The sequence below is a fragment of the Methylobacterium sp. J-068 genome (assembly GCF_022829445.1).
In the GTDB taxonomy this organism is placed as follows: domain Bacteria; phylum Pseudomonadota; class Alphaproteobacteria; order Rhizobiales; family Beijerinckiaceae; genus Methylobacterium.
In genome coordinates this window covers 1-55,165 of sequence record NZ_JAKSXY010000059.1, presented here as the reverse complement: position 1 = coordinate 55,165, position 55,165 = coordinate 1, and the positions used below count along the sequence as shown (strand labels likewise).

54 protein-coding genes, 1 tRNA gene and 2 pseudogenes (1 of these 57 cut by a window edge) are annotated in these 55,165 nt (G+C 69.3%); 28 read left to right on the top strand and 29 right to left on the bottom strand.

Annotation, left to right across the window (positions count from 1 at the left end; translation table 11 throughout):
• The 4 genes from tssH to MKK54_RS06465 form a co-directional block, all read left to right on the top strand.
• On the top strand, positions 1–1,488 hold the 3' portion of the coding sequence (gene tssH, locus MKK54_RS06480) for a type VI secretion system ATPase TssH (protein ID WP_244009972.1). 1,317 nt of this gene lie to the left of the window's left edge; 1,488 of the gene's 2,805 nt are visible here — the last part of the coding sequence; the start codon falls outside the window, past its left edge; its stop codon occupies positions 1,486–1,488.
• 46 nt (positions 1,489–1,534) lie between these two features.
• On the top strand, positions 1,535–1,831 hold the full coding sequence (locus tag MKK54_RS06475) for a hypothetical protein (protein WP_244009971.1): 297 nt from the start codon (positions 1,535–1,537) through the stop codon (positions 1,829–1,831).
• A 134-nt stretch (positions 1,832–1,965) separates the two neighbouring features.
• Entirely contained in the window at positions 1,966–2,445 is a 480-nt protein-coding gene (locus tag MKK54_RS06470; RefSeq protein WP_244009970.1) for a hypothetical protein, read from the top strand.
• Between the two features lie 138 nt (positions 2,446–2,583).
• Complete coding sequence (locus tag MKK54_RS06465) at positions 2,584–2,901, top strand: hypothetical protein (RefSeq protein ID WP_244009969.1); 318 nt, start codon at positions 2,584–2,586, stop codon at positions 2,899–2,901.
• Positions 2,902–2,908: 7 nt separating this feature from the next.
• Here the strand turns inward: MKK54_RS06465 and MKK54_RS24635 are convergent, their stop codons facing one another.
• Positions 2,909–4,264 carry a M23 family metallopeptidase gene (locus MKK54_RS24635; protein ID WP_244009968.1) on the bottom strand — a complete coding sequence of 452 codons (1,356 nt, stop codon included), beginning with the start codon at positions 4,262–4,264 and terminating at the stop codon, positions 2,909–2,911.
• Between the two features lie 314 nt (positions 4,265–4,578).
• Here MKK54_RS24635 and MKK54_RS06455 point away from each other — a divergent pair, with 314 nt between their 5' ends.
• On the top strand, positions 4,579–5,868 hold the full coding sequence (locus MKK54_RS06455) for a tetratricopeptide repeat protein (RefSeq protein WP_244009967.1): 1,290 nt from the start codon (positions 4,579–4,581) through the stop codon (positions 5,866–5,868).
• Between the two features lie 33 nt (positions 5,869–5,901).
• Here MKK54_RS06455 and MKK54_RS24630 read toward each other — a convergent pair whose 3' ends face one another.
• Both MKK54_RS24630 and MKK54_RS24625 read right to left on the bottom strand, forming a co-directional pair.
• Entirely contained in the window at positions 5,902–6,378 is a 477-nt protein-coding gene (locus MKK54_RS24630) for a GntR family transcriptional regulator (RefSeq protein WP_313898375.1), read from the bottom strand.
• 42 nt (positions 6,379–6,420) lie between these two features.
• Positions 6,421–6,606: pseudogene (locus MKK54_RS24625) on the bottom strand (GntR family transcriptional regulator); the annotation flags it as partial.
• Between the two features lie 151 nt (positions 6,607–6,757).
• Here MKK54_RS24625 and MKK54_RS06445 point away from each other — a divergent pair.
• Together MKK54_RS06445 and MKK54_RS06440 are read left to right on the top strand one after the other, a co-directional pair.
• A complete protein-coding gene (locus MKK54_RS06445; protein WP_244009966.1) occupies positions 6,758–7,753 on the top strand; it encodes a ribokinase in 996 nt (331 codons plus the stop codon).
• Between the two features lie 115 nt (positions 7,754–7,868).
• Positions 7,869–9,857 carry a caspase family protein gene (locus MKK54_RS06440; RefSeq protein WP_244009965.1) on the top strand — a complete coding sequence of 663 codons (1,989 nt, stop codon included), beginning with the start codon at positions 7,869–7,871 and terminating at the stop codon, positions 9,855–9,857.
• 213 nt (positions 9,858–10,070) lie between these two features.
• Here MKK54_RS06440 and MKK54_RS06435 read toward each other — a convergent pair whose 3' ends face one another.
• From MKK54_RS06435 to MKK54_RS06420, 4 genes are all read right to left on the bottom strand, one after another.
• Positions 10,071–14,843, bottom strand: a complete 4,773-nt coding sequence (locus MKK54_RS06435; RefSeq protein ID WP_244009964.1) for a beta strand repeat-containing protein — start codon at positions 14,841–14,843, stop codon at positions 10,071–10,073.
• Positions 14,844–14,932: 89 nt separating this feature from the next.
• On the bottom strand, positions 14,933–16,645 hold the full coding sequence (locus MKK54_RS06430; RefSeq protein WP_244009963.1) for a ShlB/FhaC/HecB family hemolysin secretion/activation protein: 1,713 nt from the start codon (positions 16,643–16,645) through the stop codon (positions 14,933–14,935).
• A 725-nt stretch (positions 16,646–17,370) separates the two neighbouring features.
• Complete coding sequence (locus MKK54_RS06425; protein WP_244009962.1) at positions 17,371–18,030, bottom strand: response regulator transcription factor; 660 nt, start codon at positions 18,028–18,030, stop codon at positions 17,371–17,373.
• Positions 18,027–19,451, bottom strand: coding sequence for a histidine kinase (locus tag MKK54_RS06420; RefSeq protein ID WP_244009961.1), 1,425 nt, complete (start codon positions 19,449–19,451; stop codon positions 18,027–18,029). The genes MKK54_RS06425 and MKK54_RS06420 overlap by 4 nt, the downstream gene beginning before the upstream one ends.
• A 204-nt stretch (positions 19,452–19,655) precedes the next feature.
• On the opposite strand from MKK54_RS06420, the gene MKK54_RS06415 reads away from it, so the two are divergent.
• Complete coding sequence (locus tag MKK54_RS06415) at positions 19,656–21,458, top strand: methanol/ethanol family PQQ-dependent dehydrogenase (protein ID WP_279597207.1); 1,803 nt, start codon at positions 19,656–19,658, stop codon at positions 21,456–21,458.
• A gap of 311 nt (positions 21,459–21,769) precedes the next feature.
• On the top strand, positions 21,770–21,928 hold the full coding sequence (locus MKK54_RS06410) for a hypothetical protein (RefSeq protein WP_244009960.1): 159 nt from the start codon (positions 21,770–21,772) through the stop codon (positions 21,926–21,928).
• A gap of 33 nt (positions 21,929–21,961) precedes the next feature.
• On the opposite strand, the gene MKK54_RS06405 is transcribed toward MKK54_RS06410, so the two are convergent.
• On the bottom strand, positions 21,962–22,342 hold the full coding sequence (locus MKK54_RS06405) for a DUF2267 domain-containing protein (protein ID WP_244009959.1): 381 nt from the start codon (positions 22,340–22,342) through the stop codon (positions 21,962–21,964).
• 224 nt (positions 22,343–22,566) lie between these two features.
• Complete coding sequence (locus MKK54_RS06400) at positions 22,567–23,391, bottom strand: aminoglycoside adenylyltransferase domain-containing protein (protein WP_244009958.1); 825 nt, start codon at positions 23,389–23,391, stop codon at positions 22,567–22,569.
• 222 nt (positions 23,392–23,613) lie between these two features.
• On the opposite strand from MKK54_RS06400, the gene MKK54_RS06395 reads away from it, so the two are divergent.
• The 4 genes from MKK54_RS06395 to MKK54_RS06380 all read left to right on the top strand — a co-directional run bounded on the left by MKK54_RS06395 (position 23,614) and on the right by MKK54_RS06380 (position 26,329).
• Positions 23,614–24,309, top strand: a complete 696-nt coding sequence (locus tag MKK54_RS06395; RefSeq protein WP_244009957.1) for a hypothetical protein — start codon at positions 23,614–23,616, stop codon at positions 24,307–24,309.
• A gap of 196 nt (positions 24,310–24,505) precedes the next feature.
• A complete protein-coding gene (locus MKK54_RS06390) occupies positions 24,506–25,078 on the top strand; it encodes a glyoxalase superfamily protein (protein ID WP_244009956.1) in 573 nt (190 codons plus the stop codon).
• An 18-nt stretch (positions 25,079–25,096) separates the two neighbouring features.
• Positions 25,097–25,447: an MmcQ/YjbR family DNA-binding protein gene (locus tag MKK54_RS06385; RefSeq protein WP_244009955.1), complete on the top strand. Its 351-nt coding sequence runs from the start codon at positions 25,097–25,099 to the stop codon at positions 25,445–25,447.
• Positions 25,448–25,603: 156 nt separating this feature from the next.
• Positions 25,604–26,329, top strand: a complete 726-nt coding sequence (locus MKK54_RS06380; protein WP_244009954.1) for a class I SAM-dependent methyltransferase — start codon at positions 25,604–25,606, stop codon at positions 26,327–26,329.
• 91 nt (positions 26,330–26,420) lie between these two features.
• Here MKK54_RS06380 and MKK54_RS06375 read toward each other — a convergent pair whose 3' ends face one another.
• Together MKK54_RS06375 and MKK54_RS06370 are read right to left on the bottom strand one after the other, a co-directional pair.
• Positions 26,421–27,035: a hypothetical protein gene (locus MKK54_RS06375; RefSeq protein ID WP_244009953.1), complete on the bottom strand. Its 615-nt coding sequence runs from the start codon at positions 27,033–27,035 to the stop codon at positions 26,421–26,423.
• A 74-nt stretch (positions 27,036–27,109) separates the two neighbouring features.
• Entirely contained in the window at positions 27,110–27,751 is a 642-nt protein-coding gene (locus tag MKK54_RS06370) for a lysozyme inhibitor LprI family protein (RefSeq protein ID WP_244009952.1), read from the bottom strand.
• A 91-nt stretch (positions 27,752–27,842) separates the two neighbouring features.
• Between MKK54_RS06370 and MKK54_RS06365 the strand changes: the two genes are divergently transcribed.
• Entirely contained in the window at positions 27,843–28,274 is a 432-nt protein-coding gene (locus MKK54_RS06365) for a hypothetical protein (RefSeq protein ID WP_244009951.1), read from the top strand.
• 32 nt (positions 28,275–28,306) lie between these two features.
• Here the strand turns inward: MKK54_RS06365 and MKK54_RS06360 are convergent, their stop codons facing one another.
• Positions 28,307–29,125, bottom strand: a complete 819-nt coding sequence (locus tag MKK54_RS06360) for a DUF3658 domain-containing protein (protein WP_244009950.1) — start codon at positions 29,123–29,125, stop codon at positions 28,307–28,309.
• Positions 29,126–29,195: 70 nt separating this feature from the next.
• Positions 29,196–30,713 carry an FAD-dependent monooxygenase gene (locus tag MKK54_RS06355; RefSeq protein WP_244009949.1) on the bottom strand — a complete coding sequence of 506 codons (1,518 nt, stop codon included), beginning with the start codon at positions 30,711–30,713 and terminating at the stop codon, positions 29,196–29,198.
• 343 nt (positions 30,714–31,056) lie between these two features.
• Between MKK54_RS06355 and MKK54_RS06350 the strand changes: the two genes are divergently transcribed.
• From MKK54_RS06350 to MKK54_RS06335, 4 genes are all read left to right on the top strand, one after another.
• Positions 31,057–31,356 (top strand): hypothetical protein, encoded by a 300-nt coding sequence (locus MKK54_RS06350; protein WP_244009948.1) that lies wholly within the window; start codon positions 31,057–31,059, stop codon positions 31,354–31,356.
• 107 nt (positions 31,357–31,463) lie between these two features.
• On the top strand, positions 31,464–31,994 hold the full coding sequence (locus tag MKK54_RS06345) for a DinB family protein (RefSeq protein ID WP_244009947.1): 531 nt from the start codon (positions 31,464–31,466) through the stop codon (positions 31,992–31,994).
• A 216-nt stretch (positions 31,995–32,210) separates the two neighbouring features.
• Positions 32,211–32,576, top strand: coding sequence for a DUF1428 domain-containing protein (locus MKK54_RS06340; protein WP_244009946.1), 366 nt, complete (start codon positions 32,211–32,213; stop codon positions 32,574–32,576).
• Between the two features lie 91 nt (positions 32,577–32,667).
• A complete protein-coding gene (locus MKK54_RS06335; protein WP_244009945.1) occupies positions 32,668–33,075 on the top strand; it encodes a hypothetical protein in 408 nt (135 codons plus the stop codon).
• Between the two features lie 388 nt (positions 33,076–33,463).
• Here MKK54_RS06335 and MKK54_RS06330 read toward each other — a convergent pair whose 3' ends face one another.
• Genes MKK54_RS06330 through MKK54_RS06320 form a run of 3 tightly spaced genes read right to left on the bottom strand, consistent with a single transcriptional unit; the run spans position 33,464 to position 35,440 of the window.
• The gene (locus MKK54_RS06330) at positions 33,464–34,123 is read right to left on the bottom strand and encodes an antibiotic biosynthesis monooxygenase family protein (protein WP_244009944.1); all 660 of its coding nucleotides are present in this window, start codon (positions 34,121–34,123) and stop codon (positions 33,464–33,466) included.
• A 17-nt stretch (positions 34,124–34,140) separates the two neighbouring features.
• Positions 34,141–35,094, bottom strand: a complete 954-nt coding sequence (locus MKK54_RS06325; RefSeq protein ID WP_244009943.1) for an alpha/beta hydrolase — start codon at positions 35,092–35,094, stop codon at positions 34,141–34,143.
• Positions 35,081–35,440: an NIPSNAP family protein gene (locus MKK54_RS06320; RefSeq protein WP_244009942.1), complete on the bottom strand. Its 360-nt coding sequence runs from the start codon at positions 35,438–35,440 to the stop codon at positions 35,081–35,083. Before MKK54_RS06320 ends, MKK54_RS06325 begins: the two co-directional genes overlap by 14 nt.
• A 126-nt stretch (positions 35,441–35,566) precedes the next feature.
• On the opposite strand from MKK54_RS06320, the gene MKK54_RS06315 reads away from it, so the two are divergent.
• On the top strand, positions 35,567–36,319 hold the full coding sequence (locus MKK54_RS06315) for an ArsR/SmtB family transcription factor (RefSeq protein WP_244009941.1): 753 nt from the start codon (positions 35,567–35,569) through the stop codon (positions 36,317–36,319).
• 268 nt (positions 36,320–36,587) lie between these two features.
• Here the strand turns inward: MKK54_RS06315 and MKK54_RS06310 are convergent, their stop codons facing one another.
• Positions 36,588–37,298 (bottom strand): hypothetical protein, encoded by a 711-nt coding sequence (locus MKK54_RS06310; RefSeq protein WP_244009940.1) that lies wholly within the window; start codon positions 37,296–37,298, stop codon positions 36,588–36,590.
• Positions 37,299–37,469: 171 nt separating this feature from the next.
• Between MKK54_RS06310 and MKK54_RS06305 the strand changes: the two genes are divergently transcribed.
• The 4 genes from MKK54_RS06305 to MKK54_RS06290 all read left to right on the top strand — a co-directional run bounded on the left by MKK54_RS06305 (position 37,470) and on the right by MKK54_RS06290 (position 40,394).
• Entirely contained in the window at positions 37,470–38,201 is a 732-nt protein-coding gene (locus MKK54_RS06305) for a response regulator (RefSeq protein WP_244009939.1), read from the top strand.
• Entirely contained in the window at positions 38,201–39,574 is a 1,374-nt protein-coding gene (locus MKK54_RS06300; protein WP_244009938.1) for an ATP-binding protein, read from the top strand. Before MKK54_RS06305 ends, MKK54_RS06300 begins: the two co-directional genes overlap by 1 nt.
• A gap of 157 nt (positions 39,575–39,731) precedes the next feature.
• Positions 39,732–39,995, top strand: a complete 264-nt coding sequence (locus tag MKK54_RS06295) for a GCG_CRPN prefix-to-repeats domain-containing protein (protein WP_244010138.1) — start codon at positions 39,732–39,734, stop codon at positions 39,993–39,995.
• A gap of 63 nt (positions 39,996–40,058) precedes the next feature.
• On the top strand, positions 40,059–40,394 hold the full coding sequence (locus tag MKK54_RS06290) for a GCG_CRPN prefix-to-repeats domain-containing protein (protein ID WP_244009937.1): 336 nt from the start codon (positions 40,059–40,061) through the stop codon (positions 40,392–40,394).
• Positions 40,395–40,709: 315 nt separating this feature from the next.
• On the opposite strand, the gene MKK54_RS06285 is transcribed toward MKK54_RS06290, so the two are convergent.
• The 10 genes from MKK54_RS06285 to MKK54_RS06240 form a co-directional block, all read right to left on the bottom strand.
• A tRNA-Pro gene (locus MKK54_RS06285) sits at positions 40,710–40,786 on the bottom strand.
• A gap of 98 nt (positions 40,787–40,884) precedes the next feature.
• Entirely contained in the window at positions 40,885–41,625 is a 741-nt protein-coding gene (locus MKK54_RS06280; protein WP_244009936.1) for a 4'-phosphopantetheinyl transferase family protein, read from the bottom strand.
• A gap of 30 nt (positions 41,626–41,655) precedes the next feature.
• Positions 41,656–41,859, bottom strand: coding sequence for a hypothetical protein (locus MKK54_RS06275; protein WP_244009935.1), 204 nt, complete (start codon positions 41,857–41,859; stop codon positions 41,656–41,658).
• A gap of 163 nt (positions 41,860–42,022) precedes the next feature.
• A complete protein-coding gene (locus MKK54_RS06270) occupies positions 42,023–42,895 on the bottom strand; it encodes an RNA polymerase factor sigma-32 (protein ID WP_244009934.1) in 873 nt (290 codons plus the stop codon).
• Between the two features lie 217 nt (positions 42,896–43,112).
• The gene (locus tag MKK54_RS06265; RefSeq protein ID WP_244009933.1) at positions 43,113–43,706 is read right to left on the bottom strand and encodes a CarD family transcriptional regulator; all 594 of its coding nucleotides are present in this window, start codon (positions 43,704–43,706) and stop codon (positions 43,113–43,115) included.
• Positions 43,707–44,136: 430 nt separating this feature from the next.
• Positions 44,137–44,475, bottom strand: coding sequence for a ferredoxin FdxA (gene fdxA, locus MKK54_RS06260; RefSeq protein WP_244009932.1), 339 nt, complete (start codon positions 44,473–44,475; stop codon positions 44,137–44,139).
• 236 nt (positions 44,476–44,711) lie between these two features.
• Entirely contained in the window at positions 44,712–44,987 is a 276-nt protein-coding gene (locus MKK54_RS06255; RefSeq protein ID WP_244009931.1) for a S4 domain-containing protein, read from the bottom strand.
• A gap of 6 nt (positions 44,988–44,993) precedes the next feature.
• Positions 44,994–48,407, bottom strand: coding sequence for a helicase-related protein (locus MKK54_RS06250; RefSeq protein WP_244009930.1), 3,414 nt, complete (start codon positions 48,405–48,407; stop codon positions 44,994–44,996).
• Between the two features lie 67 nt (positions 48,408–48,474).
• Positions 48,475–48,822 carry a hypothetical protein gene (locus MKK54_RS06245; protein WP_244009929.1) on the bottom strand — a complete coding sequence of 116 codons (348 nt, stop codon included), beginning with the start codon at positions 48,820–48,822 and terminating at the stop codon, positions 48,475–48,477.
• Positions 48,823–48,835: 13 nt separating this feature from the next.
• Complete coding sequence (locus tag MKK54_RS06240) at positions 48,836–49,747, bottom strand: DUF3108 domain-containing protein (protein ID WP_244009928.1); 912 nt, start codon at positions 49,745–49,747, stop codon at positions 48,836–48,838.
• 314 nt (positions 49,748–50,061) lie between these two features.
• Between MKK54_RS06240 and rpmB the strand changes: the two genes are divergently transcribed.
• From rpmB to MKK54_RS06220, 4 genes are all read left to right on the top strand, one after another.
• Positions 50,062–50,367, top strand: a complete 306-nt coding sequence (gene rpmB / locus MKK54_RS06235) for a 50S ribosomal protein L28 (protein ID WP_244009927.1) — start codon at positions 50,062–50,064, stop codon at positions 50,365–50,367.
• A gap of 117 nt (positions 50,368–50,484) precedes the next feature.
• Entirely contained in the window at positions 50,485–51,414 is a 930-nt protein-coding gene (locus MKK54_RS06230) for an AEC family transporter (protein WP_244009926.1), read from the top strand.
• Between the two features lie 106 nt (positions 51,415–51,520).
• Positions 51,521–51,994, top strand: a complete 474-nt coding sequence (locus MKK54_RS06225) for a DUF1348 family protein (protein ID WP_244010137.1) — start codon at positions 51,521–51,523, stop codon at positions 51,992–51,994.
• Between the two features lie 8 nt (positions 51,995–52,002).
• The gene (locus MKK54_RS06220) at positions 52,003–52,578 is read left to right on the top strand and encodes a TetR/AcrR family transcriptional regulator (RefSeq protein ID WP_244009925.1); all 576 of its coding nucleotides are present in this window, start codon (positions 52,003–52,005) and stop codon (positions 52,576–52,578) included.
• Positions 52,579–52,621: 43 nt separating this feature from the next.
• On the opposite strand, the gene MKK54_RS06215 is transcribed toward MKK54_RS06220, so the two are convergent.
• Entirely contained in the window at positions 52,622–53,905 is a 1,284-nt protein-coding gene (locus tag MKK54_RS06215; protein WP_244009924.1) for a PQQ-dependent sugar dehydrogenase, read from the bottom strand.
• 386 nt (positions 53,906–54,291) lie between these two features.
• On the opposite strand from MKK54_RS06215, the gene trxA reads away from it, so the two are divergent.
• Entirely contained in the window at positions 54,292–54,612 is a 321-nt protein-coding gene (trxA, locus tag MKK54_RS06210; protein WP_056185158.1) for a thioredoxin, read from the top strand.
• A 159-nt stretch (positions 54,613–54,771) separates the two neighbouring features.
• Here trxA and MKK54_RS06205 read toward each other — a convergent pair.
• Positions 54,772–55,165, bottom strand: a pseudogene (locus MKK54_RS06205) (porin family protein); the annotation flags it as partial.

Below are 55,165 nucleotides of genomic sequence, written 5' to 3'. Positions count from 1 at the left end.
GCCGACGCCCGGGTGGCGATCCGCGCCCTGGAGGGGGAGCGCGCCGCCCTGGTCGCCGACCGCGACCTCGGGGCCGGCAACGAGGAGCGCATCGGCGCCATCGACGGCGAGAGCGCGGCGCTGACCGAGCGCCTGGCCGGGCTCGAAGCGGCGTGGCGCGACGAGACGGCCCTGGTTCAGGAGATCCGCGACCTGCGCGCCGCTCTCTCCAAGGAGGAGCCCGCGGCCGCGCCGCCGATCGGTGCCGCGCTGGAGCCCGGTTCGGGTTCGGCCCCGCCCAGCCTGCCCGCCGACCCCGAGGCCCGGCGCGCCGCGCTCAAGGCCTGCGCCGACCGGCTCGAGGCGATCGAGCCCGAGGCGCGGATGATCTACGCCCATGTCGACGAGCAGGCCGTGGCCTCCGTGGTCTCCGACTGGACCGGCATCCCGGTCGGCCGGATGGTCAAGGACGAGATCGAGACCGTGCTGCGCCTGCCCGAGATCCTCAACCGGCGGGTCGTCGGCCAGAGCCACGGGCTCGCGGGCATCGCCAAGCGGATCGAGACCAACCGGGCCAAGCTCGACAATCCGAACAAGCCGATCGGCGTGTTCATGCTCTGTGGCCCCTCCGGCGTCGGCAAGACCGAGACCGCGCTGGCGCTCGCCGAGGCCCTCTACGGAGGCGAGCAGAACATGATCACCATCAACATGAGCGAGTTCCAGGAGGCGCACACCGTCTCCACGCTCAAGGGCGCGCCCCCCGGCTATGTCGGCTACGGCGAGGGCGGGCGCCTCACCGAGGCGGTCCGGCGCAAGCCCTACAGCGTGATCCTCCTCGACGAGGTCGAGAAGGCCCATCCGGACGTCCACGAGATCTTCTTCCAGGTCTTCGACAAGGGCGTGATGGAGGACGGCACCGGCCGGCGCATCGACTTCAAGAACACCCTGATCATCCTGACCTCGAATGTCGGCACCGAGGTCATCATGCAGCTCGCGCGCGACCCGAGCTACGCCTCCGATGCCGAGGCGCTGGCCCAGGCGCTGCGCCCGAGCCTCCTCAAGGTTTTCCCGCCCGCCCTGCTCGGGCGGATCGTCACCATCCCCTACCTGCCGCTCTCACCGGACATGCTCGCCGGCATCGTGCGCCTGCAACTCGACCGGATCGGCCGCCGCGTCACCGAGAACCACGGCGCTGCCTTCGGCTACGACGACGCGGTGGTAGAATACATCGTCTCCCTCTGCAACGACCCGGATTCCGGCGGCCGGATGATCGACAACATCATCACCAACACGCTGCTCCCGGCGCTCTCGCGCGAGTTCCTGAACCGCACCCTGGCCAAGGAAGCGGTGACCGACGTGCGCGTGACGATGGGCGACGGGACCTTCGCCTATGCGTGGAACGGGACGGGCGCCGATGCGGCGCCACACGGTGACGAGGCCGCGCCGCGCGACGCGGAGGCGACACCACGCGACGCCGGGGCGCCGGTCACGGAACCCGACGCCGCCTGATCGCCCGGCATCCCACGAGGCTTTCGAGGAGGGGAGTGCGAAGACGATGATCCGCAACCGTTTCGAGCAGGTCGACGAACCGCCCGGCGATGCCACGACGCTGGCGCTCGCCCGCCGAGGCGAGGAAGCCTTCGGGGTGGTCAACTGCCCCGCCTCGGCCACCCAAGGCCGGCTCCCGAAGGATTTCTCCTCGGGCGCGCTGCCGGCCAAGGACGCGTTCCGCGCCGCAATCCGCTTCGCCAACGACTTCAAGGTTCCCCTGGTCGTGCTGGACCCGGACGGCCTCTGGCAGGCGGAATGGGGTGACCTCTATCGCGATGCGGACGATCCGACCCTCGAATGAGGGATGGCGCGGCGGGCGGCGTCGGGCTCTCCCGAGCGACAGATTCGTCCGATGCGAACACCTCGTCCCGATCCGGCCTCCGGCGGCGGATCGGCGACGCGTTCGAAGGCCGGGCCAACGACGGGAGTGCACCCATGATGCAGATCAATGTCGGTGATCACACCAGTTCCAACGTCGACAGCGGTTGGATCGCGGTTCCGCCCAAGCATCGCGAGATGATGCGCTGGGCCCGTTCGAAGGCGATCTGGATCGCGGCGAACAAGCCGGCCGCGAACGTCTACTTCCGATCGCTGAAGCACGGGCGCTCGTTGTCCCAGATCGTCGCCGACCGGAACGTCTGGATCAACTTCATCGTCGATGCCAGCAATTACGGTTGGGGTGAGACGCCCGGCCTCGAGGTCGCGATGTCGACGCGCTCGTTCCGCGAGGGGCGCTGGCAACTCCTGGCGAGCCTGTGCCACGAATTGGCCCACACGAACGGCGCCGACGAGGACGATCCCAACGGGAGTCAGGCCGAGGAAGCGGTCCTGCATTGCGGCATGGGCTACGCCTCCGAGAAATCCTCCGGCGCCGACGACCGGTTCAGCCCCTACGATCCGCATATCAGCGGCTAGAGCATCGTCTTTTTCCGAAAGCCGGCGGCGACCTTTCGGGACGAGGCTCCGGGCGGTCCGCCATCCGAAGGTCGATCCCGCATCGTGGCGCGTGAGGTCGACCCTCTGCGCCCTGGAAGTTCGGGAGGCTCAGCGCTCATGTGCCCTGTCCAGGTCATCGCCCGTTCCGGCGCGCGCCTGCTGGTCGTCCTCGCCATCGTGGCGCTCCCGGCCCGCGCCGGGGCGTCGCGCCAGGACGACGCGGCCTCTCGGCATGAGATGGACCGCCGGCCCCTGGTCAAGCGGCCCCCGAGGGGCGGGTGTATCGAGCCGGGGAAGCGCATCCTCTGCAAGCGGGCCTGCGCCGACGCGCTCGCGGCCTGCGGCGGGGAGCGCACGGCCTGTGCGGCCGAGCAGGCGGCCTGCGTGACGCGGTGCCCCCCGAAGCTCTGCTCACGGGGACGCGCGGGAGATTGACCCGCCCTCAATCGGAGGCATCCGCCGGGGCATCCGATTGCGGATCGGCGTGAGACGCCGACACCCCGTCGGCCGCCGTAGCCGTGGCCCCGAACAGCGTTCGTCCCGCGCCGATGAAGCGGGCCGGATCGACGGGCCCGGCGGCGAGCCGCGTCTCGTAATGCAGGTGCGGCCCGGTCGAGCGCCCGGTGGAACCGACGAGGCCGATGGGGGCCCCGGCCGCGACGGTCTGGTCGACGGTGACGCCGATGCTCGACAGGTGTCCATACCGGGTGACGACGTCCCGGCCGTGTTCGATCTCGACGAGATTGCCGTAGCCCCCGCTCGGTCCGGCCGTGACCACCCGGCCGCTCGCCGCCGCGCGCACGGGCGTGCCCACCGGCGACCGGAAATCCATGCCGGCATGCATGCGCGCGCCGCCCGTGAACGGGTCGGAGCGCATGCCGAAATTGCTGGTCAGGCCGGCTCCGCCCTCGATCGGCGCCAGGAGCGGCAGGCTGTCCACCGCCATCCGCCAGCGGTTCGATTCGGCGAGCGCGCCCTCGGCCTGGGCGACCGCCGCCACGAAGGAATCCCGCGGGCCGGGTGAGGGGGGCAGCGGTGCGGCGGGAAGGGACACGCTCAGCGGAAGTTCGGCCAGGACCGCGCGGATGCGCTCGACGGCGGCCCGGCCGGCGGTCGCGAGGGTGGTGAGGATGCGAAGCTGCCCGGCCTCGACCCGGCCCAGCGAGGCCTCGATCCGGCCGAACTGGTCCCGCGCGCCGAGCGCCGTCAGTTGGGCCACATTGAGGGCAGGGTCGTTGCGCAAGCCGCCGCTGCGTCCCGGGCGGCCGGACGGCGCGCCCTCGGCGGGTGGCGCGGCGTCACGTCCCTCCGGCCTGCGTCGCGCACGCTCGCCCGGCGCCGGCTCGGCGGCGGCCGCCGGCGGGACGGGGGCCGCGCGCTCGTTCGCGGGTTTGTCGAGCGGGGGTTTCTCGCCGGGGAATTTGTCCGCCAGCGTCCGCTCCGCCATCGCGGCGAGGAGCGCCTGCCGGCTCTCGAGGTCGACCTGCCGCGTGATGATGTCGGCGAGGCGACCCGACAGGCCCTCCTCCTCGAGGACCTGATGGCTGGCGACGCCGACGAGGCGCCGGGTCAGGGCCCGCACCTTGTCGTCATGCGCGGCCTGCCGGAGCCCGGCCTCCTCGGTCAGCCGCTGAACCGTCCGGTAATTGGCGATCGCGAACCCGGTGGCCGCCGCCCCCCAGACGAAGGCCGCCGCGAGCAGCCAGAGCGTGCCCGCGCCGCCGCGCCGCCCCGCGCCCCGCGTGCCGCGCCGCGCCGCCGGGGCGGGGAGGGGGCGCCGCTGCTTGGCCGGCCTCACCGCGCGGCGTCCCGGCCAAGGCTGCGCACCGGCACGGCCCGCGACGCGGCGGCGGAGCGAGGCCCGCGCGGGTGCGGGACGAGAGGGATGGGATCGAGCCGGATCAAGGTCTGGAACACCGTGCGCGGGCGGTGACGGAAAAGCGTGGCGGATGGCGATGCCGGACACTCCGGAACCGACATCCCGGAAGTGCCTGGATTCTGGACCGGTTTTGGTTATACCCAGAGGAGGGATTTCTCAACCGGCGGGGCGCCATGGATACCGGGTCCCAGATCGATTCGCCTGCGGGCGAGGACGCCGCGACGTCGCACACGATGAGCGTCCCGAGTGCCCTCGCGCTCGCCATGCGCCTCCATCGGTCCGGCGAGACGACCATCGCCGAGCGGATCTACGGCCGCATCCTGGAGGCCGTCCCGGATCATCCGGACGCCACGCATTTCCTCGGCGTCCTGCATCACGGGACCGACCGGTCGGAGGAGGGAATCCGGCTGATCCGGCACGCGATCACCCTGCAGCCCCAGGATGCCGGGATGCGCAACAACCTCGGCAACATCCTGAACGATCGCGGCCGGTTCGAGGAGGCGGTGGAGGCCTATCTCGGCGCGGTGGAGATCGAGCCCCGGAACGTCGATATCCTCAACAATCTCGGCGTCGCCCTGCGGACGCTCAACCGCTTCAACGATTCCGAGGCCGCCTACCGGCGCGTCATCGCGATCGATCCGGCGCATCGCGAGGCCCACGACAATCTCGGCCGGCTCCTCGCGAGCCGGGGCCGCTTCGAGGAGGCCGTGGCCTGCCACCAGACCGCCCTGACGCTGGAACCCCGCAACGCGGAGACCCGGCGGCTCCTGGCCGACATGCACGTCCTGCGCGGCGACCGGCAGACGGCGGTGGCGATCCTCGACGATTGGCTGGAGGACGAGCCCGGCAGCGTGACCGCGCGCCACCTGCGCGCGGCGATCTCGGGCCAGGACGTGCCGTCACGGGCGAGCGACGCCTACGTGGCCAAGCTCTTCGACGCCTATGCCACGAGCTTCGACCGCAGTCTCTCCGGCCTCGAATACCGCGCGCCCGACCTCGTGGCGGCGGCCCTGGGGGGCCTGGCCGGCCAGCCGGAGAAGGGCCTCGCCATCCTGGATGCGGGCTGCGGCACGGGCCTGTGCGGCCCGCTGGTCTCGGCCTGGGCACGGGACCTCGTCGGCGTGGACCTCTCCGAAGGAATGCTGGCCCAGGCGGTGGAGCGCGGCTGCTACGACACCCTGGTGCATGCGGAACTCACGGGCTTCCTCGCGGCGCATGACTGCGCCTACGACCTCGTGCTTTCGGCCGACACGCTCTGTTATTTCGGCGACCTCGCCGAGGTGCTGGTGGCCGCGCGCACCGCCCTGAAACCGGGCGGCGGCGTGATCTTCACCCTGGAGGCCGATGACGGCGCGCAGCCGTTCGTCCTCAACCCGCATGGGCGCTACGGCCACCGGGAGGACTACGTGCGCCGGGCGCTCGACGCGGCGGGCTTCGGGGAGGTCGGCATCGACCACCAGATCCTGCGGATGCAGCGCGGCGAACCGGTCCGGGGCCTCGTCGTCACGGCCCGTCGCCCCTGAGGACGCGCCTCGCCGCGCGCGTGCCCCGGCCGTTCAGCCGCTGAGCTTCAGCCGGTAGCTGTACATGTCGCCGCGAAACAGGCCCTCGACATATTCGATCATCTGACCGTCGGCGGCGAAGCTGTGCCGCTTGATGAGCAGGCACGGCAGCGGCTCGTCGAACGCGAACAACTCGCATTCCAGCCGCGTCGGCGTCGTCGCCTCGATGGTCTGCTCGCAATTGACGAGGCGCGCGCCGCACTTGTCGGCGAGGCAGGCATAGACCGACCCGGACAGGTCGGCCTCCTCCAGGGCCGGCGCGGCGGCGAGGTTGTACCAGGCGATCTCGCGCGACATCGGGACGTCGTCGCCGCAGCGGACCCGGGTGAGGCGCAGGAACGGCGCCGTCGAGGGCAGGCCGAAGATCGAGGAGATCGAGCGGTCCTGAACCACGCTGCGTTCGAGGATTCGGGAGGAGGGAACCTTGCCGAGTTCCCGCATCTCCTCAGTAAATCCCTTCAGGCGATCCATGCCCGGGCGGATCTGATCCTTGAATCCGCGAACAACGAACCCCTTGCGTCCCTGTGACGTCAGGAGTTGGCGTTGCCGGAGTGCTATATAGGCGCGCTGGATCGTGACCCTGCTGACACCGAGACTCTCGGCGAGTTGTCGTTCGGCCGGTAAGATGGTACCAACTGGCAGAACACCGGATTCAATGAGTGCGTAAAGTTGTTCCTCCAATTGTTGATACAATGGCATCGCAGTATCGTCGCGAAGCCGTAAGTAGCTCATGACTGATGGCCGATCGTCGGCAAGCCCGGAAAGCTTGTCCCTCGCATCGAATTTAGCTTGTGAGAGGAGTCGTAAGGTCGGTTTGCCCAAGGGACTTATCTGAGGTTCGAGAGCCGGAATGAACGAGACGGAACCAGCGCGAATCTTCGTGGTTGGGAGCTTCGTTGTTGCGTGTTGCGTGATGGTAGCACGGCTTCCGCGTCCTGGAGAGTCACTCAGCGCGGCGGACCTCAGCGTGGAGCCCGGCGGGAAAGGCTTCAACCTGGCCGTGACGTCGCACCGCCTCGGTTCGGCCGTCGACGGCGTGTTCGCCGTGGGCGACGATGCGTTCTCCGAGCTGGCCGCCACCTCGTTTCGCCTGGCCGGCCTCTCGACGGCAATGATCCGTTCCTACGCGGGTACGACGGGGGCCGGTGTCGGCTTCATCGATGGAACGGGGGAGAACTGCCTCGCGGTCCACATGGGTGCGAACGATCTCCTGTCCGCGGCCGAGATCGACCGGTGCGCTCCCGCGATCGCCCGTGCAAACCTGACCCTGGCCACCTTCGAATCACCGGACGGACCGATCCTGGCCGGGTTCTCGATCGCGCGGCGTGCCGGAAAGCGGACGCTCCTCAACCCGTCGCCCTATCGTCCCGTGGATCCCGGCCTCCTCGCTCAGACGTCCATCGTCGTCGTCAACGAGGTCGAAGCCGGGCAATGGGCGGACGCGTCCGGAACGCCGGTCTCGCCCGGCGCTCCCGCGCGGGCCTATGCCGATCTGGCCGACGCGATCCTGCGGGGCGGGCCCGACCTCGTGGTGGTCACGCTCGGGGCGCGCGGGGCGGTGGTCTTCCGCCCCGGTCAGGCACCGTGCCACCAGCCCGCGATCCCGGGCGAGACGGTCGATACGATCGGCGCCGGCGACGCGTTCACGGGCGGCCTCGCCGCGAGCCTGATCCGGGACCTGCCGCTGGAGGAGAGCCTCCTGCGCGCCACGGCCTGCGGTGCCATCGCGACGCGGCGCTTCGGTGCATTCCACGCCTTTCCGACGACGCAGGACCTCGACGATTTCCTGGACGCCTTGCCGGGTGACCAAGGCGCCGGCCGGACATCGTCGGCGCTGGTCGCCTGAGAACGCTTCGGCATGCCGGTGGTGGGCTTTCGGTAGCGGATGCGTTGACAGCCGCGCGTGTCGTCAGGTTAGGCTCCTGTTGTCGCGCAGGACTTTCTTTCGCGCAGGATTTTCCATGGAAAACTGCGGATCGGCGTTTCGGAAACGTCTCGGGAGCCGGTCGCGGCTCGCGGGTCTTCTAACCCTCGGCCTCGGTCTCTGGGCGGGAACGGCCTCTGCCGAGACCCGGGTCGCCCTCGTCATTGGCAACACCAGCTACCGCAACCTCAAGGCGCTCACGAATCCGGCCAACGACGCCAAGGATGTCGCGGCGGCCCTGAAGGCGCGCGGGTTCACCGTCCTGGAAGGGGTCGACCTCGAGCGCAGCGCCATGACCGGCGTGATCGCGCGGTTCCAGGCGCAGGCCCGCACCGCCGACGTCTCGCTGGTCTATTATGCCGGGCACGGCTTCCAGGTCGACGGGCAGAACTACCTCGTTCCGGTCGATGCGAGCATCAGGAGCCGGGGGGATGTCGAGACCGGCACGCTCAATCTGCGCGCGATCACCGACGGGCTCGAAGGCAGCCGGGGCATCCACCTCGTCTTCCTCGATGCCTGCCGCAACAACCCCCTGCGCGGGGCGGCCGGCGCGTCCGATCCCGGATTGCCGAACGGGCTCGCCCGGATGGGCAACGCCGCCGGCTTCCTGTTCGCCTACGCGACGCAGCCCGACAACGTCGCGTTCGACGGGGGCGGCCGCAACAGCCCCTTCGCGCAGGCCTTCCTCAGCCACGTCGCGACCCGGGGTCAGGACGTTGCCTCGATGATGATCGCGGTGCGCAAGGACGTGATCGCGGCGACGGGCGGGTTCCAGGTGCCGTGGGAGAACTCGTCGCTCACGAGCCAGTTCTACTTCACGCCCGGCCAGGCCGCGGTGGCCTCGCCCGAGACGCAGCTCTGGCAGATCGCCGCCTCCAGCCGGGACGCCGCCCTGCTGCGGATCTACCTGTCGCGCTATCCGGACGGGCCGCACGCCACCGAGGTCAAGTCCATGATCACGGTCGCGTCGGCCGATCCCGCCGCCACCGTGGGCGCGGTGCGGAGCACGCCCGATGCCGACCGCGTCTCCGACGACCGCCTGTGGGACTTCGCGCAGCGCTCCCGGCTGCGCCAGCTCGTCGAGTTCTACGTCACCCGTCACCCGGACGGGCGCCACGTCGGCGAAGCGCAGGAACTGCTCCAGTCGCTCCCGACGGCGGAGGATGCCGAGGCCCGTCCGGAAAGCCTGTGCGAGCGCTCGGCGACCCACCCCCGCGACGCGACTGCGAACACGGCGGGCGTGATCCTCTCCGATCTCGCCCGCAACGCGGATGCGGCGATCGCCGCCTGCCGGGCGGCCCGTCAGAACCACCCCGAGATGCCGCATTACACGGCGCTGCTGGCCCGCGCGCTCGCCGCCGCGGGCCAGCGCACCGAGGCCGTCACGCTCTACCGGGAGGCCGCCGAGCGCGGGAACCTGCGGGCGATGGTCAGCCTCGGCCTCCAGTTCGAGACCGGTGACGGGTTGCCCCGCGACCCGAAGGAAGCGGCGACCTGGTACGAGAAGGCCGCCGATGGCGGCAGTCCGGACGGCGCGATCAACCTCGCCGTCTCGCTGATGGAAGGCAGCGGGCGACGCAAGGACCCCGCGCGGGCCCTGGCGCTCCTGAAGACGGCGTCCGAGGCCGGGTCCGCCATCGCGACGTACAATCTCGGCGTGCTCGCCCAGCAGGGCGTGCTGAAGGAGAACGGCGCGGCGCTGACCTATTTCCGCAAGGCGACCGAACTCGGCGATCCGCGCGGCTTCGTCTCGGCCGCGATCCTGCTGGACGAAGGCCGCGGGGTCCGAAAGGACCCCGACAACGCCTCCGACATGCTCCTGATGGGCGTCGCCTCCGATTCGGGCGATGCCGCGAGCCAGATCATCCACCGGTCGTCCGCCTGGTCGACGGACACGATCCGCAGGCTCCAGGAACGGCTCAGGCAGGCCGGCTACTATCGCGGTCCGATCGACGGCAAGGGCGGCGCCAAGATGGAAGTCGCTTTGCGGAAGTGGCGAAGCGTCGGCATCCTCGACATGAAGTAGGAGCCGCGCGCGCACCGGCTGGTCCGGGGCACGCTGCGTCCCGACGGACCGCCGTCATGCGGCGCGGGACCCGCTTCATCGGATGGCCGGACCCCTCGATCTCCGGACGCGCGATCGGACTCGCCGACTCCGTTCCTCGGAGCGCGGATCGCCGGCGACCCGATCCCAGGCCGCCGGCGATCCCACAACTCCGTTTCGCGATGCGCCGCCGGGCTAGAGCCCGACCGCCTTCGACAGGCGCGCATCGACGGTCTGGAGCGCCGACGCGATGGCCCGTCCCTGGCGGGCCTGGATCCGGGCGACCGCCGGCTCGTCGGCGCGCAGCAGCGAGATCGCCTTGCGGATGGCCGTGACGGCTACGCGCACGGCCGCTCGCGCCTCGCTGACCGTAGCCGCCGTGCGGACCCGCTGGGCGGCCTGGCGGATGATGGCGGGAAGGCCACGGAAGGCGGGGGGCAATTGCTGGACCCGAAGGTCCAGCGTGGCCGCGAAGGTCTCCAACGAATCGCCGACGCAGGAGGTGTAGCCGCCGAGCGCCCGGTTGTTGGACTTCTCGCAGGCATTCAGCTTGGCATTGAGGGCCGTCGAAGCCGTGTTGATCGCCGCCAGGGTCTTGGTGCCGGAGGCGACCGTGCTGCTGCCGTCGCCCGCTGCCGTTCCGGAGCCGACGCCCAGGGTCGGGCCGCCGCCGCCGAGCGTGGTGCTCTCGGAGGCGACCGCGAGGTTGATGCTGCTGGTCAGGGGCAGGGGCGGCGCCGTGAGGTTGACCAGGCCGATGGCGATGTTGGGCGTGACGGACGCGTTCGCGATCTCGCTGGCCCGCTCTGCCGGCGTTTGCTGCGGAACCGGGACCGGGTTCACGGTGAGCGTGCCGTCCGTGTAGGTGATGGCGTAATTCGACCGGCCGTTGGCGGTGTTCACGAGGCCTGTCCCCTGCGCCGCGCTGGCGACGATCGGGTAGGTGGTGACCGGGGCGGTGGCGGGCTCGCCCTGGCTCGTAAGCGTCACGCGCGTGACCCGATCCCCGTTCACGAGTTCGGTCGCGCTGAACTCGGTTCCCGCGAAGGTGAACGTTTCGCCGAACGTCTTGGTCTGATCGTTCGCCCGGATCGTCAGTGGCGCGGGGGTAACGGCGAGGGTGCTCCCCGTGCCGGTGACGCGGTAGCGCGTGTTTCCGGCGCTGACGAAGGACGCGGTGATCGGGCTGATCGCATAATCGCCGACGCCGCTGGCCTGCGTGGCCGACGTCGCGAGCAGGCTCGCGGCGCTCGGCCGGACGGTCGCCGCATCGAATACGTAGGTGCCCGGTCCGCCGGAGACGGTGCCCGTGAGGAGCGGGTTCGCCTGGCCGTAGGTTTTCGACTGCGCGTCGGCGGTGACCGAGACGACGGGCGCGATGCTGTAGAGTTCGGGGTAGAACCCGGCGCTCGGCGGGGCCCAGGTGGTCTGGAAGTTCCAGCCCTGGCCCGTGGCCAGCGGCACGAAGGTGGCGGCGTTCTGGAACTGCGCCGTGGTGAGGCCGGTCGCGCCCGCGAGCGTCGGCGCGTTGCCGGCGGCGGCCCCCTGACCGGTGGTCGTCGTATCCCAGAACGAGGCGGAGACCGTGCCGGACGGGGTGTTCGTTCCCGCCGGCTGGTTCGAGCCCAACAACCCTCCGGTCAGAACGGCCGTGGCGGCGGTGCCGGACGTGACCGCGCCGCGCGCATAGCTCTCGACCACGGAGCCACTGTTGCTGCCGACGAGGCCACCCGTGGCGCTGACGGTCGTGCCTGAGACGCTGGTCGCGGATCCACCCGTCACCGAGCCCGACGCGTACGTGCGCCGAACCGTGCCGAGATTCGCACCGATCAGGCCGCCTGTCGCCGATTGCGCGCTGATCGCGTCTCCAGAATTCGCGGTTCCACCCGAGACGGAACCGGATGAGAACGCTTCGGTGACACTCCCTGAATTGCGGCCGATCAGTCCGCCGACGAGGACCGCGAAGGGAGCGGTATTTCTTATCGTCGAATAGATGCTGGAAGTCGTGGCCGACCCGGTCGCATAGACTTGGGTCACGTTCCCGTTGTTCACTCCGATGAGTCCACCCACCTCGCTACCCAGAGACACGGCTCCCGTGGCGTAGGATCGCGAGACGTTCGCGCTGTTGAATCCGATCAATCCGCCGGCCGCGCCATCGAAGTTGAAGAGACTGCCATCGACACTGAAGCCTCCACCGACGACGTTGCCAGTCGCTGAGGATTGAACGACTTCACCAACCGTGTTGGTCTCGCCGATGACGTTCGTGCTGCCGATCAGACCACCGGTCGCCGCGGCCGCGGTCGAGATGTTGCGGCCCGTGCTGCCGTTGGCAAAGGCATTTCCGCCATTCACGTTTCCGCTGGCGACGGATCGCGTGATGGAGCTTCCCGTGCTCGTTCCGATCAGTCCGCCGGCGGTCGTTGCGGCAACGCTCGAGGTGCCGCCGCCGCTGCTTGAGGTTGCCGAACCACCGGTCACGGCCCCCGAGGTCGAGGCGTCGGAGATCGTCGCGCGGAAAGCCGTACCGACGAGACCGCCCGTGGATGTCCCGGCCGTGAGCGTTTCCGTCTCCGTCAATCCGCTTACGGCACTGGTGCCGCCCGTGACGGCGCCCGTCGCCGAAGATTGTAGGATCGCGCCGCCATTCGTCGCGCCGACGAGACCGCCGGTCGAGGTCGTGGCGGTCCCATTGGTGGACGTGGCGTAGCCGCCCGTCACGATGGCCGACGAGGACGAGCGTGCGATGGTTCCGCCGACGGCGGCCGTTCCGGGAACTCCATTCGCACCCACCAGACCGCCCGTGTAAGTGGCTGACGTGGCCGTCGAGTTCGTGTTTCCGCTGACGGTGCCGCTGACGTTGACGCCGAAGATGCTTGTGTTGACGGCCGTACCCGCTAATCCGCCAACAAAACTCGGGCCTGTACCCGTGTAAGTGCTGCGAACGTTAAAATTATTGAGGTTCAGACTTTCGATAGTTGCGTTCGCGACTTGCCCGAACAGGCCGACATATTGGATGGGTGACGTAATATTTAGATTGCTGATACTGTGTCCGAGGCCGTTGAGCTTACCCATGAAGGTAGCAGTCGCGCCAGCTGGGGAGACGTTGATCGGCGCACCAAGCGTCTGACCGCCCGCATCGAGATTGTCCGCCAGCGCGAACCGGTTGTTCGCGGCGGTGGCGGTCAGAAGATCGCGCGGGAAAGTTGTCGCGAACTCCTGCGCCCGCACCAGCCGATAGTCCTCGCCGTTGATCAACAGATTTTGAGTCGGCGTGGCCGTGCCGCTTGCCACGAACGACGCGCTCGCGCCCGTGCCGAAGCTCAGCGTGCCGCCCGTGCCGCCCTGGTTGGTGTTGAGCGTGAGGTTGCCGTCCCCGCTCACCGTCAGATTCGCGTTGACCACGATCGAGCGGTAGGCGTTCAGCGTCAGCGTGGTCGCGGTCGCCGCACCCGTCCCGGTGCCCCAGGTCACCGGGGCCGCCACCGTGATGTCGCCCGCCTGCGTGCCGGGGCTGCCCGCCCCGCCGGTCGTCACCGTGACGTTCGCGCTGCGCAGGGCGGTCTGCAGGGTCGTCGCATTGATCACCGAATCGTTGCCGGTCGCGGCAAAGCCGGTCTGGTTCGCGTCCGCGCCGTTCGAGATCGTGACGTTGTAGGGGTCGAGCAGCAGGGTGCCGAAGGTACCCTTGGCCGCCGTCAGGATCGCCGTGCCGGTGTAGTCGAGCACGCCGTGGCTCGACACCTCCGCCTGACCGCCGTTGCCGCCCTGCTCGCCGCCCGTGGCGCTGATCCGTCCGGCGAAGCGGGTGATCTGGTCCGACCAGATCACCACGTCGCCGCCCTGGCCCTGCCGGCCCGCATCGGCGCTGATCGTGGTGGCCGCGTCCACCGTCGTGGTGCTCGCGCGCTGCAGCGGGCCGTTGCCCTGCTCATCGCCGCCGACCCGGATGCGACCGCCGCCGGCCGTGCCGTTGGCCATCAGCGTCGCGCCGCTGAGCCGGATGTCGTTGCCCGTCACCGTGATGTCGCCGCCACGCGCCGGGGCGCGCTTCCCCGTCGAGGCCTGCTTGGTGGCAGAACCTGGGCGCGCCTGCGTCCGTGCCGAGGTGTCGAGCCGGCCCGACACCGTCACCGTTCCGCCCTCGCCGCCGCCGAGCACGATCGCGCCCGAGCGGCCGCTGACGCTGCGGGCTTCCACCAGGCCCGAGAGGTTGATGGCGTGGCGCGCTGCATCGCGGGCCGTCGCCGCCTGCATCACCACCGTGCCGCCCGGTGCCCGGATCTGGCCGCTGTGCTGGATCAGCGCCGCGTCCGATCCATCCTTGCGCGAGGGCACCGCCACCTGGAGGAACCCGTCGCCGGAGAAGTCCAGGGTGGCCTGCTCGCCTGCCCCGAGCCCGACCTTGCCCATCGGCACGCTGATCAGGCCCGCATTCTCGACCCGCCCGCCCAGCAGCGCGACGTAGCCGCCCTTCTGGACCGTGATGCTGCCCTGGTTCGACACCGTCGCGGACTGGCCCGTGCCGCGGAAGAGGCGCTTGCCCGCCTTGAAGTTTTCGTCCGTGGTGTCGAGGGTCGAGGCCACGAAGGCGCCCGCCTGGACCGTGCCGGTCGGGGTGATCGCGACCCCGTTCGGGTTCACGAGATAGACCTGCCCGTTGGCGTTGAGCTGGCCCGCGATCGTCGAGGGGGCCGAACCGGTGACCCGGTTCAGGATCGCCGAGGAGGCCGAGGGCTGGCTGATGTCCACCCGCGCCCCCTGGCCGATGGAGAACCCCTGCCAGTTCACGATCGCGCTCGACGTCGTCTGCTGGATGGTCATCTGGTTGGCCGAGGGCGTGCTGATGCTGACGCCGCCGTGGACGGTCGAGGCCCCGGTGGGCAGCTCGCCCGCGCCGGCCGCGAACGAACCCGTCAGAGCCGTGCCCGTCAGGAGCAGTTGGAGCAGGGGGCGAACGTTACGGTTCATGGACGATCTCTGAGGCGCAGGCTGGCCAAGTCGTGGCGACGGTGTCTTCGTATCGGCGTCTTCGTATCGGCGTCTTGGCGACGGTCGGATCAGAAGCGGACGGCGCCCACCACGGTGAAACGGTTGCCGTCGGGCAGGGCGTCGTTGCGGAAGCGCCGCCCGAATTCCAGGGTGAGCGAGGTCAGCGTGCCGTTGGGCTCCGTCTGGGACAGCATGCGCACGCCGACGCCCACCGCCGAGACGCCGAGCCGCGCCTTCTCCAGAGCAGTCGGCTGCTCGAGATAGAGCGCGCCCGTCGCCCCGAAGACGTAGGGTGCGATCGAGAGGGGCAGGCCTTCCGGTGTCACCGAGAACGGGGTCGACAGCTCGCCGCGCACCACCCACCCGCTGTCGCCGCCGAGGCTGCCGGCGTCGAAGGTGGACAATTCCTGGAACGACGCGAAGCCGATCTGCTCGCTGCGCGCGAGCGCCTGGCCGAACGAGGTCTGACCGCGCGCGTACAGGCCCAGCACCACGGGATCGAAGAGAGGCTGGGTGTAGCTGACCAGCGCGTCGAGCTTCTGGAACTCGGCATCCGCGCCGAGACGGGACAGCGGCAGCACGGGCGTCGCGTCCGCTGCGCTGCGCGCGCCGAGCCCGTTCACGCCGAGCGAGAGCGTGCCGGTGGCGGCCAGCAGCCCCCCGTTCTCGAAGCGCATGTCGCCCGCGCCGCTGAGACGCAGGACACGCAACTCGTCGAGGCTCAGCGGCGCGATCGTCGCCGGCAGGACGAGGCCGAGCTGCTCGCGGGTGGCATCGAAGGCGACTTCCGTGAAGAAGTTGGCCGTGCGGCTGCGCAGCCAGGGGTAGCGCAGGCGGAACGAGAGGCGCTCGAAGTCGCTGCTGGTCTGGATGCCGTTGTTCAGGCGCGGCGCCGTCCGGCTGTTGGTCGCCTCGAAGTTGAAGGTCAGCCCGTCCGTGCCGAGAGGGAGGATGAAGCCGCCCGCGAGGGTGCGCAGGCGCGGGTTGTCGCCGAAGGGACTGCCGATGCCGCGGGAGTCGTTCTCGCCAGGATGGCCGAAGCCGCGGAAATAGATGGTCTCGCCCTGGCCGAAGGCGGTGTTGATGTCGATGCCGCCGCCGAGGGAGAACCCCCCGAGCTGGCGGCCGACGGTGTTGTCGCCGCTGAAGAAGCCGGTGACGGGCTTGTAGAGCGACTCGATGATCAGGGCCGTTCCACCCTGCGCCGTGCTGGGCGCCAAGGTCGAGCGGAGGGCGACGCCGGGCGTGTCGCCGGCCAGGAGCAGGCGCCGCTCGATCTCGCCGATCTGCAGGTCGCGGCGCCCGATCAGCGGTTCGAGCAGGGCCGAGACGCGGCTCCGCACCGGGTCGGGCACGTTGCGATAATCGATGCGCTCGATGAAGCCGCTGACGACGACGAGGCGCAGGCGGCCGCCGTTCCTGAGTTGTTGGGCGGGCAGGACGACGCGGGTGAGGACGGCGCCGGAGGCGATCAGGGCGGCTTCGAGGTCGCGGGCGGCGGCGAAGATCTCGGCGGCGAGGATCTGGCGCCCGACGAGGCGGCCCTCCAGGCGCTGCACGTCCGCCGCGAATCCGGGCGGGGCATTCTCGATGCTGACGCCGGAGAGACGCACGCTCAGGCGATCCGCCCCGGCGGGCGTACCGAGGCCGGGCTGGCCCGAGAAGACGAGGCCGTTGCCGCCGCCGGTCTGGGGCGGACGAAAGCTCGGCGGCGTGATCTGGCTGGCCGTCTGCGCCGAGACGTTCGACGCGGCGCAGAGCATCGAAACGGCCGCCAGCACGGCACCGCAAGTGGTTCTATAAGTTGCGTTCGTCTTGGCGCGAGCCGGAAGATGGCAAGATTGCATAGTCGCTCGCTGGAACACTCTCGCGCAGCGCGAACCCTTCGCCGCGCCTCCCAAATCACTTTCCGTATTTAGCGCCGGAGGGTCAACGAAGTGCGAACGGGTTTCGTCAGGTACAGATGTGACAGTCCAGCGGTGTCATATTTGTGCATCATCCGGGCCTCGATGCTTCGACTGTCCTCGCGCGGGCGATCGGTGCGGCCCTCCTCGGCAAGATTTGCCGAGTATTCGGATTTCCACGCCTCCAACGTCGATCGCGCCGCGTGTGCGGATCTGTTCCGACGGACCCTGAGGTTGTGATTTTCCGATGGGCGGGAGGATCGCCTCAATGGGTCCGCTGCCGGTGGCCGATCGGAGCGACCGGACGGACGGGTCTTGTCGCGTGCGCCATGACGGGGCACCGCGGGGCGCTGTCGATCAGCTTGGGCCCCTTGAGCCTGTCCATCATCGCCGGCCGCGCGTAGCAGGCCGGTTGCAGCCGCTTGGCCTCGTCGCGGTGGAGATGCGCGCCGGGCAACGCCTTCTCGTTGACGATGAGGCCGGCCTCGGAGATCTGGTCGACGGCCCGGCAGACGCGCCCGAGTTCTTTCCCTGGCTCGCGGGGCCGGTCGTAGTGGAGCGCCGGCGTCGCGACGATGCGTTCCGATCAACGAGCCTTGGTATCAGGTGTGGTCATGGAGAACTCCCGGCCTGATGAGGCCCGCGTCGATGGCCAGCCAGACCAGATGAGCATCGTTGCGAGCACCCAGTTTCGCCTTGATGCCATAGTGATAGTTCTGGATGGTTTTCGGGCTGAGGTTGAGCGCTGTGGCAATGGCCTCCGTCGTCATGCCGGAGGCCACGAGCTGAAGCACCTCCACCTCTCGGGGAGCGAGTTCGTCCAGCAGCGAGCATTTGCCGCCAAGTCGTTCCGCGGCAAGCTCCTGCGCGATGTCGGCGCTGACGGATTGTCCGCCCCGTGCCACGAGGGCGACCGATCGAACCAGTTCCTCGGGTGCGCTGCTCTTGGTGACGTAGCCTGCGGCTCCTGCCTCGAAGGCCTTCAGGGCGAAGGCCGCCCCTTGGTGCATGGTGAACACCAGGATGCGGGCGCGCGGATCCCATTGCCGGATGTGCCGTACCGCCTCGAGGCCGCTCGGCCCCGGCAGGGTCAGGTCCATGATGACCAGCGTCGGGGTGCTCGCCTTATAGGCCCGGTAGGCTTCGGCGGCCGTCTCCGCCTCGGCCACGACGCGGTATCCCGGCTGACGCTCCAGCAGGCGGCGGTAGCCCTCCCGTACGACCGGATGGTCATCCACGAGCAGGATCGTGATCTCACTCACGCGGCAAGGTCCCGCCAAGCCACGTCCGAACCGGTGGTCCCGTCGCTCCGAATGGGTGGTTGGTCCGCCTCGAACTCGCAGGGGATCGTCGCTTCGATGCGGACGCCGCCGGGGGCCGGGCCGATGCTCAGATCCCCACCCAAAGCCCCGATTCGCTCCCGGATGCCGAGGACGCCCTGGCCGCGTCCGGTCTCCACGAGCACGGCGTCGCCCCCGCCATCGTCCACGACGCCTAGCATCACCCGATCCGGCATCCGAACGATCGTGACGTCTACCCGGGTCGGCCGTCCGTGGCGAACGGCATTGGTGAGGCATTCCTGCACGATGCGGTAGAGGCTGAGGGAAATCGGTCCGCTCAATGTGGAGAGGTCACCGGCGACGCTCAGGTTGAAGGCGACGGGGTTCACGCTGCGCCCCGGCCAGATGGAGACGAGGCGGCGCAGTCCGTGCTCCAGGCCGAACTCGTCGAGGTCCGGCGGGCGCAGACGCGCGAGCGCGCCCTTCAGCGTTCCCATCATGTCACGGGTGATCCGGCCGATCGCACGGGCGTCGTCCCGCAACGCCGGACGATCGCCGGTCTCGGCCTCGATGGCGCCCGCCAAGGCGCCCGTGGCGGTGAGGCATTGTCCGAACTCGTCGTGGAGATCCCGGGCGAGGGCGCGGCGCTCCTCTTCCTGAACCGCGAAGAGGCGCCGGGTCAGGGCGGTCCGCTCGGCGGTGGTCTGCCGAAGGCGCTCGCTCAGGGCATTGACGGCTTGCGCGATGCCATCGAACTCCTGCGCCCGGAAGCGGGGCAGCCGCGTGGCGTGATCGCCCCGCTCCATGCGTCCGAGACCTCGGGTGATGACCCGTGCCGGCCGCAGGGCCACACCGATCACCAGCGTGGCCAGGAGGGCGATGCCGCCGGCCATGGCGGCGGCGGCCGCCATCAGCACCCGCACCTGCCGCCACACCTGGCGAACGGCCGCGCCCCGGTCGGGCGTCGTGACCACGATGCCGGCTTCCCTGCGGTTCAGAGTCACCAACCGGCGGATCGGTTCGATCTCGCCGAAGGCCGCGCGATAGAGCCCCTCGAACCAGGCCGGGGCTGGCCGGCCGGCCGTCTCCAGCCCGCTGCATTGCTGAAGTGTCGCCTCGCCGGCCCAGGTGAGAGCGACACAGTTCCCCGGGCTGATGAAGCGCAGGGTGTGCGAGCTGCGCCAATCCGGAAAGGCATACTTGGCGAAACGCCCGGTGCTGCCGCGCCATGTCAGTTCGCGCCAGGCGAGTTCCTGCGCTTCGCGCACCACTCGGTCGGCCGACGCCGCCGTCTCCTCGCGTATGCCCTGATGGACCTCGCTGACGACCCAGGCCGTGGCAAGGCCCAGACAGAGCAGCACCACGGCGGTCACCCGGAGGATCAATCCGATGAAGAGACCCATACCCTCGACGTTCCTTGAACCCCGCATGGAAGAGGCACGCAACCGCCGGATGCTGGCAAGGGGCCCCGACCACGATCAGGCAAAATGCCCAATTCGCGACGGGGATCTTGCCCTACCGGGGGGACGGGTGGGTCCGTAGCGTCCAATCCGTCGGGCTGCTCCGCGAGACCATCGAAGAAGGCAGCCGGCGACGGGAGGAAATCCATGAAACATGCTTGCCTGCTCGGCTTGAGCCTCGTGACTGCGGGTGCCACCGCCGCAATGGCCAACGACGACGTGCTGAAGCGCAGCCAGGACCCCAACCAGCAGGTGTTGCAGACGCTCGACTACGCCAACACGCGCTATTCGAAGCTCGACCAGATCAATGCTGGCAACGTGAAGAACCTGCAGGTCGCCTGGAACTTCTCCACCGGGGTCCTGCGCGGCCACGAGGGTTCGCCCCTTGTCATCGGTGACGTGATGTTCGTTCACACGCCCTTCCCCAACATCGTCTATGCCCTCGACCTGAACAACGAAGGCAAGATCCTCTGGAAGTACGAGCCGAAGCAGGATTCGTCGGTCATCCCGGTGATGTGCTGCGATACGGTCTATCGCGGGCTGGCCTATGCGGATGGCGCCATCATCCTGCACCAGGCCGATACCACCCTGGTCTCGCTGGACGCCAAGTCCGGCAAGGTGAACTGGTCGGTGAAGAACGGCGACCCGAAGGTCGGCGAGACCAACACCGCCACGGTGCTGCCGGTGAAGGACAAGATCATCGTCGGCATTTCCGGTGCCGAGTACGGCATCCGGGGCCACATCACCGCCTACGACGCCAAGACCGGCAACCGCCTCTGGCGCGGCTACAGCGTCGGATCGGACGAAGACATGATCGTCGATCCGGTGAAGACCACCTCGCTGGGCAAGCCGATCGGCAAGGATTCCTCTCTGAAGAGCTGGGAAGGCGACCAGTGGAAGACCGGCGGCGGCGCGACCTGGGGCTGGTACTCCTACGACCCGAAACTCGACCTCGTCTATTACGGCACCGCCAATCCCTCGACCTGGAACCCGAAGCAGCGTCCGGGCGACAACAAGTGGACCATGGCGATCTTCGCCCGCAATCCCGACACCGGCATGACGAAGTGGGTCTACCAGATGACCCCGCATGACGAGTGGGACTACGACGGCATCAACGAGATGATCCTCACGGATCAGAAGATCGACGGCAAGGAGCGTCCGCTCCTCACGCACTTCGACCGCAACGGTTTCGCCTACACCCTGGACCGTGCCACCGGCGAGGTGCTGGTGGCGGAGAAGTTCGATCCGGTGGTGAACTGGGCCTCCAAGGTCGACCTCGACAAGGCGTCGCCCACCTACGGCCGTCCGCTCGTCCAGGCCAAGTACTCCACCGATCAGAACGGGGAGGACACCAACACCAAGGGTGTGTGCCCCGCCGCCCTCGGCACCAAGGATCAGCAGCCCGCGGCGTTCTCGCCGAAGACCCAGCTGTTCTACGTGCCCACCAACCACGTCTGCATGGATTACGAGCCGTTCCGCGTGAGCTACACGCCGGGTCAGCCCTATGTCGGCGCGACCGTCTCGATGTACCCGGCTCCCAACAGCCACGGCGGCATGGGCAACTTCATCGCCTGGGACAATCTGAAGGGCCAGATCAAGTGGTCGAACCAGGAGCAGTTCTCGGTGTGGTCGGGCGCTCTCGCCACGGCCGGTGACGTGGTGTTCTACGGAACCCTCGAAGGTTACCTGAAGGCTGTCGATGCCAAGACCGGTAAGGAACTCTACAAGTTCAAGACGGCCTCGGGCATCATCGGCAATGTGATGACCTATACCCACAAGGGTAAGCAACACCTCGCCATCCTGTCGGGCGTCGGCGGCTGGGCGGGCATCGGCCTGGCTGCCGGCCTGACCGACCCGAATGCCGGCCTCGGCGCGGTCGGTGGCTACGCCGCCTTGTCGAGCTACACCAACCTCGGGGGGCAGCTCACCGTCTTCACGCTGCCGAACTGACGGACTTCGCCAGAGGCATCGGCTCTATCGGAGCCGATGCAGACAGTTTCCCCGGCGCAACATCCGCGTCCCGGAGAAATGGCGTGTCGCCCTCGCGCCAAGGATGAAGAGGGCTGTTTGCGACAGTGACTGATCCGAACCTCCGCGTGGCGTACGTCCTCCACATTGCTGTCGTGCGGGAATGGATCGGCGGGCTTTCGAGCCCGCCTTTTTTGTGGGTCAAAGCCTGATGGCCGGAATCCGATTGTGATCAGCTGTGTGCAAGGCAGGACGAAGCGTTTTGGCTCCTATGCGGCGCGGACATCGCGAGCATGAAGTTCGGATTCGACCGCCGTAAGCGGGACCACCTCGTCAGCCTCGGAGGTCTTCTCGCGGACATCGGGCATCGTCCCGTCTCTGCGCTGAGGGGAAACCATCAGAAGGCATGGCTGGACGACCTGATGCATCGACTCGCGATGGGCCTGCTGTAAGGTCCCCACATCCCGCCGACTACGTCAGCCGTCCTATGATCCCGACCGCACGCCCCAGAATTCCCTCGCATCTGGCGGGAGGCCATTCAGAGCCAGGTCGAACCGGACCGGATCGGTGTGTTCGCGGAGGGTCCGAGCCACGACGTCGATGGCGTCGTCCGGCGTGAAGGAATGCTCTCGTCGGAAGGCCTGGGCCTCGCGCGTCAGCTCCGCACGGCTCGCGAAGGCCAGCACCGGTCCGCGCGTATCCCATTCCGATACGAACATGGCTCGGAGCACGGCCGGGAGCGCGTCTGCGAAGCGGATCGCGTGATGAACGCTGACGCGCCGTCGGAAGACGAACAGGACAGCCAGTACGCTGTAATAGGCCTGGTGCGTCGTGGCATGACCCAGAGCGTCGCGGACCGCGATCATGAAGCCGTCGAAGTCGCGAGACGCCTGGGTGTATTCCCGAGGGACAGGCATGGCGCACCCATCTCGATTTCAAGCTGTCGCAGCCTGCCACGGTAGAGCCGTGGTCGGAAGTCGATCCGGAGATCCACGGAACGGCGTCCCGGACAACCCCCGCCATCGCGGACTCTCCGGCGACTTTCGGGGGCAGCGCCAGCGGTGAGCGGTGGGTCGACACTCACATGCCTCTACGGGGCGCGGGTCCTGCCAGTCCCGGCCGTCGCAGCCGCGATGGCGAAGCGCATGTAGGCAAGCCCCTCCCGGACCGTCTCGACCGGCACGCGCCCCATCACGCCGGCATGGGCAGCCAGGGCCTCGCGGATCACGGGATGCCAACGCGCCGGGTGGGCGACGAGGGCGTGACGGCCCCCGCCGTCCTTGGAGACGACGCCTCCGGTTTCCAACGCACAGGCGATGCGCGCGACGCCGAGGACGCCCCAGGCCAGGGCCCCGGCATTGGCATCCTCGCCGGGCGCCTTCCAGGCCAGCCCCGCCTCGGCCTGCGTGATCCATGACAGCCAGTATTCCCGCAGGTTCCCGACCTGGTAGGTCCGCAGCGCATCGCCGTCGTCGGCGATGCCGAGTTCGCTCGGCGGCGGGCCGAACGCGGTCCGCCCATGGCGGGCAAGGCAGCGCCAGACGACCGGGTTGACCTCACGGCAGACCTCACCGGTCCGGAACCGTCCGTCCAGGCTGAACGGCAGGACCACATACTGCGTCGGCACCCGTCCGAGCGCCTCGGCGGTCAGATAGAAGCCGTCGAAACAGGCGCCGCCGGCCTCCGCCAGTCCGGCGTGGACGCGTTCGAGGGCGGCGCAGTCTCGCGTGGCCGGCTCACGGTCCAGCACCGCGACGAAGTCGATGTCGCTCGCCCCGGGCCGGAAGTCGTCGAGCGCGACCGATCCGACGAGGTACAGGCCCTGGAGGACCGGCATCCCCTCGGCGTCCAGGCGCCGCCTGTAGTCGGCGACGACCGAGGCGACGGGGTTCGGAAGCGGGACCGCTTGGCTCACGGCGTGCACTCCTGGGATGGCGGGCGACGTGATCGGCCAGCGACCTCAGCCTGCCGGGCGCACCGGTTCAAGCCGGCAAGTCCGGGGGAGCCGGCTGCGCGGGGTCACATCCGCGCGAGCACCGAAGGTCGAGGATGCCTGCCGGGTGGCGCGACCCAATGCGACGGGCCAGATCCCTCTCGCACCGGGTTCGAACGCGGTCTGGAGCCGCAAGGAGGCTGCATGAGGTCCGTCGTACTCGCGCTCATCCTCGGTGCCGCGGCCGTGGCCCTGATCCATTTCGCCTACCCGGCGGCCGCCGCGGCAGGGTGCCCGTCCTGCTACGGCTTCACCGAAGTCGAGGACGGCCTCTATGTCGAGCGCGGCATGCCGCCGGATCGTCGGGAGGCGGCGAAGGCCACGGTCGAGGCCGCCCGGGCGCGGGTCCGAGCCTTCTACGGGGATTTGCGATCCGGCCCGCGCATCCTGATCTGCGGCACCGACGCCTGCTACCGTCCCCTCGGCGGCGGCTCGCGCGGCATCGCGCTCCTCGACCAGGCGCTGATCCTGTCGCCGCGCGGCGCCGATGTCGTCATCGCGGCTCACGAACTCGCCCATGCCGAGCTCCACCGGCGCATCGGCCTGATCGCCACGCTGTCACGCTCGGTGCCCCAATGGTTCGACGAGGGGCTGGCGGTGGTGGTCTCGGACGACCCGCGCTACCTCAGCCCCGGTCCCGAACGCTGCCGGGCGGAACCCGATGGCGACATGCCGGCTTCCCGCGCCGCCTGGATCGAGACCGCGGACAGCGCCGGGCTCTATGCCAAAGCTGCCTGCAAGGTCAGCCGGTGGCTCGACGCCCATGGCGGGTCGGCCGGCCTCCTGCGCCTCGTGGCGGGCGGATCCTTTCGAGACATCGCCTCCGACACGGGATCTTGAGGGGCCGAGACGCACGGCTGGCTTGGCATCCGGGTCCAGGTCAGGATAGCCTGCCGCCAGGCCGATGCTGCCTGCCGCTCGCCCTGGGAACGGGATGGTGAAAGCATGACGGACGACCACCCCCACCCGTACCCCTGACCGGCGTCGGGTCGGCAATGCGGGCACCGACGATCCGACACCGGCATGGGAGAGCACCATGACGACCGTCGACCAAGCCAAGGCCATGGCCAAGCGGCTGCGCGCCTCGCTGGCCGCGCGCGACCTTTCCGTCCCGCACGCGACCGCCCTCGAACTCGTCGCCGCCAGCCTCGGCCACGAGGATTGGAACACCGCCTGCGCCGCCCTCGAACGAAATGCGGATGACGGCATCCGCTTCCTGGAGGCGGTGCCGATCCTGCGCATCTTCGACGAGGCCAAGGCGCGCGAGTTCTATTGCGGCTTCCTCGGCTTCGCGCCCGGCTTCGAGCACCGCTTCGAGCCGGGCCTGCCGCTTTACATGGAGGTCGCCCGTGCCGGCCTGCGGCTGCACCTGTCCGAGCACCACGGCGACGCCAGCCCCGGCTCGACCGTGTTCGTGCGGATGCGGGGCGTCCACGCCTTCCACCGGGAGCTGACGGACAAGCGCTACGGCTATGCCCGCCCCGGCATCGAGCAGGCCCCCTGGGGCGACGTGCTGGAGGTCGCCGACCCCTTCGGCAACCGCCTGCGGTTCTGCCAGCCTCGCGACGAGGGGGGCGGGCAGAGGCCGGCCCGATCCGCTGTCGATTGAGAGGATGAAGGGGGGGCGATGGGCGTCGAGATCGCACGCGTGAAGGCGCTCATCGCCACCCTGGCGTCCGTGACGTCGGCTCCGCATTTCCATCGGACGGCCTTCCGGACGCCGCGCAAGACCTTCGCGACGCTGGACGAGGCCGGCCGCGACCTCAACCTGATGTTCGACCCGGACCATCGCGAATTCTTCTGCGAACAGGTTCCCGAGGCGTTCAGCCCCGTCCCAGGCGGCTGGGGCAGGATGGGCGCAACGCGGTGCGATCTGAGGGTCGTCGACGAGGCGACCCTTCTGTCGGCTCTGGCGGCAGCCCATCGTCTCGCCGCCCCGAAGCCACGGGCGCGACGCGGCAGGGATGGAGAGGCATGACGCCGATTCATCCTCTCGCACCCGCACGGGGAGCGCGTGCCGGGCCATGTCGATCCGCGACGCCACTGCTTTGCGGGATCGGAGCCCCGTCCTCGCAGGCGCGTAGACGACATCGTCCGCCGGGCAGGCGGAGACATTCGGTCAGGAGATGTGCCGATGACGAACGGCTGGGAGGAGTCCGCATCGGCCTGGATCGCGACTCAGGCCGATGGTGGCGATCTCGCGCGGCGCCTCATCCTCGACGCGCCGATGCTCGAACGGGCGCGGCTTCATGGGACGGGCGACGTCCTGGACGTCGGATGCGGGGAGGGCCGGTTCTGCCGCCTGCTCGCGAGCGAGGGGGCGAGCGTCGTCGGCATCGATCCGGCGGGATCGCTCATCCGCGAGGCGCGCAGGCTGCATCCCGACGGCGACTATCGCGTCGTCGGGGCCGAGGCGCTGCCGTTCGCGGATGCCACGTTCGATCTCGTCGTGGCCTACCTCAGCCTCATCGACATCGCGGATCTGAAGGCGGCGGTGGCCGAGATGCACCGGGTTCTCCGTCCCGGCGGACACCTCCTGATCGCGAACCACAACGGCTTCTTCAGCGCCAGCAACCCGTCCGGCTGGCGAAGCACACCCGAGGGTACGCGCGCGTTCGTCATCGACCATTACATGGACGAGCGTTCGGATTGGGTCGGTTGGAGCGGCATCCGCGTACTGAACTGGCATCGCCCCCTCAGCACGTACATGTCGCTGTTGCTCGCCACCGGATTGCAGTTGCGGCACTTCGAGGAGCCCTTGGCGCGAGGAGGACATCCCGAGATGGCCGCCCTCCAGCGGCGCGTTCCGGCCTTCCTCGTCATGGAATGGGAGAAGCCATCGCCGGCCGGTATGGTTTGAGGCACGGGGGCATGTCCCCCCGCCATCCGCCCGGATCGAGACCAGCCAAACTCGACTTCAACCGATCCGGTCCGTGACGCCGAGGTCGACCTCAGTCGGCGGTGAAGCTGTCGGGAACAATCGGTGTCAGAATCGCCCGATGGCTGTAGAGGACGACGCGGAGATCGGGACTGAACTGCAGCCGAAAGAGTCTCGGCTCTGGCACCTGGTCGCTCATGATACCGCGCATGCCCTCGGCGACGATCTTCTCGATCACGACAGTCGAATAGCTGCAGTCACCGATCCGGACGGTGTCGCGCCCGACGACCTTCAGGTTGGTCGTGTCGGTGCTCTCGACCCCGAAGAACCAGCCCCCAGTCCAGTAGACGGTGTCGTAGGTGAAGCTCTGGCCCGGCTCGGGGCGGAAGGTGCGGTAGTCCGTCGGGTAGACGAACCTGCGGGTCGTGTCGCCGTCCGCCAGCACCTGCCCGGAACCGATGGGGACGAGGCCGTCGTAGGTCGTGTCCACAAAGGTGCCGACGCCTTTCGTGGTGGTCTCGGTCCTGATCTCGTGCTCGCCGGTCGCTTTGATATGAATGGTGGAATTCCCCTGGCGCAGGGTGACGCCCTTGGGCATGTCGGCGGCCGTCGGGCACCGCTCCGCCGAGGCGGGCTGGCGCGCGAATGCGGCAACCATGACAAGTGCTGCGACCGACCGATGATGCATGAGGTCAACTCCGCGCGGGCGGGGCCGGTGACCCGTTCCGGAAGAAACGTCGCCCTTTCGCACTCCGCCGATCCTCAGGGCCGGTAGGTGCCGGCGTATACGGTCCCGGAGGGCAGATCGCAGGTCCCGCGCTGATCGACCTGCCACGCGTCGCGGCCCTCGGGATGGACCGAGACGATGCAGCCACGATCCGTGAACTCGGCCTTTCCCCGGCGCAGATCGAGAAAGCCCCCGGTACCGATGGTGTTGACGTCGCCGTTCTCCACCCCACCGGGCCCGACATAGGTCGAGACCAGCGAGACGTAGGCGAAGCCATGGATCGGACCGACCACGTCCAGCGTGCCGCTGTTTCCCTTGGGTTCCTCGGTGAAGAAATGGGTGGCCGCGCCGTTGCCGCCCTTGGTGCGCAGGAGCCTTTCGATCCGTTCGTCATACGCGTCGCCGAGGCATGCGGCGGTCCCACATGTGTCTGCCTTTACGAGCCATTCCCGTTGATTGGCCTTGATCGGTCCGCTCGGTTCCTCGCGCAGGGCCGCCCCGTAGAGCTTCGACAGGATCTCGTCGCGGGCGCCGAGGGCGGGGTTGGAGCAGATCAGGCGCTCCGTCCTCGACGCGGCCTTGGCGCAATCGAAGCTCGCCGCTGGCGCCGGCGTCGCGACGACGGTGGCGGCGACGAGCGCAGCGGCGGCGAAGGCTTCGCAACCGTGATCCCCCATGACCGACTCCAAAATTCCGTTCGGTGGCGGCTTGAGATTGCATCGCGTCGACCGGTTTCGGAAGACACGATGCCTCGATAGTCTCCGCGACATGGCGATGGGGACGTTCCTGCTGGCGATGATCCCGGCGCGGCACTGGATGGCGGCCAACCTCGTCCGCCTGAGGCTGCCCCACCTCGCCGCCGCCGGGGCCGTCATCGGGTTCCTCACCGGAAGCGTCGCCGCCACGGGTTCGGCCGACGTGCCGTTCTTCCTGGGCTACGGCCTGACCGGGGGCGCGTTCATCGGCACGGAGGCCGCCGCCTCGCTCGCCGTCTATGCCACGAAGTCGGTGACCGTCGGCGGCTCCGGGGCACTGCCGGTCGAGGTCGTCACCAGGGCGCTCGTCGTTGGCGCCTCGCTGATGGTCGGCGCGTTCGTGGCCAAGCCGTTCGTGCTGCGCCTTGCCCCGGAGACGTTCCGATACGTGGTGGACGGGCTGCCGCTGATCTCCGGGCTGAGCCTGCTGTGGCGGGCTTCGTAACTCGAACGCCCGGCAATGCGTCCCCAACACTCTTATGGCGAGACCGGGCTGGCAGGGAGGCGGACCTCGAACGCGCGCATGCCCGGTCCCGCGCCCCGGACCTCAAGGGCGCCCGCCTGCCCGAGGGCGAGGACGCGGGTGAACAGCAATTCGTCGCCGGTGCCCTGCCCAGGCGGGTCGACCTCGGAGTTCAGGTGGTTGATGGCGCGGCCGATCAGCTTGATGACCAACTCCCAGCCCGGCGTGGCCAGCCCCGTCAGGACGGGGTCGAAGTGCGTCAGGGGGGCCGACATCAGGCGACCGTCGCGGACGACGCGGAGCGGCGCGTTCTCCCGGCGCAACCGCGACCAGGCCGCCGAGGCCGCCTCGCCCTCCGCGGTCGAGACCGTGCGCCGTTTCGCCTGGAGGCCGGACGCGACGATGTCTTCGGGCCGCAGCAGGCCGAGGGACCAGACCGGCGAGACGCCGCCGACCGTCGTGACGTCGAGCCCGGTCGCGTCGACGATGTCGAAGGGCCGGCCGGCCATGCGAGAGGCGAACGCGAGGTAGCTCGCGTGCTCGCCCGCGTCGGACAGGCAGACCCAGTAGACCGGGTAAACGGCAGGCGACGTGGCCTCCGTCCAGGGCGCCTCCGGTTCGTGCCAGTCCCAGTCAGGGTCGTCGTCGCGAAGGTTCGCATGGGCCCACGCTCGGCGCGCGCCGGAATGCAGGTGGTCGATGGGACCGACGTGCAGGGCACTGGACAGCGCGATCACGCGCTCCGTGCAGCCCTCCGACCGCAGCGCGTCCCGGACGCTCTCCGCCCGGCTCACGCCCCATGCGACGTGGACGACCTCGGAAGTCTCGGTCATGCGTCTCCTCCGCTTTGGGTGCCGAATGCCACGCACGTCCCCCGCCGGAAACGGGTGGACATAAGCCGCCTCAGCCGCCGAACCAACGTTTCATGGCCTGGCTGAGGGCTCCCTCGTCGAGCCCGCCGTCGCTAGCCCAGGCGACGGTCCCGTCGGGCCGCACGAGCACGGCGTGCAAGCCCAGCCGGTCCGGCACGCGGCCCGCCACATAGTCGATCCGCTCGGCATGACGGTTCGCGAGCGCCCGGAGCGACGGCTCCTGATCGAAATCCAGGAGCAAGCCCCTGCCGTCGCGCATCAGGGTGCCGATCCGCCGCCCGTCACTCAGCGCGAAATCGGGAACGCTGCGTCCGACCAACGGGTGATCCTCGCCGAGATCGTGGCGGAGCGAAACGCCCCACACGCGCTCGGCGAAGTAGGTGGCACCATCGCGCGTCTCGACGAGGTCCCGGACGATGGCTTCGAGCGCGCGCGAACTCCGGCTCGGCCGCATCAGCGCGACCTGGGCCCGCGACCAGTCGAGGACGCGCGCGCCGACCGGGTGCCGTTCTCGCTCGTAGCTATCGAGCAGGCCGGCCGGTGCGTCGCCGCGGATCGTGGCCGCGAGCTTCCAGCCGAGGTTCATCGCATCGCCGATTCCGAGGTTGAGACCCTGGCCGCCCAGCGGCGAATGGATGTGCGCGGCGTCGCCGGCCAACAGGACACGGCCCTCGCGATACGCGCTCGCCTGATGGGCGCGGTCGGTCCAGGTGGTCGCGAGGTCGAGCGCCGTCACCGTGACGTCGGTCCCGGAGATCCGGCGCAGCACCGCCTCGACATGGTCGCGGGTGACCGAGGCGGAGCGATGGAAGGCGCCGCCGTCAAAGTCGGCCATCGCGAGGGTGCCGGGCGGTGTGAACATGTACATGCCCTCCGCCGTGTGCTGCCGACCGGGCTTGAGCATGGCAGGGTCGGCCAGCTCGGCCACCATCGAGTAGCCGGTGAACTCGGGATCGGTGCCGCTGAAGCCGATTCCCGCCACCTTGCGGACCACGCTGCGCGCACCGTCGCAGCCGACGAGCCAGCGGCCCCGGAACGCCTCGCCGCCGGCCCGCACGACGACGTCTTCATCCGATTGCTCGAAGCCCTCGACGCCATGGCCCCACAGGATCCTGACGCCCGAGGCGTCCGCACGGACCCTCAGGACGGCTTCGATGCTCGCCATCTCCGTCGCCATGGTGTCGACGGGTCCGGACAGGCGGTGCGGCCAGCGCGCGGTGTCGATCCGGTCGTGGTGGAACTGGATGCCGGCGAAGTGACCGCCCGGTCGACGCCGCTGCCCCATCCAGTGCGCCGTTCCCGGCGCACCGGGGGCGGATGCGCGATCCTTGATGGCATCCAGGAGACCGCGGCGGTCGAGGCTCTCGATGGTGGGGACGGACAGGCCCCGAATTCCGAACGGGGCATGCTTCAACGGCGAGGACGGGTCGCTTGCCCGTTCGAGGACCACGACCGAGCAGCCGGCCAGTGACAGCTCGCAGGCGAGGAACAGGCCGACGGGACCTGCGCCGGCGATGACGACATCGTGGGGCGTTGTTGCGGTAGGCATGGTCAGGCTCCTGCGTCGATGTTCGACCGGAGCGTTTCCCGAAACCTGAGACCCGCGCGGACGAACGGCCGGACGCGCGAGGGCGTCCTTCGTTCGTCGCGGGGATCCGCGGCACGGGGCCGAAGACCAGAGCTCCCGTCACCGAGAGGACTTGGGCTTACCAAACCAAGTCTGCCTTTTCCGACATCGCCACGATACCGCGATGCTGAAATGACCGCAACGGCCACGCCATGGCCGGTGCGATGCCCCCGATTCTGGAAATTCCACACCAGGCGGAAGAGTTTCGGTGATCGTGTTCCCTCATCCCGAGGCGCCACGGTCACTCAACCGCACGAGCGACAGCTTGGGGACCCGTACACGGGCGTCCGTTGGCGACGTGACCGGGTGTGACGGCGATGGCCCGTTCGGAAACTGGCCCTTCGGAGGCCGACCGTCGCAACCTACTCTTCCGAGCCACACCCTTGAGCCCGGCGGCGCCTGGAACGCGGACCTGCAGACCATCGCCGTCCATGCCGGCACGATGACGGTCGGCGATCTCGTGCTCGTCAACGCCTACCTCGTTCGGCTCTACCTTCCGCTCATGGTTCGTCTCCAGCTCGCGGCGACCGGTTCTCTCCGGTCCGCCAGGGCTTGCGGCTCGTGAAACTCGCCAGGATGCCGAGCCGATGCAGGGTCGGCAGCGGCGGCAGTCGGAACTTCTTACGGGAGGGCGTATGCTCGGCCGCGTTCGTCGCGCACGGGAGAACGCCGATGACCAGCCTCGCCGACCACATGCGCACCATGGCCGCTTACAATGCCTGGGCCAACGACCGCCTCTACGCCGCCGCAGCCAAACTGCCCGACGACGCCTACCGCCAGGAGGCAGGAGCGTTCTTCGGCAGCCTACATGGGACGCTGAACCACCTGCTCGTGGTCGACCGGCTCTGGCTGCGTCGTCTGACCGGCGAGGGCGGGGCGCCGAACCGCCTGGACGTGATCCTGTTCGAGGATCTCGAAGACCTGCGGCGGGCACGGGTGGCGGAGGACGCACGCCTGGAAGCCTACGTCGCCGGGCTCTCGGCGGGGGGACTCGCGGCAATCTTCGACTACGCGACGACGAGCGGCGTGCCGCAGCGCCAGCCGCGCTCCGAGGCGCTGGCCCACCTGTTCAATCACCAGACACATCACCGTGGCCAGGCGCACGCCATCCTGACCCGGCTGGGCGTGGCCGAGCCGCCCTCGCTGGACCTGCTGCTCATGCAACGCGAACGGGCGAGCCCTGTGATGCCGGCGGCGAGATAACGGTCGGGGGATGCCTCGCGGCAATCGCTCGCCGACTGATCCTCCGCCACAGAGTTGCGCGCGATTAGAACGCCTTCTCCGACAGGGGGAACAGCCCGGCGAAAACCTGCACGACGTTCCGGTCCCCGTCTAGCGACAACTGTCCCGATGCCTCCGCATCCATCGGATCGGCGCGGGCCGCGCGGAGTTTGCCATCGCTCACCGAGGAAACAGTCCATGACCTACGTGAGCGGGTTTGTCGTACCGGTTCCCGACGACAAGCGAGACGCCTACGTCGCGTCGGCTGAAGTGGGCTGGGACCTCTTCCGGGAATACGGCGCGCTTCAACAGATGGAGTCCTGGGGCGATAACGTGCCGGAGGGCAAGCAGACCGATTTCCGCCGGTCCGTTGCCCTTCGCGATGGCGAGAGCGTCGTGCTCGGGTGGATCCTCTGGCCCGACCGGGAAACGGCGGACCGGTGCGAGGCCGCCATGCGGAGCGATCCACGCTTTCGCGACTTGGCGATGCCGTTCGACGGATCGCGGATGATTTTCGGCGGCTTCGCTACGGTCTTCGAAGCATCGAGCGAAGCGACTGTCTAGTTGGCGAAAATAGAAGGAAAGGACGTCATCATCGATCGAACGGACCTCGAGTAGATGAATCCGCTGTGGCGAGCATTATGCTATTCATTCGATGCTCGGGCTCCGCGATCTTGAGCGGGACGCCGCCGCTCGTCTGCGCGAAGCAGGGCATGATGTTATTCTGCCAGACCTTTTTGATGGAGCTTCAACCGACGATATGGTCGAGGGCGACGCGATAACGGCGAACATCGGCTGGGACAGAATTCGGGAAAGAGCGGCGGGCGCATTGGACGGCATATTGGCAGGCATCTCCATGGGTGCGGGCGCGGTGGGAGAGTTCTGGCCCACACGTCCAAACGCTGTGGGCATCCTGCTCTTGCATGGTTTGTGCGCAATCCCGGATCGATGCCATTTTCGCGCGCGGGTGCAGGTCAATCTGTCCGCGAGCGATCCGTTTTTCTCCCTCAGCGACGTTTTATGCTTGGCAAGCGGCGGCCATGGATGCGGATCTTGCCGCTGACGTAGCCATATACCCCCAGCCTGGGCATCTTCTTATGGTAGAAAGTCTACGGACTATACCAGGGCGGGAACAGCAATAATTTGGTGGAACTTGCTCGATTGTATCGGTCATGTTTCGACTGCGTCGTGACGAATCCAGCTAAATTTCCAGCGGACCGCTGCTGGAGGAATGAATAAAAATAACACAATAAGTTGTAGGCCTGGGATAATTATTATTGCACTTGGATTTTCGTTCGCCAGCTTTGCAAATTCGCTTTTGGAGAGGAACGGCGGGAAAACACCCTAACCGGTCCTTCGGCTTCCGACCCAACTCGTCGCTTGTTGGATCACCGGGGTTTATCGAAAGCGGACGCATGAAGGTGCGATCATGCCGTGCTCCCGGTCGGCCCCTATGTCGGGGCTTGCACGGGAGGATAGTATTGCGAGCTCTCGCGCCGGTCGAACATCCCGTAGTCGCGGATGATCCTGACGGCTCGGACACGCAGGCCGCCCGCGTGCGATGACGGGGCGATCACTGCGCAGACATCTCGCCACGACAGGAGGACCAGCACCTTTCCCGGTGTCGTGATGGAGTCGAACACGTCCCACGCCACGAGCCCCTCTGTTCGAGGGTCCAGCCCGAGCATGGCCATCGGGTCGGCCCCGGCGGGAGCAGCCTGCCCCTCCGTCGTCATCTCCACCAACGTGCAGACCTTGGCCGCGCCGACCTCGGTCGCGTCGAGGCGCTGCTCCCGTACCGGGTGTCCGGCGGGCGGATGGCTGTCGGCCGACACCTCGCCGACCCTGAGATGGTAATCCGCGAAAACCTCGGACCGGCCCTTCTCCTGGATCAAATGGTGGCCGGCATGGGTGCGCCAGCGGATTACGGACTTCTCGTCCCGCCAAGTCGAGTGCGACAACACCCAGCCCGGCCGGGTGCGGCTCGCGAAGCGCTCGTTGTCGATGAACCCGTCGATGCCCTTCAGCTCGGGCTTCAGCATCCTGGCGTGCCCCAGGTAGGCGTCCTTCCGGCCTTCGCCGGGATGGACCTCGAAGATGACCGAGAACATGGCTCTCTCCCTCGTCGTCAGGCCGGCTCACGCAGGAAGGCGGCCGAGGCTTGCCAGAGCGCCCCGCGCCCGGCCTCCAGATGCATCAGGTGCGTGCCGCGCCCGAGCTTGACGTCGCGCCGGTCCGGCGAACCGGAGAACGCATCGAACAGCCGCCGGGCGTCGGCGTCGGTCGCGAGGCCGTCCCACTCCCCACGGACGATGCACAGGGGCGACCGGACGAGGGCGGGATCATACGGCAACTCGCCATGCCACGCCTGCAGGATCTCGACGAAGGGGCCGGACGGGACCTTGACGCCATGCGGATCGCGCGCTCGGCTGTCCGGGTCGGTGTCGAGGTATCGCCCCGCCCAGTCCTCGAACTCGCTCCGCGACAGCACCGACGGCTCACGCGCTGGTACGTCCTCGACGAAGCGGTCCCACTGCGCCTGCGCGGTGATGATCCGCCAAGCGGGTCCATCCGGACGTGGCAGGTAGCGGGGAGGATCGCGGCGGGCGATGGGGCCGAACAGGACGAGCCGGTCAATCAGGTCGGGGTGCCGCCCCGCCAGCAGGCAAGCAGGCATGGAGCCCCACGAGTGAGTCAGAAGGCTGACGCGCGCCCCATCGGTGGCCGCGTGAACATGGCGCACGGCGGCTTCGAGCTGTCCGGCGGCATCCGCGGCCAGAAGCAGCGGCCCGTTGTCCTCGGCGGGCTCGGCCATGGCCGCCTCCCGGTTCGAGTGGCCGAAGCCCAGGAAGTCGAGGGCCCAGACGTCGAGGCCGGACCGGCATAGCGCGTCGCGCCAAGAGCCCTCCGGGAAGCGGTGGGCGACGGACAACGCGGACGGGAAGGTCGCCCCGTGCACATACAGGACGGGTCGCCGGACTCCCGACGAGGGCGGCAGCCGGCGCAGGAACAACGAGAGCCCGGTCTTCGGGTCCTCGACCCGATGATGCTCCTCCCGGTCGTCCATCTTAAGGGGCTGCATGGGCGGCCTCCTCCCGCGTGGCCGCCGACCCTTCCGCGTAGCCGTGGCGCCGGATGATGGACCGCTCGATGGCGATTAGGACGCCACTTTCGGTGAGGGCAGCCGCGTTGCGCCGATGGGTCGGGTCCGCCGCGAGGGTTTCCCGGTAGCGCTCGTAGCGGTCGAGGCTCGCAAACTCGATCAGCCCGTAGGCGATGTTCGTCGGTCCCGCGAAGTCGGTCGGCAGGTAGTAGCCTACGACGCGGCCGCCGCAGTCGCGGATGACCGGCGTCTCGTCCTCGACATAGGTCCGGAAGGCGTCGATCCGGTTCGGGTCGAGGGTGTAGCGGAGGCAGAGCGTGTGCATGGGCGTGCTCCCAGGTTGCGCCCCCAATCTGATCCCGGGAGTCCGGCTCTGTCAGCCGCGAACGCTTCGGTCCCGACCGAAGCGTTGTGGGGTGCGGCGAGCTGCGAGCGGGTGTAGGCTCCGCCCATGTCGTCAGGTCCTGCACTCTCCGAGGTCGGTGCCCTCATCGGCGATCCCGGCCGCGCCAACATCCTGTCGGCCCTGATCGACGGGCGGGCGCTGACCCCGACCGAACTGGCCTGGACGGCGGGCGTAGCGCCTGCGACCGCGAGCGAGCACCTCACGAAGCTCGTGGCCGGCGGCCTGCTTGCGGTGTCACGCCAGGGTCGGCACCGCTACTTCCGCCTCGCCTCTGTCGAGGTCGCCCGCATGCTGGAGGCGATGATGGTGATCGCAAATCGGAGCGAGCCAAAGGACGCGCCGAGGCGCGCGACTCCGCGGATCGATCCGGCCCTGCGCGAGGCCCGCACCTGTTACGACCACTTGGCCGGGCGGCTCGGGGTCGGGATCGCCGACGCCATGGTCTCCAAGGGCCTGATCGTACTGAGCGAGGAGGCCGGCGAGGTGACCGAGTCCGGTATACAGTGGCTGGCCGCGTTCGGCGTGGAGATCGAACCGGCCGGGCGAAGCCGCCGCCTGCTCTGCCGCCCCTGCCTGGACTGGAGCGAGCGGCGGCCTCACCTCGCAGGGCGGTTGGGAGCTGCCTTGTGTGCGCGTTGCGAGGCGTTGGGCTGGATCGAGCGTCAGCGCGACGGACGCGCGGTCCGGGTGACTGACACGGGCCGACGTGGCTTTACGAGCGAGTTCGGCTTGCCAAAGAGCGACGGACTGACGTTCGTGGCCGAAGAGCCGTCAATGCCGCCGCGTGTACAGGATTAAACGCGGATACACTCAAGGATCGTGTCCGCTTCCTGCAAATCTTGCTTGGAAGCGGACAGGTAGCAATCCACCCAACCTAGCCATTCAGAGGGGCCCGGCGCAGGGCCGATGATGGCCGGAGACAGAACCTCTGCTTCGGGCCGAGGGGGGCAGGGTCCGCCCCCGCCCGGCGGCTCTCCGGGCCAGAGCCGAAGGGACGCGGTACCGGCGACGGCTCGGCCTGCCGCGAGCACGGCGGCGGCGAGCACCAGCGAACGTGGGTCGATGATCAGGGCCGCGCCGGCCCGGATGTCTGCATGGCCTCGGACGATGCGGCTCGCGGGCTGCCGAACAGTCGGTTCAGGAAGCGGAAATAGACCGGCTGCTTCTGCCGGAGCTCGTCGCGGGTGAAGGGCTCGCGCGCCAACCTGCCGTGCAGGTAGACGCTGGCGGTCATCGCGAAGAATTCGCCCGGGTTCTTCAGGACGTAGGCTCCGGCTGGGTAGAACCCGCCCTCCCTGGCCCGCTCGTAGAAGGTCTGGATGTCCGGGTTCCGATTGCCGCCGGGCAGCATCCGGACGTGATACACGTGCATGTACTCGTGCAGCAGGATCGGGCGGTCGTCGCTCGGGTCCGCGACCGCGATGGTGACGCTGTCGCCCCCGCTATAGTGGCTGCCCGCGCTCGCGCCGGTCTGCACGACCACGGGAAAGCGTCGCAGGAAAGCTTTGGTGGAAGCGTCGAGGACGGTGGCCTCGACAAGGTCGACCTGATGCTCGGCCGCCCGCCGCCGTTGGGCGAGCTCGGCGTTCGGGACATCTCCGGCCATCTCGATCCGGTAGCCACGATACGTCTCGCTCCCGTCACCGGATCGGGACGTCGCGGCCGCGACCGCTCGCGGGGCGGCGTCGACCGTCCCGCCATGGACGGCCATCGTCCCCGCCACGGCGAGCGCGGTCACGGCATGCCAGAGCGGGGATGCCAGTTGGGCTGGGGCCATGGGTCCGATGCCTCTGTTCGCCGGGACCCGTCCGAGGGCCTGCGCTGCGATGCGGATGACCGTCGCGCCCGGACCGTTCCCGGATGTGACGGGACGCCCGCGCCTTGTAACGTTTTGTGACAGCGGGCGCTTTCGCGTTGCGGCCCGGTCACCGGCGCCTATCCTCGCGTCATGTGCGACACCATCACCATCGCCATCGTCGAGGACGACGACGACATCCGTACCCAGCTCACCGGCTATCTCGGGGACGAGGGGTTCCGCGTGGTCGGCCTCGACGGAGGCGCGGGACTCGACCGGTGTCTCGCGGCCGGACCCGCTCCGGACCTGATCGTCCTCGACTGGATGCTGCCGGGCGAGGACGGGCTGTCGATCTGCCGGCGGCTGCGCGAGGCGGGCGGTCCGCCCATCGTGATGCTGACCGCGAAGGATGAGGACATCGACCGGGTGCTCGGCCTGGAGATGGGGGCCGACGACTACGTCTCGAAGCCCTTCAATCCCCGCGTCCTGCTCGCCCGCATCCGCGCGGTCCTGCGCCGTGCACAGGGGAACGGTGCCCATCCGGCCAATGACGAGCCGGAGACGCTCGCCGTGGCGGACCTCGTCGTCGACCTCGCCGCGCGGCGGGTCACGGTCGGAGACCCGAGGACGGACATCCCGCTGACCAGCGCCGAGTACGACCTGCTGCACTGCTTCGTCACCCGCCCGCAGCGGGTGCTCTCGCGCGACCGGCTCCTCGACTGGACCCGGGGCCGCACGGCCGACGCCTTCGACCGGACCATCGACGTGCAGGTGAGCCGGCTGCGGCACAAGCTCGACGCCACGGGCAGCGAGGCGGCCGCGCTCCTCAAGACCGTCCGCAATGCCGGCTACATCCTCGCCGCACCGGTGAGGCAGGCTCCGTGATGGCCCGCGTCGGCCTGCTCGGGCGGATCATGCTGCTCATGCTCGGGGCGCTCTCCCTGCTCGTCCTCGCCACCGTCGCCGTGGACACCTGGCAGCGTCGGCAGGAGCGCTCCCCCTACGGCACGCGCTTTCCGCGCGTCGACCAGGCCGCGAACATCGTGATCCTGCTGCGGGATGCGGACCCGGCCCTGAGACCGGCCATCCTGAAAGCCGTGAGTGGCGAGGCCCTCAGGGCCGAGATCACCGACGGGCCGGCCGACCATCACGACCTGATCCCCGAACCGCGCCTCGAACGGCGCCTGCGCCGGATGACGGGTGATCCGGACGGGCCGCTGCGGGCCTTCACCGACACCGCCATGCTGCACCGGGGCGTCGATCCCGACGCGGTCGATGACAGGGATCGCAACGGTCCCATCGGTCGCCTCGCGACGGCGACCTATCGACTGCCGGACGGCCGGACCCTCGTCATCTCGGCCGTCGAGAGGCACCGGTCGATCATGCCATGGCTGCTCGGCCTGCCGCTGAGCCTGTGGGTGGCCGTCCTCGGCGCGGCGGTGGCCGGGCTCGTCCTCGTCGGTGCACGCCACGAGCTCGCCCCCCTGCGGCGCCTCACCGACGCGGTCAGCCGCTTCGACGGGCGTTCCCACCAGCCGGTGGAGACGCCCCGGGGCGCCCCGGAGATCCGTCGGCTCTCGCGGGCGGTCCGGGACATGCAGGAGCGCATCGTCGGGCTCCTGGGGGAACGCTCGATGCTGATCGGCGCGATCTCGCACGATCTCAAGACCTACCTGACCCGCCTGCGACTACGGGCGGAGGGCGTTACGGAACCGGAGCGACGGGACAGGCTGGTCGAGGACCTCGACGCGATGACCGCGCTGATCGAGACTTCCCTGGGCTTCGCCCGGGGCACGGCCGTCGAGGTGGGCCGGACGGCGGTCGACTTGGCCGACCTCGTCGCCGTCGAGGTGGCCGAGCACGCCGCGCAGGGTATCGACGTCCGCCTGACCGGCGAGGACGTGCAGGATGCGGTCGCCGCCGGGGATGCGGTCGCCCTGCGCCGGGTGGTCGCCAACCTGATCGGGAACGCCGTCAAGTTCGGCCGCTCCACGGTGGCCGTCACCGTGAGCCGGACCGGAGCGCTGTGCCGGGTCACGGTGGAGGACGACGGCCCGGGCATACCGGAGGCTGAGCGGTCCGCCGTGTTCAGTCCGTTCTACCGGATCGAACGATCCCGCAACCGCCGCACCGGCGGCACCGGTCTCGGCCTCGCCATCGCCCGCCAGATCGCGGAGGCGCATGGCGGTACCGTCGTGGCCGAGGCGTCACCGCTCGGCGGCGCACGCCTCGTCGCGACCCTGCCGGCCATCGCCTGACGATCGGTCCGGCCCGCAGGGCGGCCCGTTACAAAGCGTTACGTCGGCGCATCGGTCGGTCACATCCGGGAAGGAGGCAGGGACGATCTTGGCCCTCATCGGTCGCGATGCCGGCTCGGGCATCGCGGCGCACCGGAGCACAGAGAAGGATCCGATGATGTTGAAGATGCTCGCCCCCGTCGCGCTCATGGCCGGTCTGGCATTCCCGGCCTCGGCGTCGCCCCTGATCCAGGACGCCGTGTCGACCGGATCGGACGGCGCGCGGATCATCCAGGTCTATGGCGGCTGCGGTCCCTACGGCCATCGCGGCCCCTACGGCGGTTGCCGGACCGGCGGCCAATGGGGCGGCTACGTCCGCGGCGCCTCCTGCCCGGCGGGCTTCCATATCGGACCCTACGGCCGCCGCTGCTGGCCGAACTGAGCCTTCCCACCCCTCTCCCGAAACCCGTGTCCGGTCGCGTGCCGGACGACCATGGAGGCGAACATGATCCGCAAGATCATCCTACCCCTTGCCCTTGCCGCGGGGCTTCTCACGGCCGGCTCGGCCGCCGAGGCCCGTGACGGCTGCGGCCTCGGATTCCACCGCGGCTTCTACGGCTGGTGCCGTCCGAATCTCGGCTACCGTCCGTACGCCTACGGCCCCGTGTATCGCGGCTTCGGCTATCGTGGATGGGGCGGACCCCGCTGGCACTACGGCTACCGGTACGGCTGGCATCGCCGCTTCGGATGGCATGGCGGCTGGCATCGCCGTTTCGGTTGGCACGGCGGCGGGCACCGCTGGGGCGGCTTCCGACATGCGGGCTGGCACCACCGCTTGTGACGGGCCCGACGCCTCGCCAGGGTGACCAAGCCTCCGATGCGCCGCCCTCGAGCGCGTCCGTCCCGGGCAGCCACGTCTCAGGCCCGGTGCGAAGCTCGACCGGCTGCGGGGATTTATCACGCGGGCCCTGACGGGTCAGCCTGGCTGCGGATATTGGCCGTCCATCATCGCCCCAAACGTTCGCCGCCACGTCGACGTCCCGGAAGCCCGGTCCGAAGACTTACGCGACCGATCCTTGCGCGACCGATCCTTGATCGAATGTTTGGTCGGAAAATTCCTCTGCGCCCCGGGAAGGCCATTTGCAGAGGGAAAGACTGGTCGGAGTGGCAGGATTTGAACCTGCGACCCCCACGTCCCGAACGTGGTGCGCTACCAGACTGCGCTACACTCCGACAGAGCCGGCTGCTTGGGCCGGCGAGCGGACGTATAGCGAGCCCTATCCGGGGCCGCAAGCGCCTCGACGCGAGAAATCGCAACCGAAGTCCGCATGTCATCGGGAGGCGGCCCAACCGGGGGGCAGACGATATCGGGCGCAGGGCTCGCCGGCGCGGGTGATCGCCACCGCTCCGACCGCGTCCGGTCCGAGATCGAGATGATGCATCGACCAATCGAGACGGGCGGCGGTCTCGTCCTCCCAGCGAAGCACGGCGGCCGCGGCCGGGGGGAGGGTGACGCGGAACCGGTCGAGAGGCTGCGCAAGGCCGAGGCCTAGGGCCTTCACCACGGCTTCCTTGCGGGTCCAGCAGGCGAAGAACGCCGAAGTCAGGTCCGGGTCCGGCAGGCTCGCCAGTTCGGCGGTCTCGGCGGGATGGAAATGGGCGCGTGCGATGGTCAGCGCGTCGCCGATCGGGCGGACGGCCTCCACATCCACGCCGATCGTTGCGGTCGAGGCGACGCCGACCAGCGCGTGCCGCCCCGAATGCGAGAGGTTGAACCGCAGGCCTTCCGGGTCCGGATGGGCCAGCCGGGGCTTGCCCCCCGGCTCCGATCCAAAACGAAGTTCGTCGGGGTGTCGGCCGAGATAGCCGGCCAGGATATGCCTGAGGGCGAGGTGGCTTCCGATGAACCGCTCGCGGTCCTCGCGGCGCACGAACCGCGCCGCGCGCGCGCGCTCGTCCGGCGAGAGCCCGGTCGGATCATCCGCGCGGGCTGTGGCGAGATCGACGTGCCAGACCGCACTGCCCGGTTGTCCGGCCGGCGCGGCGATGGGCCAGGACTCCAGGGCCGGCACGCGCGTCGCGCCGTCTCTACATCGCGGCTTTCACGAGACGGAGAGCCGCGGCCGGTCCATGGCCACGAGGATGGTGACGTAGCCGATTTCAGCGAAGGCGAGGGCTCCGTAGAAGACGCTCAGCCCGTGATACCAAGGGATCTGGCTCCCGATCGCCGTCGCGATGCTCGCCGGGATCAAGGCGGCGATCAGAAGACCCAGAACCAGGAGCGCGTTTCGGGGCTCTTCCGTCATCGTGGATCTGTCCGCCTACAGGGTCGTCACCCGTTGGTAGCGCAGTTCGCGCATTCGTGAAAGACAACGGCCAAGCTGACGGCGACCGACGCGTTGCCGTCCATGGAAGTTCCCGTCGTGACTCACGGGAGCGCCCGCCGGAACCGCCTCCGGGTCGCCTCTCTCAGGCGTAGACGTTGCCGCCGGATTGCGGGAAGCGCTCCGCCAGAGCCCGGCGCAGCTTCTCCAGGGCGCGGTTCTCGATCTGGCGCACGCGTTCCTTCGAGATGCCGAGCCGGTGACCCAGGGCTTCCAGCGTGGCCTGATCCTCGGCGAGACGGCGCTCCTTCAAGATACGCAGTTCGCGCTCCGACAGCACGGTCAGCGCCTCGTTGAGCCAGATCAGCCGGCGTTCGCCATCGACCGTGGCGGAGACCGTCTCGTCCGGGAGGGCGGCCCCGTCCACGAGGAAATCCATGCGCTCCGAGGAGGCCTCGCTCTCCTCACCCACCGGCGCGTTCAGGGACATGTCCGGTCCCGAAAGGCGGGCATCCATGAGCGCCACGTCCTCGCGGGAGACGCCGATGGCCGTGGCGATGCGGCGGTGGATCTCGTCACCCACATGCTCCTCGGTGGATTGCATGAGACGGGCCCGCAGGCGGCGCAGGTTGAAGAACAGGGCCTTCTGGGCCGAACTCGTTCCGCCGCGCACGATGGACCAGTTGCGCAGGATGTAGTCCTGGATCGAGGCCCTGATCCACCAGGTCGCATAGGTGGAGAATCGAACTTCCCGCTCCGGCTCGAAGCGGGCGGCGGCCTCCATCAGCCCGACATGGCCTTCTTGCACGAGATCCGCCATGGGCAGGCCGTAATGGCGGAAGCGGCCGGCGATCGCGATGACGAGGCGCATATGCGCCGAGATCAGGCCATGCAGGGCGCGCTCGTCACGCTGATCCTTCCAGCGGACGGCGAGACCACGTTCCTCATCCCGCGCAAGGAAGGGCGCCTCCATCGCCGTGCGTATGAACTGCCGCCGGATCCCTGCGATATCCGCCATCCCCGCCTCCGCTTCGATGAAACGCGTGCTTCTCGTCACAGCCTGCGAGCGCCGATGCAAGATCGGGCGCGAGACCTGTGACTGGCAACGCGACAACACAGGCTTCGCGGAGATGGTTCCCGTCCGGCCGTTGCCTGTCACACGCACGGCAGAGGAAACGAAAAAACCCGGCGCTGGTGCGCCGGGTTCGAAACTGTTCCGAGAGGAAGGCCGTGGATCAGGCTGCCTCTTCCTGCAGGTCGTCTCCCTCGGCTTCGCCTTCCGCCTCGGCTTCGCCCTTGGCGCGGCGCGGGGACTTGGCGAGGCTCTGCTCGATGAGCTTGAGCGCCTCGGTCTCGGTGATGCGATTGACCGAGGAGATCTCGCGCACGACGCGGTCGAGGGCGGATTCGTAGAGCTGGCGCTCGCTGTAGGACTGCTCGGGCTGGGCTTCGGAGCGGAAGAGGTCGCGCACCACCTCGGTGACCGACAGGAGGTCGCCCGAGTTGATCTTGGCCTCGTATTCCTGGGCGCGGCGCGACCACATGGTGCGCTTGATGCGGGCGCGGCCGGTGAGGAGATCGAGCGCCTTCTTCACGAGTTCCGGCTCGGCGAGCTTGCGCATGCCGACGCTGTTGGCCTTCGCGGTCGGCACGCGCAGGACCATCTTGTCCTTCTCGAAGGAGACGACGAACAGCTCGAGCTTGTAGCCGGCGATCTCCTGCTCCTCGATGGCGGTGATGCGGCCGACACCATGCGCCGGATACACGACCGCTTCGCCGGTCTTGAAGCCTTGCCGGCCTGCTGCCGTCGTCTTCTTGGCTGTGGTCATGCGAGAAGCGCCTCCAGAACATTGCGCGGCCTTGCATGCCGCGCCGAACCCTGTAATCCGGGGTGGGTCACCCGGCTTCAGCCCCTTGTCCGAAGGGTTTGCATCTCAGACGCACAACCTGCCGGTTCCCGGGCAAGCCGACGCGTCGCGCGACGAGAGACCGGTCGCCGAAGGCATGGTAGGCCTTCAGCGATCGATCGCATGCGACCCCAATCCTCAACTGAGCGTGAGACCCATCAGGTGATGGCTGGAGGCAGCACGTCGGGCACGAACGACGGCAGGTGATCTTGATATCACAAACCGGCCGCCGAATCAAAGGATTGCCGGCACGGCGGAGCGTCGCGGGGCCGATCTCCCGCGCACTCCACAGCTCCGTGCGATCGAGGGTCCGGCAACGCCGCGGCGCTTCGGCCACGGCGCATGGCGGCCATCAGTCGCCGGTGCCGGGATTGGCCGAGAAGTGGGCCTCGAACTTGCCGGCCACGCCGTCCCAAGCCTTCGCGTCGGACGGGGCGTCCTTCTTCTGGGTGATGTTGGGCCAGGTGCGGGCATAGTCCGCGTTCACCTTGAGCCAGCTCTCGAGGCTCGGCTCGGTGTCGGGCTTGATCGCCTCCGCCGGGCATTCCGGCTCGCAGACGCCGCAATCGATGCACTCGTCCGGGTGGATGACGAGCATGTTCTCGCCTTCGTAGAAGCAGTCCACCGGACAGACCTCGACGCAGTCCATGTACTTGCACTTGATGCAGTTGTCGGTGACGACGTAGGTCATGGGGCCTTCAGTCCTCGATCCGCTCATCGCCGCGATCCGGCCCTCGCCGGGGGTCGCTCGCTCGCGCGATTCGATGCACGGATCCGTTAACGCTTCGTGGCGCGGTCAGCCGGGCCGGAGCCCGATCCTGGGTGGCGCTGGCTCTAGCCCCTGTCCGAGGGGCTGACAAGCGCGGCGGAAACGTAGGCCTCGCGCCCGCAGGCCGGTGTCGCGCCGGGGACACGGGCGGCCGCCCATCAGCCCGGGGCTTCACCCAGTGCTTCGTAGAGCGTCTGGGCCTCGGGCGCCGGCCCCCGACGCTCCCCGAGATCCAGCACCCGCGCGGTCACGGTCGCGTGGGCGGCCGCCACGGTGACGACGTCCCCCAGGGCGATCGCCGTCGCGGCGGCCCCGGCCCGCTTACCGTTGACCCGGACATAGCCGTCCGCGACGAGGCGCGCGGCGAGGGAGCGGGTCCGCGCGAAGCGCGCGAACCACAACCATTTGTCGAGGCGCTGGCGCCCCGGCTTCATCGAGCCTCAGCGCTTGCGGTCATTCCCGGCCTCGAGCTGCGCCTTGAGCGCAGCGAGCTTGGCGAAGGGCGAATCCGGGTCCGGCGCGCGCTCGCGGCGCTGCGGGCGCGGTTCGTCGCGCGGCGCGGCGCGGGGCTCGTCGCGGCGCTCCGGACGGGTCCGGCCCGGCTCGAAGCGCTCGCGGCGCTGCGGCCGTCCGCCCTCGGGCCGTCCCTCGCCGGGACCGCCGCGGCGGCCCCCGTCCGGGCGGTCGCCGCGCGGACGCTCGCGAGACTCGCCACCGGCCGCCGGCTCGCCGCCCTGTCGGCGATGATCCGGACGTCCCTCGCCGGGGGCCCGGTTGGCGGCACCGTCCCGGCCCTGCCCGCGCGGACGCTGGTTCTGGCGCGGATGGGCATGACGCTGCTGGCGTTGCAGGCGCCAGACCTCGACGGGTGCCACTTCGCTGGACGTCACCTCGCCGGACGCCACTTCGCCGGACGCCGATGCGGTCTCCGGTGCGGCCTCGACCGGCTCGGCGGGAGCCTCGGCCTCGTCGGCCGGGCTTACATCCGTGGCGCCGTCCCCGGTGGGGGCGGCTTCGATGTCCCCTGACCCCGTGTTCTCCGCCGGCTGCTCGGCCGTGTCGGCGAGGCGCGCGGCATCGGCCACCGGTTCCGGCGCGACCGTTTCGGCCGCAGCCTCCGACGGCTCAGGGCCAGTCTCGTGTGTCTCGGGAGCGGCGTCCGGCGTCTCGGCGACGGCCTCCTCCGTCCCGGCCTCGCCTTCCGTCGGAAGCGCGGCGGCCACCGAATCCTCGGTCGCGCCGGGCTCGATCTCCGACGTCGCCTCGGCCGGGGCGGCGCCTTCGTCCGAAGCGACGGCGTCGCCCGTCGCGGGCTCCGCTTCCGCCGGTGCGGCCACCGAGGCGACGGGCTGCGTCGGGGCGGCCGCGAGCAGCGGCACGGTGATGGCCGGGCCCGGACGGGTCTCGGGGGCGTAGCCCAGGGATTTCAGGATCGACGCGAAATCCTCGCCGGAGCAGCCGACCAGCGAGGTCATGCCGACCGTCGCCACGAAGGCGTCGCCGTCGGCCGCGCCCACCGGGGCCTCTCCGGGCGTCGTGCCCGGCCGGTAGGCGATGGCGGGACGGATGAGGTCGGCCAACCGCTCCAGGATGTCGACGCGCACGGCGCGCTCGCCGCAGACGCGGAAGCCGGCGGCGCGGTAGAGGCCCTTGGCGATCTCGGGATCGACCTTGATGGAGGTGCGGCCCGAACTCGCGAGATGGGCGATCTCGTCGAGGCCGCGCTGGTCGAGGCCGCCGTTCTTCAGGGCCCAGAGCTGGGCCGCGAGGGTGCGGGGCGCCGGCTTCAGGAGGGCGGGCAGGAAGATGTGATAGGCGCCGAAGCGCACGCCATGGCGGCGCAGCGCCCCGCGTCCCTCCTGGTCGAGGGTGCGCATCTCCTGCATCACCCGCGCGCGCTCCAGCACGCCGAGCGATTCCACCACCTGGAAGCCGATGCCCTTGGCCAGACCCGTGAGGTCGGCGGCGGTCTCGATCTCCATCAGCGGACCGAGGAGGCGCACCACGGTGGCCTTCAGCCAGGCCACGAGCCGGGCCTCGACCTTGTCGCGGGCGGGGCCCGTGAGCTGCTCGTCGGCGAGCAGGCGCACATGAGGCTCGAACAGCTTGTCGCCGGGCGTCAGCTTGGCGACCGGGTCTCCGGTCCAGCGGATGATCCCGTCGTGGCTCAGCACGAGGGAGGCATCGGCGGCCGACGAGAACCGCTCGGCGCGGGCCTCGATCTCGCCGGAGAGCGCCTTCTCGGCCGCGCTGCGCAGGGTCTTGGCCTCATGTCCTTCCGCGCCGGGATCCGGAACGAACTGGAAGCCATGCAGATGGCCGACATGCTGGCCCTCGACGGTAACGTCCCCGCCGGCGGTGATCTCAGCTTCCAACATCGTATTCTCTCTCAGGCGCCGCATCAGGACGCTAGTGCGCCGATCGACGAAACGGCTCGCGAGGCGTTCGTGCAGGGCGTCGGACAGCCTGTCCTCTACCCGACGCGTCTCGCCCTGCCAATGCACCGGATCGATGAGCCAATCCGGACGGTTCGCCACGAAGGTCCAGGTCCGCCCCTGCGCGATGCGCTGGGAGAGCGCGTCGATGTCACCGTCGGTGCGGTCGATCATGGCCACGTGCTTGGCGAACCAGTCGTTCGGGATGCGCCCGGCCATGCCCCGCATCAGGAAGCGATAGAGCTGCGCCACGAGGTCGGCATGGGTCTGGGGATGGACCTTGCGGTAGTCCGGCACGCCGCAGACGTCCCAGAGCCGGCGCACGTTCGCGGAGCCGTGGGCGAGGTCGCGGATGTCGTCCTCGCGCATCAGGATCTCGAGGGCCGACTGGTCCTCGCCCATCGGCGCGCGGGTCAGGCCCTTCTCGCGAGGATGCTCGTCGAGGCTCTCCTGAAGGCTCTTCAGGGAGGCGAAGTCGAGGTCCGGGTTGCGCCATTGCAGCACCCGCAGGGGCTCGAAATCGTGATTCTCCAGCGCCTCGATCATCTCGGGTTCGAAGGGCGCGCAGCGCCCCGTCGAGCCGAAGGTGCCGTCGGAGAGGTGGCGCCCGGCGCGCCCCGCGATCTGCCCCATCTCGGGGGGCGTGAGCTTGCGGAAGCGCGTGCCGTCGTATTTCCAGTTCGCCGCGAAGGCGACGTGGTCGACGTCGAGGTTGAGGCCCATGCCCACCGCGTCCGTGGCGATGAGGTAGTCGACGTCGCCGGACTGGTAGAGCTCCACCTGCGCGTTGCGGGTGCGCGGCGAGAGCGCGCCGAGCACCACGGCCGCGCCGCCGCGCTGACGCCGGATCAACTCGGCGATGGCGTAGACCTCCTCGGCCGAGAAGGCGACGATGGCGGTGCGCCGGGGCAGGCGGCCGAGCTTCTTCTCGCCCGCGAAGGTGAGGTTCGAGAGGCGCGGGCGCGTCGTGGTGTGGATGCCGGGAATCAGCGACTGCACCAGCGGCAGCATGGTGGAGGAGCCGATCAGCAGGGTCTCCTCGCGCCCGCGCTGGTGCAGCAGGCGGTCGGTGAAGACGTGGCCCCGGTCCATGTCGGCGGAAAGCTGGATCTCGTCGATGGCGACGTAGGCCACGTCGAGGTCGCGCGGCATCGCCTCGATGGTGGAGATCCAGTAGCGCGGCCGGTCCGGCTTGATCTTCTCCTCGCCGGTGACGAGGGCGACCTTGTCGGCCCCGACCTTGGCGACCACGCGCAGGTAGACCTCCCGCGCCAGGAGCCGCAGGGGCAGGCCGATCATGCCCGTCGGATGAGCGAGCATCCGTTCGATCGCCAGATGGGTCTTGCCGGTATTGGTCGGCCCGAGCACCGCCGTGACCCCGCGTGCGCGGGCCTGCGGGGAGAGGGAGGGACGAATCATGGGTGAGGGGCGGTCCCTTCGGCGAGGCCGGCAGGCTCGAGGGCTGAGAGAGACCGCCGCGGCGCCGTCAGGGGCGGCGCTGCCGTGGCGGCTGCGCCTCATATGGGTCATCGGAGCCACGCCCGCCATCCCGCCGCGGCATCCCGGAACTGCCCAGACTCGGGTAGATCCCGATCTCCACGGGCGTGCGCGGTCCCTGTGGTGCGACATCGGCGCAGAGCGTGTCCGGCACGGCGGTCAGGGGGCCGCGTCGCGGCGGCCGGTTCTCGACGACCTGGGCCGAGGAATAGGCGTCGCCGCCGCAATCCGGTCCGGTGGACAGGACGGACCCGGCCGTCGCGGGCGGGGCCGCGAGCGCCAGGGCCGCGCCGAGGATCAGGCGCGCGTGTCTCCGCCGTGCGGCGATCCGGGTCACTTGGCGATCCGGGTCACTGGGCGAGGCTGGCTTGCGTCACGGGCGTGCCCGGAGCGGACGCGGTGTCGGGAACCGGCAGGCCGCCGGCGCGGGTCCAGCGCGTCGCCTCGATGATGTTGGTGCCCACCGTGGTGCGCACCGCGATCCGGACGGGCAGCAGCACGCGGGTGCCCTCCACGGGGGCGAGCCAGACCGACATCTCGCGGTTGTCCTCCATGAACTTCACGCCCGGCCGGTCCGGCCGGTGGCCGGCGATCGGGGTGTAGCGCGCGTTGCAGACGAGGACCGGGCCGTTATAGCCGGTCTTGGCCACGGTCCGGGTCTCGCCGTAGCTCAAGCTCACGTCGAATCGGGTCGCGCCGTCGAAGATCGGCAGGATCCGGTTGCAGTTGGCCGGGTCCATGAGGTCGCCGCGACCCTGCACCGGCATCATCAGGGCGCTCGCGGGGTCGATCACGCCGCGCTTGTTGGCGGCGGTGATCGGCACGCGGTCGCCCATGTCGATGAGCGGCGGCGTGATCTCCGCCTGGGTGACGGTGCCGCGCGCGAGCGCCATGCGCACCGCGATGCCGGAATTGGTGGTCTTGGTGGCGATGGCGAAGGTGCTGGGCTGGGGGGCTCCCGCGAAGGAGCCACTGGCGCGGGCCGAGCCCATGCCGCCCGTGACCACGCCGGCGAGGCCGGTGAGCCGCGCCGACACGTCCATGCGGTAGCCCGACCCCTCGAAGGCGCCCGCCACCTGCGCCGTGCCGATCGTCAGGCCCGCGAGGGCGATGTCGTAATCCACCGTGACCGTGGCGGCGGGCGCATGGGCCTTCGGGCGCGCCAGGACCGGGGTGACGCCGGCCGCTGCATGGGCGACGGCGGCGAGACCGAGGGCGGCGAGGGCGGAGGAAACAGGGCGCTTGACGAGAGCGGCGCGCATGGCTTGGTACTCGAGGTTGACGGTCGGTCCCCGGGCGAACGGCCCGGCGACATCATTCCGGCATCGTCCGCGCTCATGGTTAACACATCGTTGGACATGCCACCCCGCGCTCCGGCGATGCGCGCGCTTTCACGGTCCGCCAAGCGTGAAAAATCAGCGCGCGCCTTGACGTCACCGCCCCCTCTCCCCTATAGGCTCGCGCCTTCACTGAGAACGCCGCTCCCCCGGGCCTGGCGTGCGAGAGACCGTGGCCGCGATGCGGCCGGTTGTCCCGCCAGCCTGTCGGACACGCGGAACGAACGGGAATCAGATCAATGTCGCGCCGTTGCGAACTCACGGGCAAAGCCGTGCAGACCGGCCACCTCGTGAGCCACTCGAACCGCAAGACCAAGTGCCGGTTCCTGCCGAACCTGTGCCAGGTCACGCTGCAGTCGGACGCCTTGAAGCGCCGCGTGCGCCTGCGCGTCACGGCTCACGCCCTGCGCTCGGTCGAGCACCGTGGCGGCCTCGACGCCTTCCTGATCAAGGCGCGCGAGATCGAGCTGTCGCAGACGGCCCGCCTCCTCAAGCGCGAGCTGCACAAGAAGCTCGGCGAAGTCGAGACGCCCGTCGCCGCCTGAGGGCTGCCGGGAACGGGCCGCGCCCGATCCCGCCGACACCCGTCTCGATTCCCGAACGGCCGCCGCACGCTGAGCGCGTACGGTGGCCGTTCGCGTTGGAGCCCCGATTCCGCCCCGATGACCGTTCTGTCGCTCGTCGCCCCGATCTTCGGGCTGATCCTGGTCGGGTGGGTCGCGGCCCTGGCGGGCTTCCTGTCCGACAAGGTCAGCGACGGCCTGTCGGAATACGTCTTCTCCATCGCGGTGCCGGCGCTGATCCTCGCGACGCTGACGCGGCCGGGCCTCACCGGCGAGATCACGCCGTCCTACTGGTTCAGCTATTTCGGCGGGGCGGGGCTGTCCTGGCTGATCGGGTCTCTGATCGGCCGGCGCCGCGAGGGCGTCGAGCGGCGGGGCGCGATCCTGCACGGCTTCGCCGCGAGCCAGTCGAACACGGTCTTCATCGGCGTGCCGATGATCCTCCAGGCCTATGGGGAGGAGGGGGCCTTCCCGCTCTTCATGCTGCTGGCCGTTCACCTGCCCCTGATGATGGGCTGCGCCACCTTCCTGATCGAGGCAGATGGCCAGAAATCGATTCGCCAGCGCCTCACGGGCCTCGCCCTCGTGCTGCTGCGCAACCCGATCTTCCTGGCGCTGATCGTCGGTCTCTGCCTGAAGGGATTGGGGCTCGCCCCCGGCGGCGTGGTGAAGTCGCTGGTCGACGCCCTGGCGGGCACCGCCTCCACCTGCGCGCTGATCGCCCTCGGGGCCGGCCTCGTGCGCTACCGCGTCCTCCACGACCTGCCCAGCGCCCTGGTGGTGACGAGCCTGAAGCTCGTGATCCATCCGCTCGCCGTCTGGGTTCTGGCCTTCCACGTCTTCACGATGCCGCCGGCCTATGCGGGCGTCGCCACCCTGTTCGCCGCCATGCCGGTCGGCATCAACGCCTACCTGCTCGCCGCCCGCTACAAGACCGAGACGGGGGTCGTGGCCGCCTCCGTGATGCTCTCGACGCTGCTGGCGATCGTCACGACCATCGCCTGGCTGACGCTCCTCGGGCACGCCTGAGCCGCGTCGGCTTGACCGGGCGGCGTGCCGCTTGTACCGATCGGTACAAGGTGTGGGCCGGCGCGGTCCGACTCTCGAGGAGCCTGGCCCGATGTCCGAATCGCACATGTCCGAGACCCGTCCGCCGCTGCCCCCCTTCACCCGGGAAACCGCCATCCAGAAGGTTCGCGCCGCCGAGAACGGCTGGAACGGCTGCAACCCGGAGAAGGTCGCCCTGGCCTACACGGTCGACAGCCGCTGGCGGAACCGCGCGGAGTTCTTCAGCGGGCGTCCGGCCATCGTCGGCTTCCTGCAACGCAAGTGGGCACGGGAGCACGAGTACCGGCTGATCAAGGAGATCTGGGCCTTCGGCGACGACCGGATCGCCGTCCGGTTCGCCTACGAGTTCCACGACGAATCGGGCCAATGGTTTCGCGCCTACGGCAACGAGAACTGGGCCTTCGACGCCAACGGCCTGATGCGGGAGCGCCATGCCAGCATCAACGACCTCGCCATCGCTGAATCCGAGCGCAAGTTCCACTGGGACCGCGCGGCGCCACGTCCCGAGGACCATCCCGGCCTGACCGAACTCGGCCTGTAGACCGGCCCATGGCGCAGACGGCGCGTGAGGCCGCCATCCCGGCGCTCGCGGAGGTGTTTCGCGAGCACGGCTACGAGGGCGCGAGCCTCGCGCTGCTGGGCGCCCGCGCCGGCCTCGGCAAGGGCAGCCTCTACCATGCCTTTCCGGGCGGAAAGGCCGAGATGGCGCAGGCCGTGCTCGACGCCATCGAGACATGGTTCGAGACGCGGATTTATGCGCCCCTGCGCGACGAGCCCGATCCCCGCGCGGCGATCCGCCGAATGCTCTCCGAGACCGAGACCTATTTCCGCTCGGGTGGCCGGGCCTGCCTCGTCGGCGCCTTCGCGCTGACCGAGGGGCGGGACCGCTTCGCCGAGCGGATCGCCCGTTACTTCGCCGCGTGGTGCGAGGCCCTGGCGCGGGCCCTGCGCCGCGACGGGTGGGCGGAGGCGGAGGCCGCCGACCTGGCGGAGGAGGCCGTCTCCGCCATCCAGGGCGGTCTCGTCCTGGCGCGCGCCCTCGGCGATCCGGCGGCGTTCGGCCGGATGCTGGCTCGCCTGCGCGCACGATTGATCCCGGGCGAGGCGGCGGAGCCGGGCGGATAGACCGTCCGGCCCGGGCCGCTCTGGCATCGGGCAGGCAGGGCGCTCAGGTGCCCGGCGTCAGCTTCAGGATGCGGCCGTCGGCGCCGTCCGTGACGGCGTAGACCGCGCCGTCGCTGCCCACGCGCACGTCCCGGATGCGCGCCTCCAGGGGGATGCGCTCCTCGCTGACCACCTTGTCGCCGTCGAGCTTCACCACCACGAGTCCCTGGCTGACGAGGCCACCGATGAGGAAGGTGTTCTTCCAGGCCGGAAACGCGTCGCCCGTGTAGAGCGCCATGCCCGAGGGGCCGATCACCGGGTCCCAGTAATAGACCGGCTGGGCGGTTCCGCCCGCCTGCGTCTTGCCCTCGCCGATCTTCTCGCCGCTATACTCGATGCCGTAGGTCACCTCCGGCCAGCCGTAATTCACGCCGGGGCGCGGGCGGTTGAGTTCGTCGCCGCCGCGCGGGCCGTGCTCGGCGGTCCAGAGGCGCCCCTGCGGGTCCAGGGCGGCGGCCTGCACGTTGCGGTGGCCGTAGGACCAGATCTCGGGCTTGGCCTTCTCGCCGCCCGTGAACGGGTTGTCCTTGGGGGCATTGCCGTCCGTGTCGATCCGGAAGACCTTGCCAAGACCGCTGGTGAGGTCCTGCGCCTGCACGCGCGGCCCCTTGTCGGAGCGCTCGCCCACGGTGACGAAGAGCTTGCCGTCCGGCGCGAAGACGAGGCGCGAGCCGAAATGCTTGTCGCCATCGTAGCTCGGCATCTGCCGGAAGATGACCTTCGCCTCGTCGAGGCGGGCGGCGCCGTTCTCCTCGATCAGCTTGGCGCGCAGCACGCTGGTGCCGTTGCCCTTCTCGCGCGGCTCCGCATAGCTCAGGTAGATCAGGCGGTCGGAGGGAAAGCTCGGGCTCAGGGCCACGTCGAGGAGGCCACCCTGGCCCTTGGCATCGACCTTGGGAACCCCCGGAATCGCCGGCCCCACCGTGCCGTCCTTGGCCACGATCCGGAGCTTGCCCGCCTTCTCGGTGACGAGCATCCGGCCGTCGGGCAGGAATTCCATCGCCCAGGGGCTGTCCAGGCCCTTGACCACCGTTTCGGTCTTCACCTTCGTGGCGGTCTCGGGCTTCGGGGCCCGGGTCTGGTTCGGCAGCAGCGGCTTGTAGTTGGTGTTGGGGGCCTCGGTCTCGGCGGGGCTGTTTCCGGTCGCGGAACTCGTCGGGGCCGCGAAGGCGTCACCGTCCACACGAGGCTGCCGGGGCTCGACCCCCGCCGGTGCCTGCGCGTGGACGACGGCGCCCAGGCCAAGGAAGGCTGCGGTGGCGAGCAGGCTGTGCGAGATGCGCTTCACGTCGGGTATTCCTCCATGCCGATACGTGCATGCCGGGACATGCATGCCAGTGCTTGAGGCCGGCTTCGGGGCAGGCCCCTCCAGCCCGCAAGCATGGCCCGCGGGGTGGGGACGTCAGGGACATGGGGCAAGCACCGGGCTTTGGCGAGGGTCGAACCCGGAGAGGGGCTTCCGGACGGCGTGCATTTCGTCCGCGATCCACAGCCGTGACGGACGCGCGTCGACCCGCATCACGACCCCGCGCGGCGCGCAGCGATGCCCGTCGCGCACGATGCCTTGACCGCTTCCCCTCGCATCGCCAAGTCTCGCATACAGCGCCCGGTCCCGTAGCACCGGGACGGCGTAACGGGGTTCTGCCGACGCGGAACCGGAAAGGAAGTTTTCCAATGGCGACGGTGAAAGTGACCGACGCGAGCTTCGAGCAGGACGTTCTTCAGTCCGCGGAGCCGGTCGTTGTGGATTTCTGGGCGGAGTGGTGCGGCCCGTGCCGTCAGATCGGTCCGGCCCTCGAGGAGATCTCCGCCGACCTTCAGGGCCGGGTGAAGATCGCCAAGGTCAATGTCGACGAGAATCCCGGAATCGCCGCCCAGTACGGCATCCGCTCGATCCCGACGCTGCTGATCTTCAAGGACGGCCAGCTCGCGAGCCAGAAGGTCGGCGCGGCGCCGAAGGGCGACCTCTCCCGCTGGATCCAGGCCAGCGCCTGAGCCGCTGAGGCCCGAGACGTGAAAACCCGGCCGCGAGGCCGGGTTTTTTCATGTCCGCCGTTCCGTCGGAATGCGGGCCGATGGGAGGATTCGATCCCTGAACGGAAGAAGCCCGGCCTTGCGGCCGGGCTTCTCCGTTTCGAGACCCGAAATGTCGGCTTAGTAGGAGCCGAACTTGTAGTTCAGACCGGCGCGGACGAGGGCGAACTCGTCGGAGCGGCGGCTGGTGTAGCCGCTGGCGGCGGTCGCGTAGGTGGAGTTGACGCGGTAGAGGGTGCCGTTGGAAGCCGAGTAGGCGAACACGCCGTTGTTGGCGTTGTCGCGGTCGAGGTTCACGTACAAGCCTTCGACCTTCAGCGTCACGGCGGACGAGCGGAAGAAGTTCAGGAACGAGTCGGTGGGCAGGGCGTATTCGATGCCGCCGCCGGCGGTCCAGCCGGTGCGGAAGTCGTTGCGGCTGCTGTTGGGCAGGCCGAAATCGGAACCGCCGCCGCCGCCATAGGCGAAGCCGCCGGTGCCGTAGAACAGGACGCGGTCGAAGGCGTAGCCGAGG

Bases quoted from the DNA above. Each gene is read 5' to 3' on its own strand.
- MKK54_RS06440 (WP_244009965.1), top strand. From the start codon at position 7,869: ATGGAAAACTGCGGATCGGCGTTTCGGAAACGTCTCGGGAGCCGGTCG.
- rpmB (WP_244009927.1), top strand. From the start codon at position 50,062: ATGTCGCGCCGTTGCGAACTCACGGGCAAAGCCGTGCAGACCGGCCAC.
- MKK54_RS06475 (WP_244009971.1), top strand. From the start codon at position 1,535: ATGATCCGCAACCGTTTCGAGCAGGTCGACGAACCGCCCGGCGATGCC.
- MKK54_RS06470 (WP_244009970.1), top strand. From the start codon at position 1,966: ATGATGCAGATCAATGTCGGTGATCACACCAGTTCCAACGTCGACAGC.
- MKK54_RS06465 (WP_244009969.1), top strand. From the start codon at position 2,584: ATGTGCCCTGTCCAGGTCATCGCCCGTTCCGGCGCGCGCCTGCTGGTC.
- MKK54_RS06335 (WP_244009945.1), top strand. From the start codon at position 32,668: ATGCTCGGGCTCCGCGATCTTGAGCGGGACGCCGCCGCTCGTCTGCGC.
- MKK54_RS06435 (WP_244009964.1), bottom strand. From the start codon at position 14,843: ATGAACCGTAACGTTCGCCCCCTGCTCCAACTGCTCCTGACGGGCACG.
- MKK54_RS06370 (WP_244009952.1), bottom strand. From the start codon at position 27,751: ATGGGGGATCACGGTTGCGAAGCCTTCGCCGCCGCTGCGCTCGTCGCC.
- MKK54_RS06310 (WP_244009940.1), bottom strand. From the start codon at position 37,298: ATGGCCCCAGCCCAACTGGCATCCCCGCTCTGGCATGCCGTGACCGCG.
- MKK54_RS06365 (WP_244009951.1), top strand. From the start codon at position 27,843: ATGGCGATGGGGACGTTCCTGCTGGCGATGATCCCGGCGCGGCACTGG.
- MKK54_RS06320 (WP_244009942.1), bottom strand. From the start codon at position 35,440: ATGCACACGCTCTGCCTCCGCTACACCCTCGACCCGAACCGGATCGAC.
- MKK54_RS06230 (WP_244009926.1), top strand. From the start codon at position 50,485: ATGACCGTTCTGTCGCTCGTCGCCCCGATCTTCGGGCTGATCCTGGTC.
- MKK54_RS06455 (WP_244009967.1), top strand. From the start codon at position 4,579: ATGAGCGTCCCGAGTGCCCTCGCGCTCGCCATGCGCCTCCATCGGTCC.
- MKK54_RS06220 (WP_244009925.1), top strand. From the start codon at position 52,003: ATGGCGCAGACGGCGCGTGAGGCCGCCATCCCGGCGCTCGCGGAGGTG.
- MKK54_RS06360 (WP_244009950.1), bottom strand. From the start codon at position 29,125: ATGACCGAGACTTCCGAGGTCGTCCACGTCGCATGGGGCGTGAGCCGG.
- MKK54_RS06375 (WP_244009953.1), bottom strand. From the start codon at position 27,035: ATGCATCATCGGTCGGTCGCAGCACTTGTCATGGTTGCCGCATTCGCG.
- MKK54_RS06420 (WP_244009961.1), bottom strand. From the start codon at position 19,451: ATGGGTCTCTTCATCGGATTGATCCTCCGGGTGACCGCCGTGGTGCTG.
- MKK54_RS06385 (WP_244009955.1), top strand. From the start codon at position 25,097: ATGGGCGTCGAGATCGCACGCGTGAAGGCGCTCATCGCCACCCTGGCG.
- MKK54_RS06270 (WP_244009934.1), bottom strand. From the start codon at position 42,895: ATGGCGGATATCGCAGGGATCCGGCGGCAGTTCATACGCACGGCGATG.
- MKK54_RS06445 (WP_244009966.1), top strand. From the start codon at position 6,758: ATGAACGAGACGGAACCAGCGCGAATCTTCGTGGTTGGGAGCTTCGTT.
- MKK54_RS06405 (WP_244009959.1), bottom strand. From the start codon at position 22,342: ATGATCGCGGTCCGCGACGCTCTGGGTCATGCCACGACGCACCAGGCC.
- MKK54_RS06240 (WP_244009928.1), bottom strand. From the start codon at position 49,747: ATGCGCGCCGCTCTCGTCAAGCGCCCTGTTTCCTCCGCCCTCGCCGCC.
- MKK54_RS06275 (WP_244009935.1), bottom strand. From the start codon at position 41,859: ATGACGGAAGAGCCCCGAAACGCGCTCCTGGTTCTGGGTCTTCTGATC.
- MKK54_RS06290 (WP_244009937.1), top strand. From the start codon at position 40,059: ATGATCCGCAAGATCATCCTACCCCTTGCCCTTGCCGCGGGGCTTCTC.
- MKK54_RS06300 (WP_244009938.1), top strand. From the start codon at position 38,201: ATGGCCCGCGTCGGCCTGCTCGGGCGGATCATGCTGCTCATGCTCGGG.
- MKK54_RS06380 (WP_244009954.1), top strand. From the start codon at position 25,604: ATGACGAACGGCTGGGAGGAGTCCGCATCGGCCTGGATCGCGACTCAG.
- MKK54_RS06415 (WP_279597207.1), top strand. From the start codon at position 19,656: ATGAAACATGCTTGCCTGCTCGGCTTGAGCCTCGTGACTGCGGGTGCC.
- MKK54_RS06355 (WP_244009949.1), bottom strand. From the start codon at position 30,713: ATGCCTACCGCAACAACGCCCCACGATGTCGTCATCGCCGGCGCAGGT.
- MKK54_RS06265 (WP_244009933.1), bottom strand. From the start codon at position 43,706: ATGACCACAGCCAAGAAGACGACGGCAGCAGGCCGGCAAGGCTTCAAG.
- MKK54_RS06305 (WP_244009939.1), top strand. From the start codon at position 37,470: ATGTGCGACACCATCACCATCGCCATCGTCGAGGACGACGACGACATC.
- MKK54_RS06390 (WP_244009956.1), top strand. From the start codon at position 24,506: ATGACGACCGTCGACCAAGCCAAGGCCATGGCCAAGCGGCTGCGCGCC.
- MKK54_RS06315 (WP_244009941.1), top strand. From the start codon at position 35,567: ATGTCGTCAGGTCCTGCACTCTCCGAGGTCGGTGCCCTCATCGGCGAT.
- MKK54_RS06340 (WP_244009946.1), top strand. From the start codon at position 32,211: ATGACCTACGTGAGCGGGTTTGTCGTACCGGTTCCCGACGACAAGCGA.
- fdxA (WP_244009932.1), bottom strand. From the start codon at position 44,475: ATGACCTACGTCGTCACCGACAACTGCATCAAGTGCAAGTACATGGAC.
- MKK54_RS06225 (WP_244010137.1), top strand. From the start codon at position 51,521: ATGTCCGAGACCCGTCCGCCGCTGCCCCCCTTCACCCGGGAAACCGCC.
- MKK54_RS24630 (WP_313898375.1), bottom strand. From the start codon at position 6,378: ATGGATCGCCTGAAGGGATTTACTGAGGAGATGCGGGAACTCGGCAAG.
- MKK54_RS06345 (WP_244009947.1), top strand. From the start codon at position 31,464: ATGACCAGCCTCGCCGACCACATGCGCACCATGGCCGCTTACAATGCC.
- trxA (WP_056185158.1), top strand. From the start codon at position 54,292: ATGGCGACGGTGAAAGTGACCGACGCGAGCTTCGAGCAGGACGTTCTT.
- MKK54_RS06395 (WP_244009957.1), top strand. From the start codon at position 23,614: ATGAGGTCCGTCGTACTCGCGCTCATCCTCGGTGCCGCGGCCGTGGCC.
- MKK54_RS06295 (WP_244010138.1), top strand. From the start codon at position 39,732: ATGTTGAAGATGCTCGCCCCCGTCGCGCTCATGGCCGGTCTGGCATTC.
- MKK54_RS06325 (WP_244009943.1), bottom strand. From the start codon at position 35,094: ATGCAGCCCCTTAAGATGGACGACCGGGAGGAGCATCATCGGGTCGAG.
- MKK54_RS06330 (WP_244009944.1), bottom strand. From the start codon at position 34,123: ATGTTCTCGGTCATCTTCGAGGTCCATCCCGGCGAAGGCCGGAAGGAC.
- MKK54_RS06410 (WP_244009960.1), top strand. From the start codon at position 21,770: ATGAAGTTCGGATTCGACCGCCGTAAGCGGGACCACCTCGTCAGCCTC.
- MKK54_RS06250 (WP_244009930.1), bottom strand. From the start codon at position 48,407: ATGATTCGTCCCTCCCTCTCCCCGCAGGCCCGCGCACGCGGGGTCACG.
- MKK54_RS06255 (WP_244009931.1), bottom strand. From the start codon at position 44,987: ATGAAGCCGGGGCGCCAGCGCCTCGACAAATGGTTGTGGTTCGCGCGC.